Raw genomic sequence first — 57,289 nt, forward strand, 5'->3', positions numbered from 1 at the left:
GGTCGTCCCAGCGGTGGCTTCGAGCGGCGTGACGACCGCCCGCGTGGTCCCCGTCGTGACGACGACCGGCCCTCCGGCGGTGGCTTCCGCCGTGACGACAACCGTGGCGGTGACTCCGGTGGTGGCTTCCGTCGTGATGACAACCGTGGCGGCGACCGTGATCGTGGTGGGTACCGGGGTGGTCAGCGCGACGACCGGGACCGCGGCGGCTTCCGGGGGCGTGATGACCGGGACCGGGACCGTGACCGTGAACCGATCAAGCGGCTCCCCATTCCGGACGACGTCACGGGCGACGAGATTGACAAGGACGTACGCCAGGAGCTCATGAGCCTGCCGAAGACTCTTGCCGAGGACGTCGCGCGCAACCTGGTCATGGTGGCCCGGCTGATCGACGAGGACCCCGAGGAGGCCTACGCGTACGCCCGTATCGCCCTTCGGCTCGCGTCCCGTGTCGCGGCTGTGCGTGAGGCGGCCGGGTTCGCGGCGTACGCGACGCAGAAGTACGCCGAGGCGCTCGCCGAGTTCCGGGCGGCCCGCCGGATGACCGGGTCCGTGGACCTGTGGCCCGTCATGGCGGACTGCGAACGTGGACTCGGGCGTCCCGAACGGGCGATGGCGATGGCCGGTGAGCCCGAGGTGCAGAAGCTGGACAAGGCCGGACAGGTCGAGATGCGGCTGGTGGCCGCCGGGGCACGTCGTGACATGGGCCAGATCGACGCCGCCATCGTGACGCTCCAGAGCCCCGAGCTCGCGTCCAACTCCGTGCAGCCGTGGACGCCGCGTCTTCGCTACGCGTACGCGGACGCCCTGCTGGAGGCGGGGCGCGAGGACGAGGCACGGGAGTGGTTCGGGAAGGCGCTCGAGGCCGACAAGGACGGTTCCACCGATGCGTCGGACCGGCTCGCCGCGCTCGACGGCGTGGAGTTCGTCGATGTCCTCGGTGAGGACGAGACGGCCGGGGCGCACCTGGGCGACGAGGTCGCGCCTCGTGCCGAGGACGCGCGCGAAGGCCGCGACGACGAGGGCGACGTGCGTGATGACGCCGACCTCGATGACGGGCAGGACGAGGGCGACGAAGCGGACGACGACCAGGGTGGGTCTGCGGACGGTTCGGTCAGGGCTTAGCAGCTGATGAAGAGGGGCGGCACTCCGGTCGGAGTGCCGCCCCTCTTCGCGTTCCGCGCCGGTCTGACGGTCTGCGGATCAGTCGAGCGCGAGGCTCCGCATGACCAGGCCCGTGGCCGGCTTCGGGCCGAACGACGTTGACTTGCGGGGCATGGTGACGCCCTGCCGGGCCAGGTCCCGGACCACCTCTTCGCGTACGGGATGCATCAGGACCGCTGTGGCGTCGAGGCGTTCCGCCTGCTCGACGGCTGCCGCGGTGTCGTGGATGTAGCCGATGTGCTCCGGCGCGTCGGGGATCCGCCACACGTCGTCGAGCAGCGCGGAGTGCAGGACCGTCGCGTCCAGGGTGCGCCACGCTTCGGGGCGGTCCGCCCGGACGGTGCGGGCCAGCAGGGCCGGGTCGGGGCGGTCCACCAGATGGAAGCCGCCGTCGCCGGCGAGGAGGAACGCGTTGCCCCCGGCCGCCGCTTCGGCCAGCGCGTCGAGGGCCCGGGGAAGTGGCCCCCCGACCGGCCGGGTGCGGAAGAGGCCGGTCAGCGCCTTCAGGGCCCGGGAGACCGGCAGCCCGCGCAGCAGCCGGTGGATGGCGCGGACCTGGAGCGGGTGGCGGGCCGTGTCGACGAGGAGGACGAGGCCTTGGTCCCACGGGCCGGGCGCGGTCTGTTCCCGCTGGAGCCGGAGATAGGTGGCCCAGCGGTGGTGGCCGTCCGCGATGAGCGCCTGGTACCGGGCGAGGTCCGACGCGATCTCGCTCCGTTCGGCCGGGTCCGTCACGGCCCAGAGCCGGTGCCGGAAGCCGTCCTCCGTCGTGGTGGCGAGCAGCGGTTCCCGTAGGACCGTGCGCTCGATCACCGCTGCCGCCCCGGCCGGCGTGCCCGTCTTGCCGCGGTACGTCAGCAGCAGCGGCTCCAGATGGGCCCCTGTCGTCCGCATCAGTTCCGCGCGGTCCGCGACGACGTCGTCCATGACGTCCTCGTGGGGCAGCACGATGCCCTCGGCGGCGGGGGAGAGGGCCAGGGTGCCGATCAGGCCCCGCTGGAGGATTTCGTCGTTCCGTTGCTCGTAGACGTACAGCACCGGGTCCGGGTCCGGTGCGATGACGCCCTCGGCCAGCCAGCGGTCGAGTGTGGCGGCTGCCTGCCGGTGCCGGTCCCGGGCCGTGTCGGCCTGGGGGAGGATGAGGCGCACGATGTTGTGCGGATCCGCGGACTCCAGTTGGTGCAGCCCGTCGGGCCGGACGACCACGTCGTACGGGGGCGAGGTCACGGCGGCAAGGCTGCCGACCCGCTCGGGGACGTAACGCAATCCGCGGAACGGGGAAAGCCGCAGCCCCTGACCGACGGGACCTGAAGTGTTCATCAGGGCATCGTATGTGTGCAGTGCGTATACGCGATGATCGGGGCGGAAGCGTGGAAGAGGAGCGAGCCAAATGAGCCATCAGCAGGACAGGTCCCGGCCATCGGGGAGCAGTACGGCGCTGAGCGAGGCGTACGACACGGCTCTCCTCGACCTTGACGGGGTCGTGTACGCGGGCGGGGAAGCCATCGGCCACGCCGCGGAATCGCTGGCCGAGGCGCGGTCCGGGGGCATGCACCTCGCCTACGTCACCAACAACGCGCTGCGGACCCCGGACGCGGTGGCGGAGCATCTGACGGAGCTCGGGGTGCCCGCCGAACCCGCCGACGTGATCACCTCCGCCCAGGCCGTCGCCCGGCTGGCCGCCGGTCAACTGGTGCCCGGAGCAAGGGTGCTGGTGATCGGTGGCGAGGGGCTGCGGGTCGCGCTGCGCGAGCGGGGGCTGGTGCCGGTGGAGTCGGCGGACGACGACCCGGCGGCGGTGGTCCAGGGCTACGGCGGGCCGGACATGGCGTGGGGGCGGTTCGCCGAGGCGAGTTACGCGATCCGGCGCGGGCTGCCGTGGTTCGCGTCCAACACGGACCTGACCATCCCGAGCGCCCGGGGTATCGCGCCCGGCAACGGGGCCGCGGTCGAGGTCGTGCGGATCGCCACCGGGGCCGAGCCGCAGGTCGCCGGGAAGCCGTTGCCGCCGATGCACCGCGAGACCGTGCTGCGGACCGGGGCGAAGCGGCCGATCGTCGTCGGCGACCGGCTGGACACGGACATCGAGGGCGCGTTCAACGGGGGAGTGGACTCGCTGCTGGTCCTGACCGGGGTGACCGACGCGGCCCAGCTCCTCGCCGCCCCGCCGCGTCACCGCCCGACCTATGTGGACCGGGACCTGCGGGGGCTGCTGACCGGGCAGCCCGAGGTGACGCCGGCCGGTGAGGCGCACCGGTGCGGCGGCTGGACGGCCGCCGTGCGCGGGAACGAGCTGGTGCTGGAGGGCGAGGGCGAGGCGCTCGACGGCCTGCGGGCACTCTGCGCGGCGGCCTGGACCTTCGCCGGTCCGGGTGTGTGCGGGATGGGGACGGGAAAGGTCCTCGCCGGGCTCGGGCTCTGAACCGGTCCCCGGAGCGGCCCGACGGGCCGACCGTCGACGCCGCCCGACACCCTTGGCACGCGAAGGGCACGCGAAGGTCTTGGGAGTGGGGGCGGCGGGCCGGAACCAGTGGCGTGAAGAGGAGGGTAGGTTAACCTAACTTGGCGCTGCTCGGTGGTCTGCCCGTGCCCCGTGCCGTGCCGCTCCACCTCACCGACTCCGGGAGTACGATCATGCAGCGCCTCACCGCGGAATCGGTGACCCTCGGTTACGACCAGCGGGTCATCGCCGAGAACCTCTCGGTGGAGATTCCCGACAACTCCTTCACCGTGATCGTCGGTCCCAACGCCTGCGGCAAGTCGACCCTGCTGCGCGCCCTCGCCCGGATGCTGAAGCCGAGCCGGGGGCAGGTGCTGCTGGACGGGCAGACCATCCATCAGCTGCCGGCGAAGAAGGTCGCCCGGACGCTGGGGCTGCTGCCGCAGTCCTCCATAGCCCCCGACGGGATCACCGTCGCCGACCTCGTCGCGCGAGGCCGGTACCCCCACCAGGGGCTGTTGCGGCAGTGGTCTCCGGAGGACGAGCGGGTCGTCGACGAGTCCATGGATTCCACCGGTGTCGCCGAGCTGGCCGATCGCTATGTCGACGAACTGTCCGGTGGACAGCGCCAGCGGGTCTGGATCGCCATGGCGCTGGCCCAGCAGACGCCGCTGCTGCTGCTCGACGAGCCGACGACATACCTCGACATCCAGCACCAGATCGAGGTCCTCGACCTGTGCGCGGAGCTGCACGAGACGCAGGGCCGCACGCTGGTCGCGGTGCTCCACGACCTGAACCACGCCGCGCGGTACGCCACGCATCTCATCGCGATGCGGGACGGGGACATCGTCGCGGAGGGACCGCCCTCGGAAGTGGTCGACGCGGCGCTGGTGGAGCGGGTGTTCGGGATGCGGTGCCAGGTGATCGACGATCCGGAGACCGGTACACCGCTGGTCGTGCCGGCCGCCCGTAAGGCTCGGAAGGTCGCCGCGGCCCAGGGCCTCAAGTCCGGACGGGCTTGACCTCCCCGGGCTTGAAGCACTACAGCAGTGATCTCAGTTTCAGCAGGTCGCGGAAGCCCGCCTCCAGGCGTACGCGGCCCGATCCCCACGCCTTCGCGAAGTTCAGGTCGCCGTCCACCAGCGCCACCAGGTCGTCGCCCGTCATCGCGAGCCTGATCTCGGCCTTCTCCCGGGGTGGCCCCTCGACCGTGTCCCGCACCTGGATCCGTCCATCGGTCAGTCGGCCGGTGAACGTGATGTCGAGGTCCTTGATGTGGCAGCTCAGCGAGCGGTCGAGGGCGGCTGCGCCGCGCTCGTCGCCCTCGGTGGCCGCGAGGTTGTCGGAAAGTCGTCTCAGTGCGCTGCGGCACTCACCCATGGTCGCCATCGTGCTCGACGGTACACCGGCCCGTCGATGTAGCGTTTCGGCATGAGCGACTGGACGCCGGATGCGGGGACACCGCCCGTGAGCACGCCCGACGAGCCGGACGCGCAGGCGCCCGGAGCCGGGGGGCCGGTCCTCGGCGGGCCCTCCTTCGAGCCCGCCGAGCCCGCGCCCCTGGAGGTCGTGCGCACCCCCACCGGCCACGCCGCGGTGGATGAGCGGCTGGAGCGGCTGGCTGATGCGGACCACCTCCCGGCGGACGGGCACATCGAGGTGTACGAGGATGTACACCGTGGGCTGCGGTCGGAGCTGACCTCGCTGGACGCCCGTCCGGCCGCCGTACCGGGTCCCGCGGCCACGCCTTCGCCCCGACCGCACGACACGCAGCACGACACGCGTCACCACCCGCAGCACGACACGCATCATGACAACAGGAGCTGAACCGAACGTGGCAGGAGTGGCACGTCGCCGCCTCGACGCCGAGCTGGTACGCCGCAAGCTCGCCCGCTCGCGCGAGCACGCGAGCCAGCTGATCGCCGCGGGGCGCGTCACCGTCGGCCGCACCACCGCGACCAAACCCGCCACCCAGGTCGAGACGGCCGCCGCGATCGTCGTCACCGAGGACGACGGCGATCCGGACTACGTCTCGCGCGGGGGCCACAAGCTGGCCGGGGCGCTCGCCGCCTTCGTGCCGCTCGGGCTGACCGTTCAGGGGCGGCGGGCGCTGGACGCCGGGGCGTCGACCGGCGGGTTCACCGACGTGCTGCTGCGGGCCGGGGCCCGGCAGGTCGTCGCCGTCGACGTCGGCTACGGGCAGCTCGCCTGGTCGTTGCAGTCCGATGAACGGGTCGTCGTCAAGGACCGTACCAACGTGCGGGAGTTGACCTTGGAGTTGATCGACGGTGAGGCGGTCGACCTGGTGGTGGGGGATCTGTCCTTCATCCCGCTGGGTCTCGTACTGCCCGCCCTCGCCCGGTGCGCCGGGCCCGACGCCGACCTGGTCCTCATGGTCAAGCCGCAGTTCGAGGTGGGCAAGGAGCGGCTCGGCAGCGGCGGAGTGGTGCGGAGCCCGGAGCTGCGCGCCGAAGCCGTACGAGAAGTGGCGAGGCGGGCGTGGGGGCTCGGCCTCGGTGTACGGGGGGTGACGGCCAGTCCGCTGCCCGGCCCGTCGGGGAACGTCGAGTACTTTCTGTGGCTGCGGGCCGGTGCACCCGAGCTGGATCCCGCGGATGTCGACCGTGCAGTGGCGGAGGGGCCTCGTTGACGACGAATGCGGCACGAACAGTCTTCCTATTGGCGCACACCGGCCGTCCGGCCGCGATCCGCAGCGCGGAGCTCGTGGTGCAGGGCCTGCTGCGCAACGGGCTCGGCGTACGGGTCTCGGCGGCCGAGGCGGCCGATCTGCCGCTGCCGGACACCGTGGAGACGGTCACCGACACCAGCCCCTTGGCCGTGGACGGCTGCGAGCTGCTGATCGTCCTCGGCGGTGACGGCACCCTGTTGCGCGGCGCGGAGTTCTCCCGCGCCTCCGGGGTGCCGATGCTCGGCGTCAACCTCGGACGCGTCGGCTTCCTCGCCGAGGCCGAGCGCGACGACCTCGACCAGGTGGTCTCCCGGGTCGTCACCCGCGACTACGAGGTCGAGGAGCGCATGACACTCGATGTCCTCGTGCACAGCGACGGAGACGTCGTGCACACCGACTGGGCGCTCAACGAGGCGGCCGTGCAGAAGGTGTCGCCCGAGCGGATGCTCGAAGTGGTTCTGGAGATCGACGGCCGTCCGGTCACCGGGTTCGGCTGCGACGGGATCGTCTGCGCGACGCCGACGGGTTCGACCGCGTACGCCTTCTCGGCGGGCGGGCCGGTTGTGTGGCCCGAGGTCGAGGCGCTGCTGATGGTCCCGATCAGCGCCCACGCGCTGTTCGCCAAGCCGCTGGTGACCTCGCCCACGTCCGTGCTCGCGGTCGAGGTCCAGCCGCACACCCCGCACGGGGTGCTGTGGTGCGACGGGCGGCGGACCGTCGAGCTGCCCGCCGGCGCGCGGGTCGAGGTGCGGCGCGGTGCGGTGCCCGTACGGCTGGCGCGGCTGCACCAGGCCTCGTTCACCGACCGGCTGGTGGCGAAGTTCGCGCTGCCCGTCTCGGGCTGGCGGGGCGCGCCCCACTGACCGTTCGACGGCGCACCACGGCCCCCGCGACCCTCGGGAGAGTGAATCCGGGAGCGGGGGCCGTCGCGCGTCCGGTCCGGGACCTCGTAAGGTCATGTCCGTGTTGGAGGAGATGCGGATACGGTCGCTCGGAGTCATCGACGACGCGGTGGTGGAGCTGTCACCCGGTTTCACCGCGGTCACGGGTGAGACCGGCGCGGGCAAGACCATGGTCGTCACGAGCCTGGGGCTGCTGCTCGGCGGGCGCGCGGACCCCGCCCTCGTACGGGTCGGGGCCAAGGCCGCGGTCGTCGAGGGCAGGATCACGGTGTCCGAGGGCGACGCGGCGGCGCTGCGGGCCGAGGAGGCCGGGGCGGAACTCGACGACGGCGCGCTGCTCATCAGCCGTACGGTTTCGGCGGAAGGACGCTCGCGGGCCCATCTCGGCGGCAGATCCGTGCCGGTGGGGGTCCTGACCGAGCTGGCGGACGAACTCGTCGCCGTGCACGGCCAGACCGACCAGCAGGGCCTGCTCAAGCCCGCGCGGCAGCGGGGGGCGCTCGACCGGTACGCCGGGGACGGTGTGGCGGTCCCGCACGCCGAGTACACGGCGGCCTACCGGCGGCTGCGGAAGGTCTCCGCGACCTTGGAGGAGCTGACCACCCGGGCTCGGGAACGGGCCCAGGAGGCGGATCTGCTGCGTTTCGGTCTGAACGAGGTCGCGGCTGTCGAGCCGTTGCCGGGCGAGGACGTCGAGCTGGCCGCCGAGGCGGAGCGGCTCGGGCACGCCGAGGCCCTCGCCTCCGCCGCGTCCCTCGCGCACACCGCGCTGGCGGGGAACCCGGAGGATCCGGAGAGCGTCGACGCGACGACGGTCGTCGCCGCCGCGGGGCAGTCCCTGGACGGGGTCCGGGCCCATGACCCGGCGCTGGCCGCGCTGGCCGACCGGATCGGGGAGATCTCCATCCTGATCGCCGACGTCTCCGGCGAGCTGGCCGGGTACGCCGACCAGCTGGAGGCCGACCCGCTGCGGCTGGCCGCCGTGGAGGAGCGCCGAGCCGCGCTCACCACCCTGACCCGGAAGTACGGCAGGGACATCACGGCTGTGCTCGCCTGGGCCCAGGAGGGCGCCGGACGGCTCACCGAGCTGGAGGGCGACGACGAGCGCATCGGCGAGCTGACCGTCGAGCGTGATGGGCTGCGGACCGAACTCTCCGTGTTCGGACAGGCGTTGACCGATGCGCGTACGGAGGCGGCCGCCCGGTTCGCCGAGGCGGTGACGGGCGAGCTGGCCTCGCTCGCCATGCCGCACGCCCGGGTCTCCTTCGCCATTCGGCAGACCGAGGCGGCGGACGGGGCGTCCGGCATCGATATCGACGGGCGGAGTGTCCTCTACGGTTCTTCGGGTGCCGACGAGGTGGAACTGCTGCTCGCCCCGCACCCCGGTGCCCAGCCCCGGCCGATCGCCAAGGGCGCGTCGGGAGGTGAGCTGTCCCGGGTGATGCTCGCGGTCGAGGTCGTCTTCGCGGGCTCCGACCCCGTACCGACGTATCTCTTCGACGAGGTCGACGCGGGTGTCGGAGGCAAGGCGGCCGTCGAGGTCGGCCGGCGGCTCGCCAAGCTCGCCCGGTCCGCGCAGGTGGTGGTCGTGACCCATCTGCCGCAGGTGGCGGCCTTCGCCGACCGGCAGTTGCTGGTCGAGAAGACCGTGGACGGCTCGGTGACCCGTAGCGGCGTCACCGTCCTGGAGGGCGAGGACCGGGTCCGGGAGCTGTCCCGGATGCTGGCGGGCCAGGAGGACTCCGAGACCGCCCGCGCCCACGCCGAGGAGCTGTTGGCGACGGCCCGCGCCGAATAGCGGCTCGTGAGGGCCGGTACGCGTACGGGCGGGGGGATTCCTCCCGCCCGTAGGTGGATCCGCCGGGCGGATGGCGACAACCTTGCGCCTCAATATTCACCCTTGAGAGTGGCGCGGCGTGGTCGGTTGTCGCCATGAGTGCCGCAGCAACGTTACGGCGGTCCCGGAACGTGCGTACGGGCTGGCATCCTTGGCGCTGTACTTTCCGCCGACTCCGGAGCCCCGGGGAGCCAATCAACGTGTCACAACTGCGTACGGTCCAAGTCCTGGGCGGCGGCAGTGCGGGCAGCAGCGCGCACGTCGGTTCGCTGGCCGCCGGGCTGGTGGCGCGTGGGGTGCGGGTGACCGTCTGCGCCCCGTCCGCGGTGGACCGCGCCCACGACTTCGCGGCGACCGGGGCCCGCTTCCTTACGGTGCCCCGGCGCAGCGACCCGGCCGCCGTCGCCGCGCTGCGGGCCGCCTGCGCGGGGGCGGACGTCGTCCACGCCCATGGACTCCACGCGGCCGCCCGCACCGCCCTCGCGCTGAGCGGTCGGGCCGTCCCCCTGGTGATGACCTGGCACACGCGGCGGTACGCGGAAGGCGCCCGCCGTCAGATCCTGCACCTGCTGGAACGGCGCGCCGCACGGGCGGCGGCCGTGGTCCTCGCCCCTTCGTCCGATCTGGTGGACCGGGCCCGTGAGCGGGGCGCCCGCGACGCCCGGCTCGCCCCCGTCGCCGTCCCGCCCACGCGCCCGCCCGGCGCCGGGGGCGAGGGTAAGGTGCGGGCCGAACTGGGGGCGGTGGAACGGCCGTTGCTGATGGCCGCCGGCAGTCTCGTGCCCCAACACGGCTTCGGCGTCCTGCTGGACGCGGCCCGCTTCTGGCGGTGTCTGGACCCCGTGCCGCTGCTCGTCATCGCGGGGGAGGGGCGCGACCGGGACACTCTGCGACGGCGGATCAGGGACGAGGAGTTGCCTGTCACCCTCATGGATCGCCGGGACAGCGTGGGAGAGCTGCTCGCCGCCGCCGATCTGGCCCTGCTGCCGAGCAGGTGGGAGGGCCGCTCCCTGCTGGCGCAGGAGGCGCTGCGGGCCGGGGTGCCGCTCGTCGCCACCGCGGTCGGCGGAGTGCCGGAGCTGGTTGGCGGGGCAGCCGAACTGGTGCCCTACGGCAACGCCGAGGCCCTCGCCCGTACGGTCGTGAGGCTGCTCGGGGACCCGGCGGAGTGCGCCCGGCTCGCCGAGGCCGGACGGGTGCAGGCGGCGGGCTGGCCCACCGAGGACGACACGATCGCCCATGTGCTCAGCGTCTACGACGAGTTGGCGCAGCCGCTGTCGGCGGGGCGGGTGCGCTGAAGAGGAGGGCTCCAGGGCCTGCTCTCAGGTCGTGTGGCGGCGGGCCCGCAGCGCCAGGCTCAGCGCCAGCACCGTCTGCGGGTCATCCAGGTCCGTGCCCAGCAGCTCGCCGATCCGGGCCAGGCGGTTGTAGAGCGTCTGGCGGTTGAGGTGCAGCTCGCGGGCGGTCTCCGCCTTGCGGCCCGCGTGCGCCAGATACGCCTGGAGCGTCGGGAGCAGCGGCGGGCGCGAGGTGCGGTCGTGCTCGCGCAGCGGACCGATCGCCCGGTTCACGAATGCCGCCAGGTCCGGATGGTCCCTCAGCCGCCACAGCAGCAGCTCGATGTCGAGGCGCCGGGCGTCGTACCAGGGCCGGTCGTCCAGGCCCTGCGCGGCCGTCGCCGTCTCCGACGCGTGCCGCAGCCCCGCGCCCGCCGCGGCCCAGCCGCCCGGGACGCCGGCCACGACCACCGGCGGCCGCGATCCGGCGCGGTCGAGGCCCGCCCGCTCCACCCCTGCCCGCAGCGCCGCCGCCACCCGGTCCGCGACTGCGGTGCGCTCGCCCTCCGAACGCAGCCCGACCAGCAGCGGAACCCGTCCCTCCACGGGCCGTACGCCGAGCAGCACCGGGACCCCGACCGAGGCCAGCTCCTCCAGGACCGCCCGGGCCAGCACCGCCCAGTTGCCCGACGGGGACAGCTCGGGGGCCAGCCGCATCACCACCGGGAGCAGGGGGGTGTCGCCGGGCCGGAAGCCGAGCACCCGGGCCTGGGAGGGGGCGTCCTCCGGGGCGATCCGGCCCTCCGCGAGGTCGGTGAGGAAGTCGCCCCGGCCCCGGGCCGCCAGCTCCTCCTCCTGCCGGGCCTGCATCAGCACGACGGCGAGGAGGCCCGCCGCGCGCTCCGCCGCCATCCGGTGCACGGTCACCAGCGGCCCGGCCACCGCGAGCAGCACCAGCCGGGCCCGTACGGCACCGGTCTCGGGCCCGCCGCCGGGCACGTCCACCAGCACCGCACCGGCCGGTGGGCTCTCCCGGGCCGCCCGGTCGCCGCGCATGCCCTCCCAGATCTGGAGCGGGTCCGCGCCCACCGGGCCGGTGCCGGTGGACGCCGCGTACAGGAGCCGGCCGTCGGGTGTCTCCAGGAAGACCGGGTTGGCGGTGAAGTCGGCGAGGATTCCGAGGACCTGCGGCACCCCGCCGCCGTCGAGCAGCGCCCGGGTGGCGCGCCGGTGCACCTCCTCCGCCTGCTGGAGCAGCGCGTAGTGCCCGTTGACGATCTCGGTGTGCACCTCCTCGGTCACCGCGACGAACGGCACTTCTCGGTGCAGCTGGACCAGCGGGAGCCCGGCCGCGCGGGCGGCGTCCACGATGGAGGCGGGAAGCCGGCCGAAGCGCGGGCCGAGCTCCACCACCAGGGCCGCGATGCCCCGGTCCGCCAGACGGCGGACGAAGGCGCGCTGTTCGGCGGGGCGGGCACCCAGGCCCAGGCCGGTGGTCAGGAGCAGCTCGCCGCCCTTGAGGAGGGAGGCGATGTTCGGGACCTCTCCCGCGTGCACCCAGCGCACCGTACGGTTCAGCCGGTCGGCGCCGGCCACCACCTCCGGGAGCCCGGCGCGCAGCCCCGGCAGCTCCAGCGCCCGCCGCACGGTGATTCCGCTGTGGCTCTCCACGTACCGGCCCGCTTCCCTTGTGCCCGGCCCGTCGATCGGGCGGTCGTCCTGTTCAGGACGCTACCGCCCGGGGCTCGGGGCGCGCACCGCAGGGGAGGAGCGCGGGCGTGCCGTCGTACCGGGCCGGGCCGGTCAGGGCTTTGTCAGCGGACGCGCGGATCTGTGGGAGCGGCACCACGGCCGCCTTGTCATCGGCTCGGGGCATCGCCCGCCGGCGGCCGGACCGCTCACCGCCCCCGAGAACGCGCGGTGGTCGCCCCGAAGAGCCCGGGGCGACCACCATAGGGACGAACCGCTGCTCAGCCGACGTACGCGCCGCTCGCCGTCAGCCGCAGAGCCGTGTCGATCAGCGGGACGTGGCTGAACGCCTGCGGGAAGTTCCCCACCTGGCGCTGGAGATGGGAGTCCCACTCCTCGGCCAGCAGACCCAGGTCGTTGCGGAGCGCCAGCAACTTCTCGAACAGCTGGCGTGCCTCGTCGACCCGGCCGATCATCGCGAGGTCGTCGGCCATCCAGAACGAGCAGGCCAGGAACGCGCCCTCGTCGCCCGCCAGACCGTCGACGCCCGCGTTCTCGCCCTCCGTCGGGTAGCGCAGGATGAAGCCGTCCTCCGTGGACAGCTCCCGCTGGATCGCCTCGATCGTGCCGATGACCCGTTTGTCGTCCGGGGGCAGGAAGCCCATCTGCGGGATGAGCAGCAGGGAGGCGTCCAGCTCCTTCGACCCGTAGGACTGGGTGAAGGTGTTGCGCTCCTTGTCGTAGCCGCGCTCGCAGACATCCCGGTGGATGTCGTCGCGGAGCCGGCGCCACCGCTCCAGTGGACCTTCGACCTCCCCGGACTCGATCAGCTTGATCGTCCGGTCGACCGCGACCCACGCCATCACCTTCGAGTGCACGAAGTGCCGACGCGGCCCGCGCACCTCCCAGATGCCCTCGTCGGGCTCATACCAGTGCTTCTCCAGATACTCGATCAGCTTGAGCTGGAGGCCCATGGCGTAGTCGTTGCGGGTCAGCCCCGTCATGTGCGCCAGGTGCAGAGCCTCGGTGACCTCGCCGTACACATCGAGCTGGAGCTGGTTGGCCGCGCCGTTGCCGACCCGGACCGGGGTGGAGTTCTCGTAACCGGGCAGCCAGTCCAGCTCCGCCTCGCCGAGCTCGCGCTCGCCGGCGATGCCGTACATGATCTGGAGGTTCTCCGGGTCGCCCGCCACCGCCCGCAGCAGCCACTCGCGCCAGGCGCGGGCCTCCTCCCGGTATCCGGTGCGCAGCAGTGAGGAGAGGGTGATCGCGGCGTCCCGCAGCCAGGTGTAGCGGTAGTCCCAGTTCCGTACGCCCCCGATCTCCTCGGGCAGCGACGTGGTCGGAGCCGCGACGATGCCGCCGGTCGGCGCGTACGTGAGCGCCTTCAGAGTGATCAGGGAGCGGACGACCGCCTCCCGATAGGGTCCGTGGTACGTGCACTGATCGACCCATTCGCGCCAGAACAGCTCGGTCGCCTCCAGGGATCCCTCGGGTTCGGGGAGGGCGGGCGGCTCATGGTGCGAGGGCTGCCAGCTGATCGTGAACGCCACCCGGTCGCCCGGTCCGACGGTGAAGTCGGAGTAGGTGGTGAGGTTCCTGCCGTACGTCTCCGCCTCGGTGTCCAGCCAGACGGAGTCCGGCCCGGCGACGGCGACCGTGCGGTTGTCGACCTTGTGCACCCAGGGCGTCACCCGCCCGTAGCTGAAGCGCATCCGCAGTTCCGAGCGCATCGGCACCCGGCCGCTGACGCCCTCCACGATCCTGATGAGCTGCGGCGCGCCGTCACGCGGGGGCATGAAATCGGTCACCCGTACGGTGCCGCGCGGCGTGTCCCACTCCGATTCCAGGATGAGGGAGTCACCGCGATAGCGCCGACGGTCGGCGAAGGCTGGTTCTGTTCCTTCCGCTCTCGCGGGGCCCAGGCGCCAGAAGCCGTGTTCCTCGGTGCCCAGAAGCCCCGCGAACACGGCGTGCGAGTCGAAGCGGGGCAGACACAGCCAGTCCGCTGTGCCGTCCCGGCAGACCAGGGCAGCGGTCTGCATGTCTCCGATGAGTGCGTAATCCTCGATGCGCCCGGCCACGTGCGTCTCCAGTCGAACGGCCATGTCGCCCTGTCGAAGGGCGCTTACTGCGGGTCAAGGGGGTCGTAGGGTCTTTCACCCGGGAAGATCCGACGAGTCCTGATACCGGTGGGCGGCCTGGGTGGTGCCGCCGCCCGGCCGTCTCGGCAGCGAGTGTTTGAGCAGGATACGACGCACCACGAAGATCCGCGCGACGGTCTCAGCAACATCTCTGAGCTGATCGGGTGTGACGTGAAGTGGCTGGGGTGATGGTGTGACGCCCGTGTGCAGGGTGTGGCCGGAAGCAGCCTCCCGCCGTCGCTGTTACCCTGGTAGCCCGTGGACCGGTGGTCGTTCGCGACAGCGCACGAGGCCCCCGAACCGCAGCGACGGCGCCCCCGGAATCCCCGGTTGGGCGGCCGGTACGCACCTCAGAATCGCGACCACGGGAGCCCCCTTTGGCTATGCAGCCCACATCCACGACGACCAAGCACATCTTCGTCACCGGGGGTGTCGCCTCCTCCCTCGGCAAGGGTCTGACTGCCTCCAGCCTGGGTGCCCTGCTCAAGGCGCGAGGCCTGCGGGTCACCATGCAGAAGCTCGACCCCTACCTCAACGTCGACCCGGGCACGATGAACCCCTTCCAGCACGGTGAGGTGTTCGTCACCAACGACGGCGCCGAGACCGACCTGGACATCGGCCACTACGAGCGCTTCCTCGACGTCGACCTCGACGGCTCCGCCAACGTGACGACCGGTCAGGTCTACTCGCAGGTCATCGCCAAGGAGCGGCGCGGCGAGTATCTGGGCGACACCGTCCAGGTCATCCCGCACATCACCAACGAGATCAAGCACCGCATCCGCCGCATGGCCGCCGACGACGTGGACGTCGTCATCACGGAGGTCGGCGGCACGGTCGGCGACATCGAGTCGCTGCCGTTCCTGGAGACCGTCCGCCAGGTCCGCCACGAGGTCGGCCGGGACAACGTCTTCGTCGTCCACATCTCGCTGCTGCCGTACATCGGCCCCTCCGGCGAGCTGAAGACCAAGCCCACCCAGCACTCGGTGGCAGCCCTGCGCAACATCGGCATCCAGCCGGACGCCATCGTGCTGCGCGCCGACCGTGAGGTCCCCACCGCCATCAAGCGCAAGATCTCGCTGATGTGCGACGTCGACGAGACCGCCGTGGTGGCCTGCCCGGACGCCCGGTCGATCTACGACATCCCCAAGGTGCTGCACACCGAGGGTCTGGACGCCTACGTCGTGCGCAAGCTCGACCTGCCGTTCCGGGACGTCGACTGGACCACCTGGGACGATCTGCTGGACCGGGTCCACAACCCCGACCACGAGGTCACCGTCGCGCTGGTCGGCAAGTACATCGATCTGCCCGACGCCTATCTCTCGGTCACCGAGGCGATCCGCGCCGGCGGCTTCGCCAACAAGGCGCGGGTCAAGGTCAAGTGGGTCACCTCCGACGACTGCCGGACCGCCGCCGGCGCCGCCGAGCACCTCGGGGACGTCGACGCGATCTGCATCCCGGGCGGATTCGGCGAGCGCGGGGTCGACGGCAAGGTCGGCGCCATCCGCTACGCCCGCGAGAACAAGGTCCCGCTGCTCGGCCTGTGCCTCGGCCTCCAGTGCATCGTGATCGAGGCGGCCCGCTCGCTCGCCGGGATCCCCGACGCCAACTCCACCGAGTTCGACGCCGCCACCTCCCACCCCGTCATCTCGACGATGGAGGAGCAGCTCGCCTACGTCGAGGGCGCGGGCGACCTGGGCGGCACCATGCGGCTCGGCCTCTACCCGGCCAAGCTCGCCGAGGGCTCCCTCGTCCGCGAGGCCTACGACGGCCAGCCGTACGTGGAGGAGCGCCACCGCCACCGCTACGAGGTCAACAACAGCTACCGGGCCGAGCTGGAGAAGAAGGCCGGTCTGGTCTTCTCCGGCACCTCCCCGGACAACAAGCTGGTCGAGTACGTCGAGTACGCGCGCGAGACGCACCCCTACCTGGTCGCCACCCAGGCGCACCCGGAGCTGCGCTCCCGCCCGACCCGCCCGCACCCGCTCTTCGCGGGTCTGGTGAAGGCCGCCGTCGCGCGCCAGGTCGCCGCCGCGAAGGGCGCGGACGCGTAACACCGAGGCATTACGGTTGACCGGGGTACGGATCCTGAGCGGATCGGTACCCCGGTTTCCGTTGGTTCGTGGGAGGACGTGGACGTATATGGGTATCCAGGACAAGCCCGAGGAGTGGCAGGTCACCGCGACCGCGACCCCCTTCACCGGCAACAAGACCAGCGTCCGCACCGACCAGGTGGTGATGCCCGACGGCTCCGTCCACGGCCGTGACTACCAGGTCCACCCCGGCTCCGTCGCCGTCCTCGCGCTCGATGACGACGACCGGGTCATCGTCCTGCGCCAGTACCGCCACCCGGTACGCCACCGGCTCTGGGAGATCCCGGCCGGACTGCTCGACGTCCCCGGCGAGAACCCCCTGCACGCCGCTCAGCGCGAGCTGTACGAGGAGGCGCACGTCAAGGCCGAGGACTGGCGGGTGCTGACCGACGTCTACACCACGCCCGGCGGCTGCGACGAGGCCGTGCGCGTCTTCCTCGCCCGCGATCTCTCCGAGGCGGAGGGCGAGCGGTACGCGGTCTCCGAGGAGGAGGCCGACATGGAGCACGCCCGGGTGCCGCTGCCCGAGCTGGTCCGCTCGGTGATCGCGGGGGACGTGCACAACAACTGCCTGGTCGTCGGGGTGCTCGCGCTCTCCGCCGTACGCGCCGGCGAGGGCGTCGATTCACTGCGCCCAGCCGATGCGCCTTGGCCGGCCCGGCCTTTCGAAGCCTGACGGGCGGACGGCCTGACGGGCGGGGTGCCTGACGGGCCGTCCGCCGCCGCGCGCCGCACTCCCGTTCGGGCGATCGCGGAACCTGTTGATCGTAAAAAATGAAGAAATGCTGATCCGATCGGGGGATGTTCCCCGTGCTCCGCCCCGCTCCGCGGTGATCGTCGTCACCGCTGAACTACGCTCGAAAACGCACCCGACCGGAGTTCCGGCGGGCACCGCGTGCAGCGAAGTGGAGCGTGGCTCGTGACCGATCAGGCGGTGGACACCAGCGGCCCGGCAAAGGCCCCGGGGGCCGAGGAGCCGTCCGGCGCCGCCCCACCCCGATTCTTCGGCCGCGAACGTGAGTTGAAGGCTCTGCGGGCGGACATCGAACGCGCCGGTCTCGACACCCTGGCCGGCCGCAAGACCCCCCGCGCCCGCGTCCTGCTCATCGCGGGCCGGCCCGGCGCCGGCCGCAGCGCGCTCGCCGAGGAACTGGCCGGGGCGCTCACCGGAACCGACGCCGCCGGGGCCGCCGCGACCGCCACGGGCACACTGCCCTGGGCCGTTCCCGGCACCGGCTCCGGCGACTACCCCGACGGGGTGCTCCGGGTCGGCCTCACCGACCCCGGAGGCGGACGCGTCCCCACCGAACGCACCGCGGGCGAGATCCTCGGCCTCCTCGGGGTGGCGGTCCCGCCCGGCGCCGATCAGGACGAACTGTCCGAGATGGTCCGCGAGGCCCTCGCCGTACGCCGGCTCGTCCTGGTGCTCGACGACGCGGCCGACGCCGAACAGGTCGACCCGCTGCTCCCGGAGAACCCGGACTGCCTGGTCCTCGCCACCGCGACCGGGCCGCTGACCGGCATCCCCGACGTGCGGCCCTGCACCCTCGGCGGGCTGGAGGCGGGCGCGGCGGTGCGGCTGCTCGCCCGTGTCATCGGACAGGTCCGCATCACCGTCGACCCCCGCACCGCGGAGGCCCTGGCCGAGGAGTGCGGGGGGCAGCCCGCGGCGCTCGCCCTGATGGGCGGTCTGCTCGCCGCGCATCCCATGGCCTCGATCGCCGACGTCGCCAAGCAGTTGCACGAGCTCCCCGACCCCGGCGAGCAACTGCCCACCGGTGTCCGCCCGCTGGCCCGCGCCTTCCGGCTCGTCCACGACTCCCTGCCGCCGGCCGCCGCCCGGATACTGCGTCTGCTTGCCCTCGCCCCCGCCGGGCTCGCCGACGCCCACACGGCCTCCGCGCTGGCCGGCTGCTCGGTCTCCGCCGCCCGCTCCGCCCTCGAGGACTTCGTGAAGCTCGGGCTGCTGCGCACGGACGGCGCGGCCCACCCCCAGTACGCGGTGCCGGGCTGTCTCGCCCCGCTGCTGCGGGCCCTCCTGGAGGACCGGGACCGGCCGGCCGAGATCCAGCTCGCCCGCGCCCGGATGCTGGAGCGGACCGTGCGCCGGCTCCAGTCCTGCCGGGCGGTCACCGAGCCGGAGGGTTCCGCCGCCCGCGGCAAGCTCGCCGGCCTGCCCCGCTCGCTGCGCTTCCCGAACGCGGACGAGGCGGGCGCGTGGCTGCGGGTCCGCCAGCCCGCCCTGCTCGCCTCGGCCCGGCTCGCCGTGGCGGACGGCGAGCTCGACACCCTGGCGCGACGGCTGGTGGCCGCCCTGGTGCGGGCGCTGGCCGCGCACCGGGGCACGGAGGCGGCCGCCCCCGAGCTGTACGGGCTGCACGGTCTCGTCCTGGATGTGGCGCTCCGCCGCGAGCTGCCCCGCGAGCAGGCGGCCGCCCTGCTGAACCTCGCGGACCTGGACGCCCGCACCGGCCGCACCCGGGACGCGCTGACCCGCTACCGGGCGGCGCTGGACGCCGGAAAGGCGGCGAAGGACCTGTACGCCACCGGGCGCGCGATGGAATCCGTGGGCGGCGCCTACGAGGAGCTGGGGGACTACCACCGGGCCGCCGACTGGTACGGCCGGGCGCTCGCCCAGCGCCTGACCCAGGGGGAGCGCGCCGACGAGGCCCGGCTGTACGGGCGGCTCGGGGCGGTCCACACGTACGCCGGACGCTACGGCGAGGCGCTGCGGAACTGGCGCGCCGCCTCGGCCGGCCAACGCAGACTCGGTGATCCGGCGGCCCAGGCGCGGGCGCTGAGCGAGGCGGCCCGGGTCCAGGAGTACGCGGGTCGGCCGTACGACTCGCTCCAGACCTGCCGGGAGGCCGTCGACCTGGCCGGGCGCGCCGGTGACGTGCGGCTTCAGGCGGCGCTCCAGCTGCGGCTGGCCGACACGTTGGACCGGCTCGGGGACCCCGCGGCGGCCGGGCTGCACCGGGGTGCGGCCGACCGATTGCTGGGAGAGAAGACCCCTGCCTACGAAATCCGTAGTGCTTCGACAGAAAATTAAGGCTTTGTAAGGCTAGACAGCACGAAGTCCTTCATTAGACTGGCTCTGTCGCGTTCCTTCGTGGCGTCTCCATTTATGCTGTATATGTCCGGGTGTGCCACGTTCTGCCCGGATGACCCTCCGAGCCAAGGACCGTGATCGACGTGAAGGTCGGCATCCCCCGCGAAGTCAAGAACAACGAGTTCCGGGTGGCGATCACCCCCGCCGGAGTGCATGAGCTCGTCCGCCACGGCCACCAGGTCGTCATCGAGCACGACGCCGGCGTCGGCTCGTCCATCACGGACCAGGAGTTCGTCGCCGCGGGCGCGCGGATCCTGCCCACCGCCGACGAGGTCTGGGCCGCCGCCGACCTGCTGCTGAAGGTCAAGGAGCCGGTCGCCGAGGAGTATCACCGTCTCCGCAAGGGCCAGACCCTCTTCACCTACCTGCACCTCGCCGCCTCCCGTGAGTGCACCGACGCGCTGCTGGCCTCCGGCACCACCGCCGTCGCCTACGAGACGGTCGAGACCGCGAACCGCGCCCTGCCGTTGCTCGCCCCGATGTCCGAGGTCGCGGGCCGGCTTGCCCCGCAGGTCGGCGCGTACCACCTGATGCGCTCCGTCGGTGGCCGCGGTGTGCTGCCCGGCGGCGTCCCCGGCACCGCGGCGGGCAAGGCCGTCGTCATCGGTGGCGGCGTCTCCGGCTGGAACGCCACACAGATCGCCGTGGGCCTCGGCTTCCACGTCACGCTGCTCGACCGCGACATCAACAAGCTGCGCGAGGCCGACAAGATCTTCGGCACCAAGGTGCAGACCGTCGTCTCCAACGCCTTCGAGCTGGAGAAGGCCGTCGTCGGGGCCGACCTCGTCATCGGCGCCGTGCTGATCCCCGGGGCCAAGGCCCCGAAGCTGGTCACCAACGAGCTCGTCGCCAAGATGAAGCCCGGAAGTGTACTTGTCGACATTGCAATCGACCAGGGTGGCTGCTTCGAGGACTCGCGTCCGACGACCCACGCCGAGCCGACCTTCCAGGTCCACGACTCGGTCTTCTACTGCGTCGCCAACATGCCCGGCGCGGTGCCCCACACCTCCACCTATGCGCTCACCAACGCGACGCTGCCCTACATCGTGGAGCTCGCGAACCGCGGCTGGGCCGACGCCCTGCGTCGCGACGCCGCTCTCGCCAAGGGTCTCAACACCCATGAGGGACAGGTGGTTTACCGCGAGGTGGCCGAAGCGCACGGTCTCCCGCACGTCGAGCTGAGCACGCTCCTCGGCTGACGGGTCAATCGCCTCCGTCAACATCGGGACTCCGGCCGGACCTTGCCGAGCAAGGTCCGGCCGGATGCGTATCGGGCCCTGTGGGGCCCTTGCGCAACTCGTGCCGAACGTAACCCTTTACCCGTTTCGTACAGCGGTGAAATGTGTGGCTTGGTCGCTGTGCACCCTTGACAGCGAGGTGTTCGATTGCCGACACATCGGGCCGGGTCCGGCGGATTGTGTTGCTGCGGACCGGTGACACGCCATAGAGTCGCCAATCGTCGGCATGGTGCCACGCTGACCTATCGATAAGTTTCCTGGTCACGTCCAAGGAGGTAAGACGACTTGTGAATGAGTCGACAATTACTCCCGGGGGTGGTCAACCAGGGATGCCCGCACGGGGTCTGAGCCCGATCGGGCTCGAAGCTGTCGGCTCCGTCGCTGTCCGCACCTTCGCCACCCAACAGCACATGACGACAGCCCCCCAGATGATGGACGGCCTACACGTGAACGCCACGGCCGGCAACGAGAGCAGCCGGGACACCGACCGCTTCGCCGACTTCGCCGAGGTGCCCGAGGGGCACTTCTACGACCCCGACGCCGAGTACGAGCCCGATCCGGAGTACGCGGCCACCCTCGCGCCCGACGCCGCGCGTCAGCGCCGCGAGCGCATCGGCCCGACCGGACGGCCCCTGCCGTACTTCCCGATCCCGGGCCCCCTGACCGACCACGGCCCCGCGAAGATCATCGCGATGTGCAACCAGAAGGGCGGCGTCGGCAAGACCACGTCGACCATCAATCTGGGCGCCGCGCTCGCGGAGTACGGACGCCGGGTCCTGCTCGTCGACTTCGACCCGCAGGGTGCCCTCTCCGTCGGCCTCGGGGTCAACCCGATGGAGCTCGACCTCACCGTCTACAACCTGCTCATGGAGCGGGGCATGGTGGCCGACGACGTCCTGCTCAAGACCGCGGTCCCCAACATGGACCTGCTGCCCAGCAACATCGACCTCTCCGCGGCCGAGGTGCAGCTCGTCAGCGAGGTGGCCCGCGAGTCCACGCTCCAACGCGCCCTGAAGCCGCTGATGGCCGACTACGACTACATCGTGATCGACTGTCAGCCCTCGCTCGGCCTGCTCACCGTGAACGCCCTCACAGCCGCTCACAAGGTCATAGTGCCGCTCGAGTGCGAGTTCTTCGCGCTGCGCGGGGTGGCGCTGCTCACCGAGACCATCGAGAAGGTCCAGGAGCGGCTCAACCCGGAGCTGGAGCTCGACGGCATCCTCGCCACCATGTACGACTCCCGTACGGTGCACAGCCGCGAGGTCCTGGCGCGCGTCGTCGAGGCCTTCGACGAGCACGTCTACCACACGGTCATCGGGCGCACGGTCCGCTTCCCGGAGACCACGGTCGCCGGTGAGCCCATCACCACCTACGCCTCCAACTCGGTCGGCGCGGCCGCCTATCGACAGCTCGCCAGGGAGGTGCTCGCCCGGTGTCACGCCGAGTGAGTCTGCCGGGGGCCGACGAACTGTTCCGTACCACCGGAGGCGGGATGGGCCTCCAGCCGTCCTCCCCGGCGGAGCGGCGGCGCAAGGCGAACGGCGAGCCGCGGGTGCCCGCGCCCGCCGGGGAGAGCGACCCCTCCGGCCAGGCCCCGCCCGCCGACCGTGAGGAGCACACCGCGGCCGACGCCGACGGTGGCGACGCGCGCGGCCGCGGTGGCGAGGACGAGCGTTCCCCGTCCGCCAGGGCCGCCCCCGGTGAGCGCTCCGCCGCCCCGGCCGAGCAGCCCCCGGCGGTCCAGCAGCAGCGCAGGCGCGGCGGTGGACGCGGCGCCAACCGCCGCCCCAGCGGCCGGGAACGCCACGACGAGAAGATCACGGTCTATGTCTCCGCCGAGGAACTGATGGACCTCGAACACGCCCGGCTCGTCCTGCGCGGCGAGCACGGCCTCGCCGTCGACCGCGGCCGCATCGTCCGCGAGGCGGTGGCGGTGGTCCTGGCCGACCTGGAGTCCCGGGGCGACGCGAGCATCCTCGTACGGCGGCTGCGCGGCCGCTGAGCGGCACGGCGCGGGTAGCCTGCCCGGCAGGGGCCCGCCGACCGGCGGGACCCGTCCGCGCCGCCGCCCCACCCCTGGACCACCATGCCCACGCCCGACGACCCCGCCACCCGGCGCCGCCGTGCCCTGGGGCGGGGGCCGGGTGCGGTGGCACCGCCCGTGGCGGCGGAGCCCGTACCGGAGCCGGAGGCCGTACAGCCGGAGCCGGAGGCCGTACGGGAGCCGGAGGTCGACGACAAGCGCTTCACCGTCCGGCTGGTGAATTTCGAGGGCCCCTTCGATCTTCTCCTCCAACTGATCTCCCAGCACAAGCTGGACGTGACCGAGGTCGCCCTGTCGAAGGTCACCGACGAGTTCATGGCGTACATCCGGGCCATGGGCCCCGACTGGGACCTCGACCAGGCCACCGAGTTCCTCGTCGTCGCCGCCACGCTCCTCGACCTCAAGGCCGCCCGGCTGCTGCCCGCCGCCGAGGTCGAGGACGAGGCCGATCTCGCGCTCCTGGAGGCGCGGGACCTGCTCTTCGCGCGGCTGCTCCAGTACCGCGCGTACAAGCGGATCGCCGAGATCTTCCAGGGCCGCCTGGAGTCGGAGGCCCGCCGCCACCCCCGTACGGCCGGCCTGGAGGACCAGCACGCCGCGCTGCTGCCCGAGGTGGTCATCAGCATCGGGCCCGACGGCTTCGCCGAGCTCGCGGTGAAGGCGATGCGGCCGAAGCCCGAGCCCCAGGTGTACGTGGACCATATCCACGCCCCGCTGGTCAGCGTCCGGGAGCAGGCGGGCCTGGTGGTGGGGCGGCTGCGCGAGGCCGGGGTGGCGGTGAGCTTCGCGGTGCTGACCGAGGACGCGCCGGACACCCTGACCGTGGTCGCCCGGTTCCTGGCCCTGCTGGAGCTGTACCGCGAGAAGGCCGTCACCCTCGACCAGGACGAGGCGCTGGGCGATCTGCTGGTGGCCTGGTGCGGCGGGGCGGACGCGGAGCCGGTGGTGACGGACGAGTTCGACCAGGAGATCCAGGAGATCCAGGAGCTGAACAAGGTCGTCGACGAGGAGGACGTACGGTAATGAGCGCGCAGCCGACCGCACAGGACGACGGACCGGACGACGGGGACGCGGTCGCCGCGCTCGATCTGAAGCCCGCCCTGGAGGCGGTCCTCATGGTCGTCGACGAGCCCGCCACCGTCGACCACCTGGCCAAGGTGCTCCAGCGACCCCGCAGGGCCGTGGCGGACGCGCTGCGGGAGCTGGCCGACGAGTACACCGTGCAGCGCCGGGGCTTCGACCTGAGGTTCGTCGCGGGCGGCTGGCGGTTCTACACGCGCCCCGCGTACGCGGCGGCCGTGGAGGGTTTCGTCCTGGACGGCCGGCACGCCCGGCCTACCCAGGCCGCGCTGGAGACCCTGGCGGTGGTCGCGTACCGGCAGCCGGTGAGCCGCTCGCGGGTCTCGGCGGTGCGCGGAGTGAACTGCGACGGCGTCATGCGGACCCTCCTCCAGAGGGGCCTGGTGGCGGAGGCGGGCGCGGAACCCGAAACAGGTGCGATCCTGTACAGGACGACGAACTACTTTCTGGAGCGAATGGGCCTGCGCGGCCTGGACGAGCTCCCGGAGCTCGCGCCCTTCCTCCCGGAGGCGGACGCGATCGAGGCTGAGACGCTAGAGGGTGTGCCGTCGTTCGATCCGGACGCACCGGACACCCCGGATACTCACGCAGACGACAAGACGGAATTTTGATGCGAAGCAGTGGCAGGAACAGCGGAAGCGGCAACGGCGGGAGCGGCGGCCGGAGCAGCGGCGGCGGCAACCGGAACCCCCGGAGCGGCGGCGGCGCGGGCAGCGGCGGACGCAGCGGCGGCGGGTCCTTCCGCCAGGGCCAGGGCGGCGGCCAGGGAGGCGGCCAGGGAGGTCGTCCCGGCGGCCAGGGCGGGCGGCCCGGAGCCCCGGGCGGCCGTCCCTCCGGTCAGGGCGGCCGTCCCTCCGGCCAGGGAGGCCGTCAGGGCTCTCAGGACGGGCGTCCCAGCTACCAGGGTGCCCGCGACGAGGAGCAGCGCCCCCGCCGTCCCCGCCCGGAGGAGCGCCGCTACGACGTCGGCAACGACGCCCCCGGCGCCCGGTCCGAGCAGGACGGCCCCCGCAAGGGCCGCGGCTCCGCGGCCCGGGGCGGCGCCAAGGGCGGCCCGAAGCCCGCACAGAGCGGCAGCGGCCGCAGCGGCGGTTTCCGCCGCGCCGCCCCCTCGCGCCCCCGCGAGCTGGACGCCAAGATCGAGCAGCGCAACCGCGACCGGTATGCGAACAAGCCCGAGATCAACCTCCCCAAGACCCACCCGGGCGCCGAGGAGGAGGGCGAGCGGCTGCAGAAGGTCCTCGCCCGCGCCGGCATGGGCTCGCGCCGGGCGTGCGAGGAGCTGATCGAGCAGTCCCGCGTCGAGGTCAACGGCGAGATCGTTGTCGAGCAGGGCATGCGCGTCGACGTGCACCAGGACGAGATCAAGGTCGACGGCCTGACGGTCGCCGCCCAGTCGTATCTCTTCTTCGCGCTGAACAAGCCCGCCGGGGTCGTCTCCTCGATGGAGGACCCGGACGGCCGTCAGTGCCTCGGCGACTACGTGACCAACCGCGAGACGCGGCTGTTCCACGTCGGTCGGCTGGACACCGAGACGGAGGGCATCATCATGCTCACCAACCACGGTGAGCTGGCCCACCGCCTCACGCACCCCAAGTACGGCGTGAAGAAGACCTACCTGGCCGCCGTCCAGGGCCCCCTGCCGCGCGACCTGGGCAAGCGGCTGAAGGACGGCATCCAGCTGGAGGACGGCTACGCCCGCGCCGACCACTTCCGCGTCGTCGAGAACACCGGCAAGAACTACCTGGTCGAGGTGACCCTCCACGAGGGCCGCAAGCACATCGTGCGCCGGATGCTGGCGGAGGCCGGCTTCCCGGTCGAGCGCCTCGTGCGGACGTCCTTCGGGCCGATCCCGCTGGGCGACCAGAAGTCCGGCTGGCTGCGCCGCCTCACCAACACCGAGGTCGGCATGCTGATGCGCGAGGTCGGCCTCTAGCCGCACCCGCACCCCTGCGAAGGCCCGCGGCCGGTTCTGTTCGGAAAGTTCGAACAGAACCGGCCGCGGGTCTTTCGCTGCCCCCGTCCAGTCTTTATAGTCAGAGTGACTATTAAGGAGGGGGTGGGTGTGAGCCTCGCGGACGTACTCGATCCCCTGCGACAGCCCCTGGTGACCGTCCTGGACACCCCGGTCAGCTGGACCGAGGTGCTGGGCTTCACCAGCAAGATCGCCGACCGTACCGCCCACCACCTGTGGCTGCTCACCGACCACGAGGGCGTCGCCTTCGAGGGCGACGGCCTGCGTGGCGGCGAGGAGCCGCACCCCTGGACGACCGACCGCTTCCGCGCCGAACTCACCCGCACGGGAAGGCGGTTCATCGAAATGACCGGCCCGCCCGAGGCCCGGCTCGCCGCCGCTGTCACCGCTGTCGACGAACTCCTCGCCACCGGCTGGGACTTCGCCGCACCCCTCCCGGAGAAACGATGAGCACCCCCGCCCCCGGGGGCTACGACCCGCACGCCTTCGCCCCGTTCGCGGTCACCGTCGATCTCGCGGTCTTCACCATCCGCGAGGCCCGGCTGCACGTGCTGCTCGTCGAACGCGGCCAGGAGCCCTTCCGCGGCCGGTGGGCGCTGCCCGGCGGCTTCCTGCTGCCCCACGAGTCCGCAGGAGACGCAGCCCGCCGCGAACTCGCCGAGGAGACCGGCCTCGGACAGGACACCGTCGGCGCCCTCCATCTCGAACAGCTGCGCACCTACACCGCCCCGGACCGTGACCCGAGGATGCGGGTCGTCTCCGTCGCGTACGCCGCGCTCCTGCCGGACCTGCCCGAACCGCGCGGCGGCGGCGACGCGGCCAGCGCCCGGTGGTGGGACGCGAGCTCCACCGGACCGCTGGCCTTCGACCACGACCGGATCCTCGCCGACGCCCACGACCGGATCGGCGCCAAGCTCGAATACAGCTGCCTGGCCACCGCGTTCTGCCCCGCCGAATTCACCCTCGGCGAGCTCCAACAGGTCTACGAGACCGTCTGGGGCGTCGAGCTCGACCGCCCCAACTTCCGGCGCAAGGTTCTGAGCGCGCCGGGCTTCGTCCAGCCGGTCGACGGCCCACCTCGGCGCACCGGCGGGCGGGGCAAACCGGCCGCCCTCCACCGGGCGGGCGACGCCACCGCCCTGCACCCGCCGCTCCTGCGCCCGCCACGACCGGACGCCTCCGTGGCCATGCCGGACTCCTGAGCCGCGTCGCACTCCGCCAACCCGTCGGTCCGCAGCTCCTTCGCATTCCGCAGCTCCTTCGCACTCCGCAGCTCCTTCGCACTCCGCAGCTCCCTCGCACTCCGCAGCACCGTCGCACTCCGCACCGGAAGGACGAGACAGATGACCATCACCACCCCGCCGCTCACCAAGCAGGCGGCCACCGGTGTGCTGACCGGGCTCGCGCTCGGCGACGCCCTGGGCTTCCCCACCGAGTTCAACGATGTGCCCGCCATCCTCGCCAAGTTCGGCCCCTGGCGGCAGATCCCCCTCCTGAAGCCCGCCATCGTCTCCGACGACACCCAGATGACGATCGCGCTGGGCCGGGGCATCCGTACCGCCATGGACAGTGGGCTGCTCACCCCCGAACGGCTGGTGGGCCCGGTCAGCGCGGAGTTCGTCGCCTGGTACCACTCGCCGGACAACAACCGCGCCCCGGGCAACACCTGCCTCACCGCCTGCCGCCTGCTCGAATCCAGCCGCGTCTGGCAGGAGGCCAGCCAGCCGCACTCCAAGGGCTGCGGCGCCAACATGCGGGTCGCCCCCGTCGGCCTGGTCCCCGGTCTCAGCGAGGAACAGCGTGCCGGGGCCGCCCAGCTCCAGGCCGCCCTCACCCACGGCCACCCCACCGCACTGACCGCCTCCGACCTGCTGGCCCGCGCGGTGTTCCTGCTCGCCCAGGGCGCCGAACCCCTCGGCCTGATCGGGCGGCTGCGCAGCTACGCCTACGAGAACCGGGGCCGCTACCACACCCGCTGGCTCGGCGACCTCTGGCGCCACGCGGGCGACGCCACCCCTCAGGCGTACATCCAGCGCGGCTGGGACGAGTGCCTGACCGCCCTGGGAGGCGTCCAGGACGCGCTGCGCGATCCGTCCCCGGAGACCGACCCGTGCGAGCGGACCGGCGACGGCTGGATCGCCGAGGAAGCCCTCGCCACCGCGCTGCACTGCTTCCTGCTGTTCCCCGAGGAGCCCGTCACGGCTCTGCGCCGGGCCGCCTGCACCCGGGGCGACTCCGATTCGATCGCCTGCCTGACGGGAGCGCTCGCCGGGGCGCACCTGGGCGCGGCGGCCTGGCCCAAGGAGTGGTCGGAGCGCATCGAGTACCGCAGCGACCTGCTGTCCCTCGCCGCGCTCTGGGACGCTTGAGCCGAACCGGCCGTCGTGCGCGTCATCGTTTCGCCGACAGGACCTCCCTCCATCACGCGGGCGTGGTCACCTTCCACCGGCTCGACGACATATCGAGCCGCGTCGCCCCGCAGATCGAGTACGCCCCCGGGGGTTCATCGAGCACCTGGGGCCGCTGACCGACCTCGACTCCGCCCTGACCAACTACGACCTGGGCGAATTCCAGAAGGTGGCCGAGCTCACGGCCGTGTCGGGCGGTCCCCGGACGGTGTGAACCCGGCTCGGCCCGGAGCGCGATCCGCCGAAGCCCGCCGGGTCCGGACGAGGAAGTCCTCCACGGCCGCCCGGTCGGGCTCGGGCGGCAGCGGGGAGCCGATCGCCGCCTCGTCGTTCTCCTTGCCGAGGCGGTTCATCCGGCGCTCCACCTCCGGCCAGGGCACCTCGCCCCGCTTCACCGCCAGCAGCTCCTGACGGGCCTCGCCGACGTCGACGCGCAGCTCGCCCGTGCGCAACAGGTCCCGGCAGCTCGCCAGCAGCCGCAGCAGATGCATCGCGTGCTTCCAGCGCGGCGCGCCAAGGACCCGTACGTCGGCCTCCAGCCTCTTTTGCTGGCCCAGCGCGTACCGGACGAACGTGCCGTGCGCGAGTCGCGACAGGAACGCCCCGCGCAGCGCCAGAAGCTCACGGCCGGTGTCGTCCACGGATTCCACCAGAGGGGAGTGCAGGCACTCCAGCACGTTCGGGTTGGCCCGCAAGGCCAGCTCGCAGAAGCGTTCCAGCTCCCAGGAGAACTGCTCCGGCGCCGGGCCCTCCACATGCGTCGGCGGCTTCTCGAAGCGCCAGAACAGCGGGGTGGGCGCGAGGAAGACCCCGCGCCGGTCCGTATCGCTGTCCTGCGTGGCCAGCCCGAACGCGCGCGAGCCCATCACGCAGGCGTAGACCGTGCGGTCGCGTACGAGTGCCTCGTCGGCGGCGGTACTCATGCCCGCGAGCGTACGTGCGCGGTGGCCGCCGCGTCTCGGAGATTCCGGCCCGCACTCAGCCCAGCCGGATCGAGCCCCCCGAGACGGTGATCCGCTCGGCGGGCAGCGGCCGGGGCGGCGGGCCTCCGGGTGAAGCACCCGGGCGGACCGCGCGCCCGCCCGGGGGCGACAGAGGCCCTGATGGCCCTGACCGTTGCGACGGCCCGCGCTCCGGGGCGTCCCACGGACGTCACCGCCCGTCTCACGGACGGAACACCGTGATCGCTTCCACCGCGGCCGATCTAGGCTGAGGTGAGCACTCGGCCGCGCCACGGAGCGCCGGGCCGCAGGCGTGGACGATCGGGCGAAGAGCGAGGAGTGCGACGTGACGGTACGAGCGGTCCGGGGCGCCGTCCAGCTGGACCGGGACGAGGCCGGGCACATGGACCAGCGGGTCGGTGAGCTGCTGGAGGCCGTCCTGGACCGCAACGAACTCGTCGCCGACGACCTGATCAGCATCTGGTTCACCGCCACCCCCGACCTGCACAGCGACTTCCCCGCCGCCGCCGCGCGCGGCCTGGGGATCGTCGACGTACCCCTGATCTGTGCCCAGGAGCTGGACGTCGACGGGGCCATGCCCCGGGTCGTCCGTATCCTCGTGCATGTCGAGACCTACCTCTCGCGCGCCGAGATCAGCCACGTCTACCTCGGCGCCACCGCCGCTCTGCGCAAGGACATCGCCCAGTGAGAACCGCCCTCGTCATCGGAACCGGGCTCGTCGGCACCTCCGCCGCCCTCGCACTGGCCGGCCGCGGCATCCACGTGCATCTCGTCGACCACGACCCCGCCGCCGCCCGCACCGCCGCCGCGCTCGGGGCCGGCACGGACGAGCCGCCCCAAAACCGGGTCGACCTGGCGATCGTCGCCGTACCGCCCGCGCACACCGCCGCCGTCCTGGCCGGGGCCATGCGCGACGGGGTGGCCCGCGGTTACCTGGACGTCGCCAGCGTCAAGGGCGGCCCGCGCCGCGAGCTGGAGGCGCTCGGTCTCGACCTCACCCCGTACATCGGTACGCATCCGATGGCGGGCAAGGAACGCTCCGGCCCACTCGCGGCGACCGCCGACCTCTTCGAGGGCCGCCCCTGGGTCCTCACCCCGACCCGGGACACCGACACCGAGGTGCTCAACCTGGCGCTGGAGCTGGTCGCCCTGTGCCGGGCCGTCCCCGTCGTCATGGACGCCGACGCCCACGACCGGGCCGTCGCCCTCGTCTCGCACACCCCGCAGCTGATCTCCTCGATGGTCGCCGCCCGGCTGGAGGAGGCCGACGAGACCGCCGTACGGCTGTGCGGACAGGGCATCCGCGACGTCACCCGGATCGCCGCGTCCGACCCCCGGATGTGGGTGGAGATCCTCTCCGCCAACCCCGGCCCGGTCGCCGACGTCCTCGCCGGCCTCGCCGCCGACCTGGCGGAGACCGTGACCGCGCTGCGGGGCCTGCACTCCGCCGACGAGGAGAAGCGGCGCGCGGGCACCGACGCCATCGAGGACGTCCTGCGCCGCGGCAACGCCGGCCGCGTCCGGGTCCCCGGCAAGCACGGCGCGGCCCCCACCGCCTACGAGACCGTGGCCGTCCTCATCGGCGACCGGCCGGGCGAGCTGGCGGCGATCTTCGCCGACGCCGGCCGGGCCGGGGTCAACATCGAGGACATCCGCATCGAGCACGCCACCGGCCAGCAGGCGGGCCTCGTCCAGCTCATGGTCGACCCCAGCGCCGCCCCGGTCCTCGGCACGGCACTCCAGGAACAGGGCTGGTCGATCCGCGGCTGACCGGGCCCCGCACGGCGAGGCGCCGCCACGCCCGCCAGGGTGGCCCGTCTCCCCCGTACGGGGTACGAGGGCCCGCCCGGTACTCGGTAACCTGGTACGAGGCCGTCTCCAAGGCCCGTCCGTCCCCGCACCGTGTACCAGGAAGGTGTCCACCACCGTGGAAACCGCACGCTCCTCCGTGATCGTCGCCATCGACGGGCCCTCGGGCACCGGCAAGTCGAGCACGTCCAAGGCCGTCGCCGCCAAGCTCGGCCTGAGCTACCTGGACACGGGCGCGCAGTACCGGGCCATCACCTGGTGGATGCTGAACAACGGCATCGACGTCGGCGACCCGGCCGAGATCGCGACCGCCGCCGCCAAGCCGGTGATCGTCTCCGGTACCGACCCCGCCGCCCCGACGATCACCGTCGACGGCGAGGACGCCGCCGGCCCGATCCGTACCCAGGAGGTCACCTCCAAGGTCAGCGCCGTCAGCGCCGTCCCCGAGGTGCGGGCGCTCATCACCGAGCTCCAGCGCTCCATCGCCGCGGCCGCGGCCGGCGGCATCGTCGTCGAGGGCCGGGACATCGGCACCACCGTGCTGCCCCACGCCGACCTCAAGATCTTCCTCACCGCCTCCCCGGAGGCCCGCGCCGCCCGCCGCAGCGGTGAGGTCAAGGGCTCCGACCTGACCGCCACCCGCGAGGCCCTGATTCTGCGGGACGCAGCCGACTCCGGCCGCAAGACCTCGCCGCTCGCCAAGGCGGATGACGCCGTCGAGGTGGACACCACCGAACTGACCCTCCAGCAGGTCATCGAGTGCGTCGTCACCCTCGTCGAGGGGAAGCGGGTCGCCGCGTGAGCGATGCCACAGGCGCGCCCACGCTGCGCGGAGCGGCCGTCGGGCGGTCCATCGGCATCGGTCTGATGTACGGGCTGTTCAGGCCCCGGGTCCTCGGCGCGTGGCGCGTGCCCGCCGCCGGACCCGTCATACTCGCGGTGAACCACTCCCACAACATCGACGGACCGATGCTGATGGGCACCGCACCCCGGCCGGTGCACTTCCTGATCAAGAAGGAGGCGTTCGTCGGCCCCCTCGACCCGTTCCTGCACGGAATCGGGCAGATCGAGGTGGACCGCAGAGTCGTCGACCGCACCGCCATCACCCACGCGCTCGGCGTGCTGGAGGACGGCGGCGTCCTCGGGATCTTCCCCGAGGGCACCCGGGGCGAAGGGGACTTCGCCTCGCTGCGGGCCGGACTCGCGTATTTCGCGGTACGCGGCGGGGCTCCGATCGTCCCCGTGGCCGTCCTGGGAAGCACCGAGCGCCGCGGACGGTTGATACGGGGGCTGCCTCCACTGCGCAGCCGGGTCGACGTCGTCTTCGGCGACGCGTTCGACGCGAGCGCCGGCGACGGGCGGCGGACGCGCAGGGCGCTGGACGAGGCGACCCTGCGGATCCAGGCGAAGCTGACCGACCACCTGGAACGTGCCAAGCGCCTCACCGGGCGATAGGCGAGACTTGAGTAGTGGACCGCGCTGATCGCGGTCCATCGATGATGATGCAAAGAGGAACGGACTTCATGAACGACCAGATTCACTCCGACGGCTCGGGCCACGAGCACGGAGCACTTGGCGATGCCGAGTTCGCGGAGTTCATGGAGCTCGCCGCGCAGGAAGGCTTCGACCCCGAGGAGGTCGAGGGAGCCCTCGACGAGGCCGGTCACGGCCCGCTCCCCGTGCTCGCCGTCGTCGGCCGCCCCAATGTCGGCAAGTCGACCCTGGTGAACCGGATCATCGGCCGCCGTGAGGCCGTCGTGCAGGACAAGCCCGGCGTCACCCGCGACCGTGTCAGCTACGAGGCCGAATGGGCCGGACGCCGCTTCAAGGTTGTCGACACCGGCGGCTGGGAGCAGGATGTGCTGGGCCTCGACGCCTCCGTCGCCGCCCAGGCCGAGTACGCCATCGAGACGGCCGACGCGGTCGTCTTCGTCGTCGACTCCACCGTCGGGGCCACCGACACCGACGAGGCCGTCGTCAAGCTGCTGCGCCGGGCGGGCAAGCCCGTCGTCCTCTGCGCCAACAAGGTCGACGGACAGAGCGGCGAGGCGGACGCCACCGCCCTGTGGTCGCTGGGCCTCGGCGAGCCCTACCCGGTCTCCTCGCTGCACGGCCGCGGCACCGGCGACATGCTGGACGCGGTCCTGGAGGCCCTGCCCGAGGCCCCGGCCCAGAAGTTCGGCACCGCCCTCGGCGGCCCCCGCCGCATCGCTCTGATCGGCCGCCCGAACGTCGGCAAGTCCTCCCTGCTGAACAAGGTCGCGGGCGAGGACCGGGTCGTCGTCAACGAGCAGGCCGGCACCACCCGCGACCCGGTCGACGAGCTGATCAAGCTCGGCGGCATCACCTGGAAGTTCATCGACACGGCCGGCATCCGCCGCCGCGTCCACCTCCAGGAAGGCGCGGACTACTACGCCTCGCTGCGTACGGCCGCCGCCGTGGAGAAGGCCGAGGTCGCCGTCGTCCTGATCGACTCCAGCGAGTCCATCAGCGTCCAGGACCAGCGGATCATCACCATGGCCGTGGAGGCCGGACGTGCCATCGTCGTCGCCTTCAACAAGTGGGACACCCTCGACGAGGAGCGCCGCTACTACCTGGAGCGCGACATCGAGACGGAGCTCGCGCAGATCTCCTGGGCCCCGCGCGTCAACGTCTCGGCCCTCACCGGCCGGCACATGGAGAAGCTCGTCCCGGCGATCGAGACCGCGATCGAGGGCTGGGAGACCCGCGTCCCCACCGGACGGCTCAACGCCTTCCTCGGTGAGATCGTCGCCTCCCACCCGCACCCGATCCGCGGTGGCAAGCAGCCGCGCATCCTCTTCGGCACCCAGGCGGGCACCAAGCCCCCGCGCTTCGTGCTTTTCGCCTCCGGCTTCCTGGAGCACGGCTACCGCCGCTTCGTCGAGCGCCGCCTTCGCGAGGAGTTCGGCTTCGAGGGCACCCCGATCCACATCTCCGTCCGGGTCCGCGAGAAGCGCGGTCGCAACAAGTAGCGTCCGTGCACGACGAAGCCTCGGGCCGCTCTCGCGAGAGCGGCCCGAGGCTTCGTCGTGCGGCCTTCGTCGTGCGGCCTCAGGAGTCCCGTGACCCCGGCGGCAGCGCCGCGGGCCCGGGGCGCCCCGCATGCCGTCCGACCCGCTGCCAGGAGCCGAGGCTCCCGGAGTGCTGGCTCTGCCCGCCGCTCCCGCTCCGGCCGTTGTGCCCGCCGTTGCCGCTGTGACCGGAGGGAGCGGGGTGGCCGCTCAGCGCGGTCCTGGAGGCGAAGAGACCAGCGCCGAAGGCGGGGAAGCCGAGATTCTCCTCGCCGCTCCGGTCGCCCGGCAACGCCCGGAACGAACGCCGGTACTCGGAGTACAGCGCGTCGTAGATCGGGGTGGGGGACACGCCCCCCGACGGATCCTGCGAAGGACGCATAGCGGGGATCTGACTCTGATACTGGCGGGAGGAGTCGTATGAGTGCACGTAGGTGCCAACGACCTCACCGCCCGTCGGATGCGGCTCCGCCGGAGAAAACGCTGTTCGGCGGGGGTGTCCGAGCCGGCCGGACACGATCAGGTCCCGGCCAGCGGCATCGACGCGGCGACCAGCAGCCCGTTGACCGCGGCCTTCTCCAGGGCATCCCGGAGCAGGTCCTCGCGCGGCTGCTGGCCGATGGTGCCGGCCGGGGCGGCGAAGACGAGGACCGTCTGCGACTTGTTGACCGCGGCCCGCCAGCCGTCGGTCACCTGGAGCGGCTGGTGGGCCTGCCACCAGGCGACCGGGTTGCCGCCGCCGGCGCTCGGCTGCAGCACGGCGTGCAGCTGGCCCACCGCCAGCAGCACGGACCAGCCAGCGAGGACCTCCGGCAGCCGGTTCATGTCGGGGGCGGGGCGGAAGCCCTGCTCCAGCAGCAGCTGGAGGAACACGTCGCCCCCGCTGCCATCGGTGCCGGGCCGGGCGACGGGGCCGGTCGGTTCGACGACCAGGGCCGGGCGGAGATCGTCCTCGATGAGGACGAGTCCGCTGGTAATGCCGAGGACGGCCTGTTCGGGCATGCGTCCCTCCGTGTTCTTCTGCTCGCTTCCGGTGATGCTGCGCACCGCGCCCTGGAGCTGGTCCTCCGCGACCTTGACGACCTGCGAGGGGATGCACGTCGCGTGGGCGAACGCGAGGACGGCGGTCTCGTCGCCGATGAACAGCACCGTGCTGGTGCGTTCCTGGTCGGAATCGCCGGGGGTGCGGCAGGAGGTGCAGTCGTAACTGCCCGGGGCGTTGTCGCCGACGAGCAGCCGGTCGGCTTCGTCGTCGCCGATCTCGGCGCGTACGTCCTGGCTGACGTCGAGCATGCGCGGCACGGGGGGCTCCTCGAACTCGGTGCGTGGGCCGGGTGGTTCCCGGGCTCCATGAAGAGACAACGCGGGATCCGTGGCCGGGGTCACGCACCGGGGCGCACGGAAGTGCGGCACAGGTCGACACATCGGTACGTCGAGCAGTCGATGTACGGCGTACGGCCTTTCGCGCGGTCTGCGCACGGCTCCGGTCCGATCGGCGTACGGGCCCCGCCCCCGGCGACGTACGGCTCTCGCGTTCCGTCCGGAAGTTTTTACCGGGGCGCAGGCAACCTCGCGGCATTCTCCTACGTCAAGCCCGAGGGAAGTCCTGACGAACGGGGAGCGGGTAGCTGTCCGGGTTACCGCACCGGTGGCTCGTGCGCGGGCCCGTTGCTTACGGGGCTTGCGGCTATCCGGATTGAATGCCTCCGGAACCCGCAGGTCAGCGCCGGTCCGGCGGCGGAGCGGGGATACCGTGAGGGATGTCGCGGATGCTTCGGGATTTCCCGGTGTATTTCGGGCGGAAATTCGCCGGGAAGTGCAGACTTGACAAGGCCGGGTCGACAGGGGAAACAGCGAAACCATGCATATTTCTTTTCTTCTGCACAATGCCTACGGAATTGGAGGAACGATCCGGACGACGTTCACGCTCGCCCGTACGCTCGCCGAGCAGCACGACGTCGAGATCGTGTCCGTCTTCCGGCACCGTGACGCCCCCGACCTCGGCGCGCCCGAGGGCGTGACGCTGCGCCACCTCGTCGACCTGCGGAAGAAGAGCGCGACGTACGACGGCGGCGAAGCCGAACACGCCCGGCCCGCCGCGGTGTTCCCGCGCGGGGACAGCAGGCACAAGCAGTACAGCAGGCTCACCGACGCCCGCATCGCCGCCCATCTCCGGGCTGTCGAGGCGGACGTCGTCGTCGGCACCCGCCCCGGGCTCAACGTGCACCTCAGCCGGGGGACCCGCCGCGGACCGGTGCGCGTCGGGCAGGAACACCTGACGCTCGACAGCCACAACTACCGGCTGCGCCGCGAGATCGCCCACCGGTACACGCTGCTCGACGCGCTCACCACCGTCACCCGTGCCGACGCGGACGACTACCGAAGCCGGCTGAAGCTGCCGGGCGTGCGGATCGAGGCCATCCCCAACGCTGTTCCCGAGCCCGCCTGTCCGCCCGCGAGCGGCGACCTGAAGTGGGTCGTCGCGGCGGGCCGGCTGCACCGGGTCAAGCGCTACGACCTCTTGGTGCGGGCCTTCGCCCAGGTGTCCGCGGCCCGCCCCGACTGGCGGCTGCGCATCTACGGCGGCGGGGACGCGACCGGCGACGAACAGGCGTCGCTGCGCACCCTCATCGACGGACTCGGCCTGCACAACCATGTGTTCCTGATGGGCTCGGCCAACCCGATGGAGGCCGAGTGGCCCAAGGGGTCGATCGCCGCCGTCACTTCGGACCGCGAGTCCTTCGGCATGACGATCGTCGAGGCGATGCGCGGCGGTCTGCCGGTCGTCGCCACCGACTGCCCGCACGGCCCGGCCGAGATCGTCGAGGACGGCGTCGACGGGCGTCTGGTTCCGGTCGGCGACCCGGACGCGATCGCCGCCGCGCTGCTCCAGCTGATCGAGGACGACGAACTGCGCCACCGGATGGGCGGGGCCGCGCTCGGCGCCTCGGCCCGCTTCGACCCGGCGCGGATCGCCGAGCGCCACGAGAGCCTGTTCACCGAACTCGTCGCCCGAGGCGCCCAGGGGCATGGGCACGGTGCCCTGCGCACCGCATTGCATCGCACCCGGGGCAGTGTCCTCGACGGGGCCTACGCCCTGCGCTACAAGGCCGCCGACGTGCTCCGCAAGGGAAGGGCCGCATGACCCCCGCCATAGCCACCGTACGGGCCGACTGCACCGCCGATCCGGCCGGGACGCTCACCTTCGACCTGACCGCCCCGGCCTCCGCCCCCGCGTCCGTACTGCTCCTTCGGCGCCGGGGCGCGGCCGGCCGCAGGCCCGGCGGCACGGTGCGGATCCCGCTCAGCGGGTCCGGCCCCGGGCGGCTGCGGGCGGTACTTCCGGCCTCCACCGAACTGTCCGAGGGACGCTGGGACGCCTATGTGGAGGAACCGGGATCCGAGACCGCCCGGACGGTGGAGCCGGGGCTGCGGGACCTGCGGGCCCTCGTCGACCGCAGCCCGGACACCGGAGCCGCGGGCGTCAGGGCCCGGGTGCCCTACCCGACCGCCGACGGCCGGCTCGCCCTGCGTTGCTGGGTCCGCGCCCCGCACGCCGAGGCGGGAGCCGTCGTGGTCGGCCCGGCCGGTATGACGGTCGAGGGCATGCTGTACGGCGCCGCCGTGGGGGAGGGGGCCGCCGTGGAGGCCCGGCTGCCGGGGGAACCGGCCCGGGCGCACAGCTTCCCGCTGACCCCCGCCGAGGGGCCGTCCGGCGGCTTCGCCTGCACCCTGCCCTACGGCCCGCCGGCCGAGGGGCCGGTGGACGAGGCGCAGCTGTGGCAGCTGTGGCTGGTCCCGGCGGCGGGCGCGGCCGGGGTCAGGATCTCCCGCATCCTCGACGACGTCTGGTCCCGGAACAAGTCCTTCGTCTACCCGGCCCGCGAGGCGGCCTCCGGAGTGCTCGCCACTCCTTGCTACACCGCCGACAACGACCTCTGCCTCCGGGTGGAGCCCGGACCGGCGGACCGCTGAGCGAAGGGATCGCTGAGCGAGGGGATCGCAGGGATTGCGGACGGAAGCTGTCCGCAATCTCTGGCAGACTCGCCCGCATGTTGGAGACCTCGGCACGACTGCTGCGCCTGCTCTCACTGCTCCAGGCCCACCGGGACTGGTCCGGCGCCGATCTGGCCGACCGGCTCGGCGTCACCCCGCGCACGGTGCGCCGGGACGTCGACAAGCTGCGCGACCTGGGCTATCCGGTGAACGCCAGCCGGGGCACCGGCGGCGGCTACCAGCTCGGGGCCGGCGCCGAGCTGCCGCCGCTCCTGCTGGACGACGAGGAGGCCGTCGCGGTCGCCGTCGGCCTGCGCACGGCCGCCGGACAGGGCATCGAGGGCATCGGCGAGAGCTCCGTACGGGCGCTGGCCAAACTGGAACAGGTGCTGCCGAACCGGCTGCGCCGCCGGGTGAGCGCGCTCGGCGCGTACACCGTGCCGATGCTGCACGGGGCGGACGACTCCGCCGTCGACCCCGCCGTTCTCACCGAACTGGCGACCGCCTGCCGGGACGCGGAACGGCTCCGGTTCGCCTACCGGACCCACGGCGGGGAGGTTTCGCGCCGGACCGTGGAGCCGCACCGCCTCGTCTGCACCGAGCACCGCTGGTATCTGGTGGCCTGGGATCCGGACCGGGCGGACTGGCGCACCTTCCGGGCGGACCGGATCACCCCGACCCCGCCGCACGGCCCTCGTTTCGCCCCGCGCACCCCGCCGGCGGACGATCTGGCGGCGTACGTCTCCCGGGGCGTCGCGGTCTCGGCGTACGCGGCGCGGGCCGTGATCCTGCTGAAGGCCCCGCTGGCGGAGGCCGCCCGGCGGGTGTCGCCGTCCGCCGGGGTGCTGGAGGCCGTGGACGCGGACACCTGCCGGCTGACCGCGGGCGCGCCGGACCTCACCGTGCTGGTGATCCACGTGCTGATGATGGGGATCGATTTCGAGGTGATCGAGCCGCCCGCGCTGACCGGGGTCATGCGGGAGGCGAGGGACCGGCTCACACGCGCGCTCGACGGACCGTGAGACTCCGGGTGTGGGCGCCCGCCCGCCGCACCGCGCCCGGCGGGTGGGCGGGTGGGGGAAGCGTGCGGATAAGGAAAGGCCGGTTTACGGGGGTGGGGAATTCCGATGTCCCACCATGTGGGCAGCACTCCCCGATGGGAAAAGAAGCAGGTCATCCCACGATTCCGGAAGGCTTCCAGTACCCCCTGGCGGCGGTGAACGGGGGTTTCCCGTTAATGTGTGCCGATGCTTCCGATCGGGCCGTTCGGGTGAATAGGACCGCGTATACATGTGTGGGGATCCTGTGACACAAGCGTGACCGCCACGGCACGGGGAGACGCACGGGAGCGCACTCCCGGAGGCCCTCCCGGCCCGGCCTTCCGTCACGGTCCGGGGCCGCCTACGGTGAGGGCATGGCATCTCTACCGACCCCTCCAGCACAGCCGGACGACGCCGTCGAGTCCTACGTCGGTCTCGCCGCCGACGCCGCCGAGCGGCAGGCCAGGAGCCGCGGCTGGGACACGGTCCGGTCCGTTCCCCCGGGCACGTTCCTCACCATGGAGTTCCGGCGCGGCCGCATCAACTTCCAGGTCGAGGGAGACACGGTGACGCGCTGCTGGGTGGGCTGACCCGCCGGCCGCTCCGGGCCCCGACGGCCGAAGGCCCCGACCGAGGTCGGGGCCTTCGGCGCGTACCGATGAGGCTGTGCGCACCCCGTCCCCGCGTTCGCGGGGGAGCGGGGTCAGCCGGGTCAGCCGCCGGTCATCGGGCGTGCCGGGCTGCCGGTGCCGCGTGCGCCCCGTTCCGTGTGCGGCGGCGGACGACGGACGCCCGCCGGGGCGACCGGGGCGCCGGTCGGACGGGGGGAGAGCCCGCCGTGGGCCCGTGCCCTCGCGCCCGACGCCGGATGTCCGACGGGGAGCACCGGCTCGGCCGTGACGGTCACGGTCTCGGTCTCGGTCTCGGCGGCGACGCCGTCGGTGGCCATCGACTGCGGCAGCAGCACCGGCTGCGGCCCGGCCCCGGTCACGGGCGTCGGGCGGGCGCCGCCACGGTGCTCGCGCCACCGCTCACGCATCGCGAAGATCCACACCTCGGTCCGGGCGATCAGCGGCTCGAACCACGGCAGCGCCAGCAGGATGAGCAGCCCGGCCGCCCAGCCCAGCACGACATCGCTGAGCCAGTGCGTACCGATGTACACGGTGGTGAGGCCGACGCCCAGCGAGACCGTCGCGGACACGGCCGACAGATAGCGCCTGGCGCGCGGCGTGGTGGCCAGATAGGCGAGGATTCCCCAGGTCACGACGGCGTTCGCGGTGTGCCCGGAGGGAAATATATCGCCGCCGGCGAACATCTCGGCCGAGCCGATCTGCGTCGCGTAGTGCGGGCCGAGCCGCCCGAGCCCCAGCTTGACCGCGCCCACCGTCACATTGAGCAGCAGCAGGGACGTGCCGAGGACCAGCAGCGGACGGAGCGTGTGCTGACGCCAGGAGCGCCAGCCCAGCCAGCAGGCGACCATCACCGCTGTGGGGCCGCGCTGGCCGAGCACGACGTAGTAGTCCAGGAAGGCGTGCAGTTCGGGCCACTGCTGATAGGGCCGGAACAGCATGACCTTCCAGTCCAGGGTCACCAGCCAGGAAGTGATCAGCACCGCGAAGACGATGGCGAGATAGAACGCCAACGTCCCGCCGAAGAGGGCGATGCGGTGACGACTCATCCGCGGTGCCTCTATCTTCGGCGGTTCCGGCTCCCGGTCCAGCCGGGCAAAGATGTCGGTACGCACCCAATCGACGTTACAGCGAGTGAGTGTGCGAGCAGGCCAATCCGGGCTCTTTGTGATGACGATGTGATGTGGACCGTGTCTCGGAACGGCGTCTTTTCCGGGCGCCGAGAAGAATCTCCGTGATCTTGTGGGCAATTGGCCGCCGGTTCCGTTCGTAAGCGTGTTTGATCTCTCGGGAAAAGAGGCGCACCGGAATCCGCGGCAATTGATCCCGCCATTCGGGGGAGGCGCACGCTGTCGCGCCGCGCCCCGCGACGCCCGCCCGGGCCCCGGAGCGGCGGCCGTCCCGGCTCCCCGGCGGGAGCCCCCCGGCCGGCACCGTAATGGCGTACGCCACACTGTCCGGCGGGCCGGGGTATGACGTGGGCCACAGGTGACCTCGCCGGACTCGCGTACGCTGACGGCTCACTCGCCCGTCGATGCCGGGCCCGAGGGACGCGCACCCCACGTCACCGTCGGTCCGCCGAGCGCGAGGGACTCATCGGGAGGTACGTAGATGTCCGGGACGACCACGGCCGGGGCCCGGCTGCGCAAGGCCGCCGACGACGCCAACCGCTGGGTCGTCCTCGTGGTCCTCTGCCTCAGTCTCCTGGTCGTCGCACTCGACGCGACCGTGCTCCACGTCGCCGTTCCGGCCGTCACCGAGGACCTGCGTCCCAGTGGTACGGCCCTGCTGTGGATCGTCGACGCCTACCCTCTCGTCTGCGCCTCGCTGCTCATTCTCTTCGGCACGCTGGGTGACCGGATCGGCAGGCGGCGCGTGCTGCTCTTCGGCTACGCGCTGTTCGGCGTCGCCTCCGCGCTCGCCGCGACGGCGGACACCCCGGCCGTCCTGATAGCGGCCCGCGCCCTCCTCGGGGTCGGCGGCGCGATGATCATGCCCGCCACGCTGTCGATCCTGCGCCAGGTCTTTCCCGACCGCCGGGAGCGGGCGCTCGCCATCGGCGTGTGGACCGCGGTCGCCGCGGTCGGCGCCGCCACCGGACCGGTCGTCGGCGGCTTCCTGGTCGAGCACTTCTGGTGGGGCTCGGTCTTTCTGATCAACATCCCGCTGATGGTGGTGATCCTGCCGCTGGGCCGCCGGCTGCTGCCCGAGTCGCGCGGCGGCGACAACGGCCCGTGGGACGTGCTGGGCGCGCTGACCGCCGCGGCGGGAGTGCTCGGCGTCGTCCTCGGCGTGAAGCGTCTGGGCGGTGGCGCTGGTCTCCTGGATCCGGTCTCACTGGGCCCGCTGACCCTCGGGCTCGCGCTCCTGATCCTCTTCGTGCGCCGTCAGAAGCGCCGCAGCCATCCGCTGATCGACGTCTCGATGTTCGCCCGCCCGGCCTTCTCCACCGCCGTCGGCTGCATCGTGCTCGCCATGCTGGCGCTGGTCGGCCTCCAGCTGATCGCCGTCCAGTACCTCCAGCTGGTGCTGGGGCTCGGCCCGCTGGAGACCGGGCTGCGGCTGCTGCCGCTGACCTTCGCGGCGATGGCCGCGGGCGCCACCGGCTCGCACACCCTGCGCCGCATCGGCCCCCGGCGCATGGTCGGCTGCGGCTTCGTCCTCACCGCGTCCTCGGTGCTGCTGCTCACCTCGATGGGGCAGCACGACCGGCCCGCCCTGCTGACCGTCGCGTTCGTCCTGCTCGGCTTCGGACTCCAGACCACGCTCTTCGGGGCGTACGAGTCGATGCTCAGCGACGCCCCGCCGGAGCGGGCGGGCGGCGCGGCGGCCATCGGCGAGACCTCGTACCAGCTGGGTGCGGGCCTCGGCATCGCCCTGCTCGGCAGTGTCATGAACGCCGCCTACGCCCCCGGCCTCGCCGGTCTGCACGAGAAGGGCGTCCCCGCCCGCGCCGGGGCGGAGGCCTCCCACTCGCTGGGCGAGGCCTATCAGGTGGCCGCGCAGCTGGGCGGCCCGATGGGTGATCTGCTGCGCTCCACGGCCCGGCAGGCCTTCATCGGCGGACTCCACATCACGCTGTTCGTCAGCGCGGGGCTGCTGCTGCTCGGGGCGCTGGCCGCCCTGCGGCTGCCGAAGGTCATGGAGTGTCCGCCGAAGGAGGTGTGTCACCGGGGCGAGGCCGACGACGCCACGGTCGCGACCATGTCCAAAGCCTCTCCCGCGTCCACGGCTCCCGCGTCCACGGCTCCCGCGTACGGGGCGGACGAGAACCGGGTCCCCGGCGCCGCCGGGCCGGCCGGGCGCGACTGCCCGGCTCCGCGCCCGACGCTGCCCGCGCTGCCTGCGCGGCGCGAGCCGGCCGAGGCGGCCGGCTCTGGACGAGCGGCACACTGAGCCGTAACGTCAGCACGACGCCCTGACTACCACTGCTAGTTTTCGGAGGGCGGGCGTCTCCCGGTCCCTCCGAGCACCGTGCGAGCCGCCGGAGGCACCCTCATGTCCAGCACCGAGTCCGCGAAGCCGTCGAAGCTCCCGCCGTTCGACACGGCGGATCCCCTCGGCATCGACGACCTGCTCGGCCCCGACGACCTCGCGATCCGCGACACCGTCCGCACCTGGGCCACCGACCGCGTCCTGCCGCACATCGCCGACTGGTACGAGAAGGGCGAGCTGCCCGGAATCCGGGAGCTGGCCCGGGAGCTCGGCGCACTGGGCGCGCTCGGTATGTCCCTGGACGGCTACGGCTGCGCCGGGGCGAGTGCCGTCCAGTACGGGCTCGCCTGCCTGGAGCTGGAGGCCGCCGACTCCGGGATCCGCTCACTCGTCTCCGTACAGGGGTCGCTCGCCATGTACGCGATCCACCGCTTCGGATCCGAGGAACAGAAGCAGCGGTGGCTGCCCGGCATGGCGTCCGGCGAAGTCATCGGCTGCTTCGGCCTGACGGAACCCGACCACGGCTCCGACCCGGCCGGGATGCGGACGTACGCCGAACGCGACGGTGAGGACTGGGTCCTCACCGGCCGCAAGATGTGGATCACCAACGGCTCGGTCGCCGGAGTCGCCGTCGTCTGGGCGCAGACAGGTGAGGGCGAGGACGGGCGGGGCATCCGGGGATTCGTCGTGCCGACCGAGGCCCCCGGCTTCTCGGCCCCGGAGATCCGGCACAAGTGGTCGCTGCGCGCCTCGGTCACCAGCGAGCTGGTCATGGACGAGGTACGCCTGCCGGGCGACGCGGTGCTTCCCGGCGCGAGCGGGCTGCGCGGCCCGCTCAGCTGTCTGAGCCACGCGCGCTACGGCATCGTCTGGGGCGCCATGGGCGCGGCGCGGGCCAGCTTCGAGTCGGCCCTCGACTACGCGAAGAGCCGGGAGCAGTTCGGCCGGCCGATCGGCGGCTTCCAGCTCACCCAGGCCAAGCTGGCGGACATGGCCCTGGAGCTGCACAAGGGCATCCTGCTCGCCCACCACCTGGGCCGCCGCATGGACGCGGGCAGGCTCCGGCCGGAGCAGGTCAGTTTCGGCAAGCTGAACAACGTGCGGGAGGCGATCGAGATCTGCCGCACCTCGCGCACGATCCTCGGGGCCAACGGGATCTCGCTGGAGTACCCGGTGATGCGGCACGCCACGAACCTGGAGTCGGTGCTCACCTATGAGGGAACCGTGGAGATGCACCAGTTGGTCCTGGGCAAGGCGCTCACCGGTCTCGACGCCTTCCGGTAACGGTACGCGCCGGTTACGCGCGCATCGGCCGGATGCGTTGACCGGATCTTTCCGGCGAGCGCCCTGCTCAGCTCTGGTTGAAGAAGCCGCCGGCCTTGCGGCCGGCGGTTTCGCCCGCCACCACCTGGGTGTCGGCGGGGGACAGCAGGAAGACCCGGGTGGCCACCCGGTCGATCGAGCCGCGCAGGCCGAAGATCAGCCCGGCGGCGAAGTCCACCACGCGCTTGGCGTCGGCGGGGTCCATGGCCGTGAGGTTGACGATCACCGGGACGCCGTCCCGGAAGAGCTCACCGATGGCGCGTGCGTCCCGGAAGCTGTCCGGGGTCACCGTCGCGATCCGGCGGTCCTGGTCCTGGGCCGTCTCCGCGGCCACCTGCACCCGCGGGTCGGTGACCCAGGCCTGGTTGCCCGTGCCGGTCTCCGCACCCTCGGCGTACTCGTCGTCGTAGTACCGCTCGTCGTTGTCCTCTACGAGGCCCAGCCAGGCACTCGCCTTGCGCACCGATCCCATGGACGCCTCCTCTCACCGCGGTTCCTTGGCGTTCCGCATCTCTTTCGTATCCCTATGGTCGTCCATGATGCGGATACCGCGCCAAGTGGATAGTCGGCTCGCAGGCGATTCGTGACGCTACTGGTGCAGAAGATGTGGCGATTCGTCAGGGTTCGTCCTGCGTAAGGGGGCTTGCAGAAGGAAAATATGATGCTCCGGCCGTACGGGTGATCCGCGGGACGTACGGGTGAACGGGACACTCGATACGATGCGCGACGCTCCGGTGCGCGGGCGTCGCGCGCCGGCGGGACGGCTCCCGGGGGGATCGTCGTGTTCGGAATCGTCAGGCCCTGGCCCATCGGCTCTCCGAAGGCCTCAGGGCCGATGGGATGGCCCATCTCTGCGGTCTGTGCCTGGCCCTGAGGGCGGGTCACGGGCATTTCGCCCGTATCGTCACGAACTGTGACGGGCTGACCGTTTCCGCGCTGACGGAGGCTCAGGCGGGCCCATGAGCTGCGGCGCTCGGTCGACCGGGCGTTCGGCACCTCGTCCTGCCCGCACCAGGAGCACCAGGAGCACCAAGGGGGCCGGGGGATCGGGGGCTGCTGCCCGACCGCTCCTTCGGCACACCGCCCGGTCACCCGTACGGCACACCGCCCGGCGGCCCGGCCTCACCGCCTCCGTCGCGCCCGCCCCGCGACCGGCGCGGGCTGATCGCCGGATGCCTGGTCCGGGCCGGACTCGCCTGCGCCTGCCGGATGGGGGCCGCATCCGTACGCGCCGTCCGGCGCCGGTCACTTCAGCTCGGGCGGTGAGATCTCGGAGGTCTCGATCGCGGACGCGGAGGTGCCCCACTTCTTCAGGATCCGGTCATAGGTCCCGTCCTCCTTGAGGCGGTTGACCGCGGCCTGGAAGGCCGGGGCCAGTGGGGTGCCCTTCTCGAAGGCGAAGCCCACGTCGAGCCGCTTGAACTCGTTGAGGAAGCGCAGCCCCTCCTGCTGGCTCACCGCGTAGCGCAGCCCGTTGATGGTCGACATCACCACATCGCTGCGGTTCTGCTGGAGCGAGAGCCAGACGGCCGCCTGGTCGGCGTAGGTCTTGACGTTGTACGGCTTCTTGCCCGCCTCCGCGCACCGGGGCAGATTCTCCTGGAGCGTCACCTCGAAGGTGGTGCCCGCCCCGGTGGCCACGTCCAGCCCGCACAGCTGGGTGAGGTCGGTGACCTTCTTCAGTTCACTGTCCTCGCGGACCGCGAAGCCTTGGCCGTCATTGATGTACGTCACGAAGTCGACCGTCTCGCGGCGTACGTCGGTGACCCCGAAGTTCCCCGTGCCCAGGTCGTACTTTCCGCTGCCCAGCGCCGGCAGGATCGCTTCGAAGGACGCCACCTCGCGCTTCAGTTCCAGCCCGAGCACCCGGGCCGCCGCGTCCGCGAAGTCGATGTCCGCACCGGCCAGGGTGGAGCCGTCCTCCTGATAGAAGGCCCCGGGCGGGGTGCCGATGGCGGCGGCGATCCGCAGTGTCCCCGCCTCGCGGACCCCGGCGGGCAGCAGCCTCGCCGCGGCCTCGTCCTCGCGGACCTTCGAGACGACGTCCGTCGTCGGGGTCTTCCCCTTGGCCGCGACCTGGGCGGACCCATCGCCCTGCTCCTCCGTCGGCTCGGCGCAGCCGGCGAGCGTCAGCGTGGCCACGGTGATCAGGGCGAACAGGGCGGTATGTCGGGATCTGGGCATGGCTGTGCTCTCCGGGTTCGTCGGGGTAGGCCGACCTCCCCGGCCCACGGCGGGCACGGGGGGACGGCGAAGGTATTCAGCGGTGCGAGGGGAGGGCTGCGCGGTGTGGTGAAGGTGAAGTCACGCGAGGAACGGGGCTCGAACGCCGGAAAAGGGGGCGTGAGCAGGGAAAGCCGGACAGCAGAAGGTCAGCTCAACAGGAAGAGGACCACACGCGACCGAAGTCGATGTGGGAGCGGGTGACCAGCCACTGCTGCGGATGCATGGGCTCAGTGGAACAGGCATCCGGGTGCGCGTCAACCGAGGTGAGATGTGCGGCTCACAGTGTGGACAGGCTTGACAACTCCCCGCGTACGCCGCTTATCTCGGAGGTGGACCGGCGCTGAGGGGCCCGGCCCATGTGTGGTTTCCGGTGTGAAGGCACGCCCCGTGTTCGATCTGAGCATCCACGGAGCTCCCGCATGCCCCCGCAGACCGTCTCGCTGCCCCCTTCCTCCTCCTCGCGGCTCGCCAAGGACGCTGCCGACGTGGTGCCGCGCATCGTCCCCGTACGCCGAACAGGCCGCTGGGCAGCGGCTGTTGCCGTTCTCGTGCTGCTCGCGCTGGCGCTGAACTCGGTCATCCGCAACGACGCCTTCCAGTGGGACGTCGTGCTCTCCTACTTCGCTACCGTCCCCGTCCTGCGCGGGCTCTGGCTCACCCTCTGGCTCACCGCTGTCGTCGTGGTGCTCGGCTTCGTGCTGGGCGCCCTGCTCGCGGTCCTGCGACTCTCCGGCAACCCCGTGCTCCAGGCCGTCAGTTGGGGCTACGTCTGGCTGTTCCGCTCCACCCCGATCCTGGTCCAGCTGCTGTTCTGGTTCAACATCGGCGCCCTGTACCCGCAGATCCTCGGCGTCTCCACGGTCAGCCTCCTCGGTCCGGTCACCATCGCCGTCATCGGGCTGACCCTGCACGAGGCCGCGTACGCCGCCGAGGTGGTGCGCGGCGGCATCCTCTCCGTCGAGCGCGGACAGGTGGAGGCCGCCCAGTCCCTCGGCCTCGGCCCCTGGCGGCGGTTCCGGCGCATCGTGCTGCCGCAGGCGATGCGCTCCATCGTGCCGCCGGCCGGGAACATGCTGATCGGCACCCTCAAGGGCACCTCCATCGTCAGCATCATCGCCGTGCAGGACCTGCTGTACTCCGTCCAGCTCGTCTACCACCGCACCTACCAGGTCATCCCGCTGCTGCTCGTCGCCACGCTCTGGTACGCGGCCGTCACCACGCTGCTGAGCATCGGCCAGCGCTCTGTGGAGCGGTACTACGCCCGCGGTACGGCGGGTGCGCGATGAGCTCCGTGCCCAGCGTCGTGGTGATCGGCGGCGGCCCCCGCGGCACCGGCGTGATCGAGCGCATCGCCGCCAACGCCGGTGAGCTGTACGGGGACACGCGCCTGGACATCCACCTGGTCGACCCCTATCCGGCGGGCGGCGGGCGGATCTGGCGCCCCGACCAGTCGCCGCTGCTGTGGATGAACTCCATGGCCGAGGACGTCACCATGTTCACCGACGAGACGGTGGAACTGGACGGCCCCGTCGTCGCGGGCCCGGCCCTGGACGCCTGGGCCGAGGACGTCCGCGCGGGCCGGATCCTCCCGGACGCGGACCCCTCGGTCCTGGCCGAGATACGTGGCCTCGAAGGAGCGGACTTCCCCACCCGGCGACTCCAGAGCGCCTATCTGCGCTGGACCTACGACCGCGCCCTGGCCGCCCTGCCGCCCGGCATCACCGTGCACGAGCACCGCACCACCGCCCTCGCCGTCACCGGGTCGCACGGCGGCCGCCAGAGCGTCCGGCTCCAGGGCCGCACAGAGCCCCTGCTCGCCGATGCCGTCGTCCTGACCGTGGGCCACCTCGATGCCGAACAGGAGCCCGAACAGATGCGGTTGGGCGCCTTCGCCCGGCGGCACGCCCTGGTCCACCTGCCCCCCGACTTCACCGCCGACAGCGACCTCGACGCCCTGCGCCCCGGAGAGCCGGTCATCGTCCGGGGCTTCGGGCTCGCCTTCATCGATCTGATGGTCCTGCTCACCGAGGGACGCGGCGGACGCCACGAGAACGGGGTCTACCTGCCGTCGGGCCGTGAACCCGTGCTGTACGTCGGATCGCGGCGCGGCGTCCCGTACCACGCGAAGATCGGCTACCCCTGGACCGGTGAACGTCCGCCGCTGCCGCTCCACCTGGGCCAGGCGTGGATCGAGGATATGCGGAGCAGACCAGGACCCCTCGACTTCCGGCGCGACATCTGGCCGGCGGTCGCCAAGGAGCTGGGCCACGCCCACTACCACCGGCTGTTCACCGCCCACCCCGAGCGCACCACCCTGGCCCACGAGGTCTTCGCCGAGAAGTACGCCGCCGCCGACCCGGGCAGCCCCGAACTGGCCGGGCTGATCGCCGACGCCGTGCCCGACCCCGCCGACCGGCTCGACCTCGACGCCCTGGACCGACCCCTCGACGGCGTGAGCCACGCAACCCCCGAGGCCCTCCAGGAAGCCCTGCGCGACCACATCACCGCCGACCTGAACCGCCGTCACGATCCGGCGCACAGTGCGGATCTCGCGGTCTTCCTCGGGCTGCTCTCCGCCTACGCCCAGCTCGTCCGGCTCGGCGACATCGGCGGCTGGTGGCACGGCTTCTTCAGCTATCTGGCCTCCGGTCCGCCGGGGTCCCGGCTCCAACAGCTCCTGGCCCTCTCCCGGGCCGGTGTCGTCCACTTCCTCGGCGCGGACCTCGCCGTGGAGACCGACGAGGAGCACGGCCTCTTCCGGGCCACCAGTGCCACCGTCCCCGGCGCGCGCGCCGAGGCCCGCGCACTGGTCGAGGCCCGCCTCCCCGACCCCTCGCTCCAGCACACCGCGAGCCCCCTGCTGCGCTCCCTGCGCGACGACGGGGCCGCCCTCACCGACACCGGCCTGCTCTCCGTGGACCCCGCCGACAGCCGGGTGCTGGACCGGGCCGGCCGCCCGCACCCGCGCCGCTTCGCGCTGGGCCCCTTCACCACCGCCCGCAACAGCGGCGCGTTCACCCGGCCCCGTACCGGCGGACCCGCCTTCCGGCAGAACGACGCCGCCGCGCGCGCCGCGCTCACCTTCCTGCGCGACCTCTCCTGTCGCAGCCGGCCGGCTTCCTGAACCGGGCCCGCCGGGCCCCCTTCCCCTACCACCGCCGCCATCCCTCCCAAGGAACCCCGCCATGTCGCTGACCAGCGATCCCCCCATCGATCCACCCGCGAGTGCCGCCGACGGCCCGCCCGCCGCGAAGGCCGCCCGACCCGGCACCGACTACGGGGAGCTGACCGTCGTCCCGGCCCGTCACCCCTGGCGCTGGGCCGCCGTCGCCGTGACCGTCGTCCTGGTCGCCCAGTTCATCAACGGACTGGTCACCAACCCCGGTTGGGAGTGGGACGTCTTCGCACAGTTCTTCTCGGCGCCGGTCATCCTCAAGGCCGTCTGGCTCACCCTCCAGCTGACCTTCTACGGCACGGTCCTCGGCTTCGCGCTGGGCATCGTGCTGGCGTTCATGCGGCTGTCGGCCAGCCCGTTCCTGAGGACGGTCGCGTACGGCTACATCTGGGCGTTCCGCTCGATCCCGCTCATCGTGCAACTGCTGTTCTGGTTCAACCTCGCCTATCTCTACCAGGAGTTGCAGTTCGGCATCCCGTTCGGGCCGGGCTTCTTCACCTTCGACACGATGAACCTGGTCGGCGCGGTCAGCGCGGCCGTCCTGGGCCTCGCGCTGCACCAGGCGGCCTACGCGGCGGAGATCGTGAGAGGTGGCGTACTCGCCGTCGGCGAAGGGCAGTTGGAGGCGGCGGCCGCCCTCGGCATCCCCAGACTGCGGCAGCTGCGGCGGATCGTGCTCCCGCAGGCGATGCGCTCCATCCTGCCCAACGCGGCCAACGAGATCATCTCGCTGTTCAAGGGCACCTCGATCGTCTCCGTCATGGCGATCGGCGAGCTCTTCTACCAGGTCCAGGTCGTCTACGGCCGCAGCGGCCGGGTCGTCCCGCTGCTGATGGTCGCCACCGCCTGGTACATCCTCCTCACCACCGCCCTCTCCGTCGTCCAGTTCTACGTCGAACGTCACTACGCCAAGGGGGCCGTGCGATGAGCGCACCCAGCGATGCCATGGTCGAGATCCGCTCCGTGCACAAGAGCTTCGGCTCCCTGGAGGTGCTGCGCGGTATCGACCTGTCGGTGCGGCCCGGCGAGGTCACCGTCGTCCTCGGCCCCTCCGGCTCCGGCAAGTCCACCCTGCTGCGCACCATCAACCACCTGGAGAAGGTCGACCAGGGCTGGATCAGCGTGGACGGAACCCTGGTCGGCTACCGCAGGGAGGGCAACAAGCTCTACGAACTGCGCGAGCGCGAGGTGCTGCGCCAGCGCACCAAGATCGGCTTCGTCTTCCAGAACTTCAACCTCTTCCCGCACCTCACCGTGGTGGAGAACATCATCGAGGCACCCGTCTCGGCGCTGCGCCGGCCCCGTAAGGAGGCCGTCGAATCCGCGGAGAAGCTGCTCGCCCGGGTCGGGCTCGCCGACAAGGCCTCGGCCTATCCCGCCCAGCTCTCCGGCGGACAGCAGCAGCGCGTCGCCATCGCCCGCGCCCTGGCACTGGAGCCGAAGCTGCTGCTCTTCGACGAGCCGACGTCCGCACTGGACCCGGAACTCGTCGGAGAGGTCCTCGACGTCATCAAGGACCTGGCGCACGGCGGCACCACGATGATCGTCGTCACCCATGAGATCGGCTTCGCCCGCGAGGTCGCCGACACCGTCGTCTTCATGGACGAGGGCCGCATCGTCGAGCAGGGTCCGCCCGCCGACGTACTGGACCACCCCACGCAGGAGCGCACCCGCGCGTTCCTCTCCAAGGTTCTCTGAACCGTCTTCACGTCCCGTCCGTTCGCATCACTCACAAGGAGTACGCACGTGTCCGTCCGCCGCAGTATCACCCTCGCCCTCGCCACGTTCGCCGCCGCCGGACTGCTCACCGCCTGCGGCGACCCCGACGCCTCCACCGACGTGGCGTCCCAGGACAAGAAGGACACCGGGGTCAACACCGGTCCCGACCAGGACCGCCTCAGAGGCAGGAAGGCGGCGGAGGCCGCCGCCCTCGTACCCGAGGCGATCCGTGAACGCGGCACGCTGAGGATCGGGGCGAGCGCGGACGCCGTACCGCCGCTCGGCTTCTACGCCACCGACGACAGGACCCGGATCGGCTCCGAGATCGACATCGCCACCCTCGTCGCCGACACCCTCGGCCTGAAGCCGGAGTTCGAGCAGGTCTCCTGGGAGAACCTCTTCGTCGGCCTGGACAGCTCCAAGTTCGACGGGGTCCTCTCCAACGTCACCGTGACCGAGGAGCGCAAGGAGAAGTACGACTTCGCCACCTACCGGCTCGACAACATCGCCTTCGAGGCCAAGAAGGGCTCCGGCTGGAAGGTGAAGGGCCCCGCCGACGTCGCCGGCAGGACGATCTCGGTCTCCTCCGGCACCAACCAGGAGAAGGTCCTCGTCGAGTGGAGCGAGGAGAACGTCAAGGCCGGGCGCGAGCCCGTGGAGATCAAGTACTTCCAGAAGGAGAACGACTACTACCTCCCCCTCCAGTCGGGCCGCATCGACGCCCACCTCGGCCCGAGCCCGTCCGCCGCCTACCACGTCGCGACGTCCGGCCAGAGCGAGATCGCCGGACAGCTCTCCGGTGCCGGCGGCGGCCTCCAGGGCAAGATCGCCGCCACCACGAAGAAGGGCAGCGGCCTGGTCGAGGCGTACGCCGCCGCGATCGACCACATCGTCCAGGACGGCTCGTACGGCAAGGTCCTGGAGCGCTGGGGGCTCAGCGGCGAGGCCGTGGAGAAGTCGGAGATCAACCCGCCCGGCCTGCCGAAGACGAAGAGCTGACGCGGAGGTCCACCGGACCCGCCACCCCGGCCGCGCCACCCCGGCCGCGCGCCCCACCCGGCGCGACCCGCCACCGCCGGCCGCGCCCCACCCGGCGCGCGGCCGGTGAGCGACCGGGCAGCGCCGAGCGGCCACCGCGCAGTCCCGACCGACCGTCGACCCGAGAGGTCCCCGCATGTCCGCACGTACATCCCTCCATCTGGCCGCCGAGATCGGCGGCCCGCCGCACTACGACGCCGGGCACTACCTCCGGCTCGCCCGGCTCGCCGAGGGCGGCGCGCTCGACTACGTCACCCTCGGCGACTCGTTCGCCCGCCCCGGACTCGACGCGCTCGCCGTCCTCGCCCGGGTCGCGCCGGCGACCGACCGCATCGGCCTCGTCCCGACCGTCACCACCACCCACACCGAGCCCTTCCACGTCTCCTCGGCCGTCGCCACCCTGGACTGGGTGAGCCGGGGCCGCGCGGGCTGGAGCGCGGACGTCTCCACCACCGAGGCGGAGGCACGGCTCTTCGGCCGACGCCCGGCGGCGCCGGCCGAAGAGCTGTGGCAGGAGGCCGGAGAAGTGGCCGACGTCTCCGGGCGGCTGTGGGACAGCTGGGAGGACGACGCCGAGATCAGGGACACCGCCACCGGCCGCTTCATCGACCGGGGCAAGCTGCACTACGTCGATTTCGAGGGCTCCACCTTCACGGTGAAGGGCCCCGCGATCGTGCCGCGCCCGCCGCAGGGCCGCCCCGTCACCGTCATCGACGCCACCACCGGCCCGGCCCGCGAGGCGGCCGCCCGGCACGCCGACGTCATCCATATCCGGGCCACCACCCCCGAGCAGGCGGCCGCCGTCCGCGACGAGGTGCGGGCCAAGGCCGCCGCCCACGGGCGTGACCCCGGGGCCCTGCGGGTCCTGGTAGCCCTCACCGTCGACCTCGGCGACATGGAGACCGCGCCGGAACCCGGCCTGGAGAGCGGACCGCGGCTCGCCGGGCGCGGCACCTACTTCCGGGGCGGCCCGGTCGACCTCGCCGACCTCATCGCCCAGTGGTACCGGGCCGGGGCGGCCGACGGCTTCCACCTCACGCCCATCACCCCCGAACGCGACCTGGAGAGGATCGTCAACGGCACCGTGGCCCTCCTCCAGCACCGCAGTCTCTTCCGCACCTTCCATCCCGGCGGCACCCTGCGCGAACACCTGGGGCTGGTGCGCCCCACGAGCCGGTACGCCGCCGCCAGGACCGCCGCGAAGGAGGCCTGACCGTGCCCCGCCCGATGCACCTCGCCGCCCATTTCCCCGGCGTCAACAGCACCACCGTGTGGGCGGATCCCCGCTCCCGCAGCCAGATCGACTTCTCCTCCTTCGAGCAGCTGGCCCGGACGGCGGAGCGCGGGAAGTTCGACTTCTTCTTCCTCGCCGAGGGGCTGCGGCTGCGCGAGCACAACGGGCGCGTCCACGACCTCGACGTGGTCGGCCGGCCCGAATCGCTGACCGTGCTGAACGCGCTGGCCGCCGTCACCGACCGGCTCGGGCTCGCCGCCACCGTCAACGCCACCTTCAACGAGCCCTACGAACTCGCCCGCCGGCTCGCCACCCTGGACCACCTCAGCGCGGGCCGGGCCGCCTGGAACGTGGTGACCTCCTCCGACGCCTTCACCGGGGAGAACTTCCGCCGGGGCGGCTATCTGGACCGGGCGGACCGGTACACGAGGGCCGCCGAGTCCGTCGCCACCGCCCGGGAACTGTGGGACTCCTGGACGCCCGACGGCGCGTCGCGGCCGTTCGCCCACGCGGGCCCGCAGTTCACGATCTCCGGCGAGTTCACCGTGAAGCGCTCACCGCAGGGCCACCCCGTGGTCATCCAGGCCGGTGACTCCGACGAGGGCCGGGAGTTCGCCGCCTCCGCCGCCGACGTCATCTTCACCCGGCACGGCACCCTGGAGGCGGGCCGCACCTTCTACGCCGACGTCAAGGCGCGGCTCGCGGCGTACGGCAGGGAGCCCGGCGATCTGAAGATCATGCCCGGCGTCACCGTGGTGACCGGCGACACCGACGCCGAGGCCCAGGAGCGCGCCGCCGGGATCCGCCGGCAGCAGGTCTCCCCGCAGAACGCGATCCTCACCGCCGAACAGATCTGGGGCGCCGACCTCTCCGGGTACGACCCCGACGGGCCGCTCCCCGAGTTCGACCCCATCCCCGACTCCGAGATCACCCGGGGTCGGGTCCGGCCCGGCGACCCCTTCGCGATCGTCGCCCGCTGGCGTGCGATCTCCGAGGCCAAGGGGCTGTCCATCCGGCAGACCGTCATCGAGACGACCACCCGGCAGTCGTTCATCGGCTCGCCCCGGACGGTGGCGGCGGAGCTGACCGCGTTCGTCGACGAACGGGCCGCCGACGGTTTCATCCTGGTCCCCCATCTCACCCCGAGCGGCCTGGACGACTTCGTCGACCGGGTCGTCCCGCTCCTCCAGGAGAGCGGGGCGTTCCGCTCCGAATACACCGGCTCCACGCTGCGGTCGCACCTCGGCCTCCCGGAGCCGGTATGGAAGGGTTGACCGCATGAGTACGGACGCACAGCAGCAGGAGCAGGGCGGCGGGACGGACGCCGCACAGGACTGGCAGCGGTGGCACGAAGGGCGCGTCCTCGCCGTCGCCGCCCCGTACGGCCCTCTCTCCCTGACCGGAACCCACTGGCTCTCCGACTACCCGGAAGGGCGAATTCCGGCCGTCCCGGGGTATTGGCGCGAGGACGGCGACGAGCTGGTCCTCACGGCCGCCGCCGAGGACGGCGTCGTCGTCGACGGCAAGCCGCTGACCGGCGAGGTCGGGCTGGCCGCGGACCGCGGGCCGATCGACGACTCCCGGGTGGCGCAGGGGGAGCGGCGGCTGGTGGTGCTCCGCCGCGAAGGGCTGTGGGCGGTACGGGACTTCGACCCGGGATCTCCGGCCCGGCACGCCTTCTCGACCATCGAGGCCACCCCGTACGACCCCCGCTGGACGCTGCCCGGGACCTTCCGCCCGTACGGCGGAGACCGCACCGTGCGGGTGGTCAACGCGGACGGGGTCGAGCGCGGCCTCGGGCTCGGCGGAGAGATCGCCTTCACGGTGGACGGCGACGAGCACACGCTCCAGGTCGCGGTCGAACCCGACGGGTCGCTGTGGGCCGTCTTCGCCGACGTGACCAGCGGGAACGGTAGCTACCGCTTCCGTTTCCTGCGGCCCGGCGCGCCCGCCGCCGACGGCAGCGTGAGTGTCGACCTCAACCGCGCGCTGCTGCCGCCGTGCGCCTTCGCCGATCACTTCATCTGCCCCTTCCCGCCCCCGGGCAACACGCTCTCCGTGGCGGTCCCGGCGGGGGAGCGGAACCGGGTCGACGTCTGACCCGCGGGAGAACCCTCCGGCCCCGGCAGCCCCACGGCCCCCGGGGCCGGAGACGTGTGTGACCCATGTGGCCGAAAGACATTCTTGCGCCCTCTGTCCGGCCCCCTCGATACTCCGGTCAGCGATTGTCAGGGGCACGGCAACTCCGGAATCCGGACAGCCCCCGACTGCGCCTCACGGGCCCACCACCCCACAGGAGGGCCCCCGATTCCCCTCGGAGGAACCCGAAGTGAGGATCAAGCGCACCAGTAACCGCTCAGTCTCGGTGAGACGCGTCCGTACCACGGCCGTACTCGCGGGGCTCGCCGCCGTCGCGGCGATGGCCATCCCCACCGCGAACGCCGAAACCCCCCGGACGTTCAGCGCCAACCAGCTGACCGCGGCGAGCGACGCCGTGCTCGGCGCCGACATCGCGGGCACCGCCTGGAACATCGACCCGCGATCCGAGCGCCTCGTCGTCACCGTCGACAGCACGGTCTCGAAGGCGGAGATCAACCAGATCAAGAAGTCGGCGGGCGACAACGCCGACGCGCTGCGCATCGAGCGCACCCCCGGGAAGTTGACCAAGCTGATCTCCGGCGGCGACGCGATCTACTCCGGCACCGGACGCTGCTCGCTCGGCTTCAACGTCCGCAGCGGCAGCACCTACTACTTCCTGACCGCCGGCCACTGCACGGACGGCGCGACCACCTGGTGGTCGAACTCGGCCCGCACCACCGTGCTCGGCACGACCTCCGGGTCGAGCTTCCCGAACAACGACTACGGCATCGTGCGCTACACCAACACCACCATCCCCAAGGACGGCACCGTCGGCGGCCAGGACATCACCAGCGCCGCCGACGCCACCAACGGCATGGCCGTCACCCGCCGCGGCTCCACCACCGGTACCCACAGCGGTTCGGTCACCGGACTCAACGCCACCGTCAACTACGGGGGCGGCGACGTCGTCTACGGCATGATCCGCACCAACGTGTGCGCCGAGCCCGGCGATTCCGGCGGCCCGCTCTACTCCGGCACCCGGGCGATCGGTCTCACCTCCGGCGGCAGCGGCAACTGCTCCTCCGGCGGAACGACCTTCTTCCAGCCGGTCACCGAGGCGCTGAGCGCGTACGGCGTCAGCGTGTTCTGACCGGTCCCGCACCGGCCGGGTGCGGAGAGTTCCGTACATACGTGCCCCCGTCCGGAACTCCGGACGGGGGCTCCCGCTTGCCGGGGAGCTCTTGAGAGGATGTCGGCACGACGGGTCGCCGCTGCGGGGGCGACGGGGGGCGGGGTGACGGGGCGGGCGCGCCCCCGGCCGCGCCCCGCTGGCATCAGGGGGTAGCAGGTCCGTGAATCGCATCGGAGTGACCGGTCACCGCTCCATCCCCGCCGAGGCCGAGGCCCATGTGCTCGCGGGTCTGCGGGCCGCGCTGTGCGGCCTCGACGGCGCGACGCACGCGCTCTCCAGTCTGGCGGTCGGCGCCGACCAGCTCTTCGCCG

At 72.2% G+C, this 57,289-nt stretch carries 50 protein-coding genes and 3 pseudogenes (1 of these 53 cut by a window edge); 43 read left to right on the forward strand and 10 right to left on the reverse strand.

What is annotated here, in order from left to right; translation table 11 throughout:
• Positions 1-324 precede the first annotated feature (324 nt).
• Positions 325-1,125 (forward strand): tetratricopeptide repeat protein, encoded by an 801-nt coding sequence (locus ACZ60Q_RS30275; RefSeq protein ID WP_469640879.1) that lies wholly within the window; start codon positions 325-327, stop codon positions 1,123-1,125.
• Between the two features lie 78 nt (positions 1,126-1,203).
• Here ACZ60Q_RS30275 and ACZ60Q_RS30280 read toward each other — a convergent pair whose 3' ends face one another.
• A complete protein-coding gene (locus tag ACZ60Q_RS30280) occupies positions 1,204-2,484 on the reverse strand; it encodes a DUF1015 family protein (protein ID WP_469640756.1) in 1,281 nt (426 codons plus the stop codon).
• Positions 2,485-2,554: 70 nt separating this feature from the next.
• On the opposite strand from ACZ60Q_RS30280, the gene ACZ60Q_RS30285 reads away from it, so the two are divergent.
• Complete coding sequence (locus ACZ60Q_RS30285) at positions 2,555-3,586, forward strand: HAD-IIA family hydrolase (RefSeq protein ID WP_469640757.1); 1,032 nt, start codon at positions 2,555-2,557, stop codon at positions 3,584-3,586.
• 212 nt (positions 3,587-3,798) lie between these two features.
• A complete protein-coding gene (locus ACZ60Q_RS30290; protein ID WP_469640758.1) occupies positions 3,799-4,626 on the forward strand; it encodes an ABC transporter ATP-binding protein in 828 nt (275 codons plus the stop codon).
• Positions 4,627-4,645: 19 nt separating this feature from the next.
• Here ACZ60Q_RS30290 and ACZ60Q_RS30295 read toward each other — a convergent pair whose 3' ends face one another.
• Positions 4,646-4,993, reverse strand: a complete 348-nt coding sequence (locus ACZ60Q_RS30295) for an SCP2 sterol-binding domain-containing protein (protein ID WP_469640759.1) — start codon at positions 4,991-4,993, stop codon at positions 4,646-4,648.
• A 42-nt stretch (positions 4,994-5,035) separates the two neighbouring features.
• On the opposite strand from ACZ60Q_RS30295, the gene ACZ60Q_RS30300 reads away from it, so the two are divergent.
• From ACZ60Q_RS30300 to ACZ60Q_RS30320, 5 genes are all read left to right on the forward strand, one after another.
• Positions 5,036-5,431, forward strand: coding sequence for a hypothetical protein (locus ACZ60Q_RS30300; RefSeq protein WP_469640760.1), 396 nt, complete (start codon positions 5,036-5,038; stop codon positions 5,429-5,431).
• Positions 5,432-5,438: 7 nt separating this feature from the next.
• Positions 5,439-6,254: a TlyA family RNA methyltransferase gene (locus ACZ60Q_RS30305; RefSeq protein WP_469640761.1), complete on the forward strand. Its 816-nt coding sequence runs from the start codon at positions 5,439-5,441 to the stop codon at positions 6,252-6,254.
• Positions 6,251-7,156, forward strand: coding sequence for an NAD kinase (locus tag ACZ60Q_RS30310; RefSeq protein ID WP_469640762.1), 906 nt, complete (start codon positions 6,251-6,253; stop codon positions 7,154-7,156). The genes ACZ60Q_RS30305 and ACZ60Q_RS30310 overlap by 4 nt, the downstream gene beginning before the upstream one ends.
• Positions 7,157-7,250: 94 nt before the next feature.
• Positions 7,251-8,993 (forward strand): DNA repair protein RecN, encoded by a 1,743-nt coding sequence (recN, locus tag ACZ60Q_RS30315; protein WP_469640763.1) that lies wholly within the window; start codon positions 7,251-7,253, stop codon positions 8,991-8,993.
• A 239-nt stretch (positions 8,994-9,232) separates the two neighbouring features.
• The gene (locus tag ACZ60Q_RS30320) at positions 9,233-10,330 is read left to right on the forward strand and encodes a glycosyltransferase family 4 protein (protein ID WP_469640764.1); all 1,098 of its coding nucleotides are present in this window, start codon (positions 9,233-9,235) and stop codon (positions 10,328-10,330) included.
• Between the two features lie 24 nt (positions 10,331-10,354).
• Here the strand turns inward: ACZ60Q_RS30320 and ACZ60Q_RS30325 are convergent, their stop codons facing one another.
• Positions 10,355-11,980, reverse strand: a complete 1,626-nt coding sequence (locus ACZ60Q_RS30325; RefSeq protein WP_469640765.1) for a PucR family transcriptional regulator — start codon at positions 11,978-11,980, stop codon at positions 10,355-10,357.
• Positions 11,981-12,279: 299 nt separating this feature from the next.
• Positions 12,280-14,106 (reverse strand): glycoside hydrolase family 15 protein, encoded by a 1,827-nt coding sequence (locus ACZ60Q_RS30330; protein WP_469640766.1) that lies wholly within the window; start codon positions 14,104-14,106, stop codon positions 12,280-12,282.
• A 419-nt stretch (positions 14,107-14,525) separates the two neighbouring features.
• On the opposite strand from ACZ60Q_RS30330, the gene ACZ60Q_RS30335 reads away from it, so the two are divergent.
• The 14 genes and pseudogenes from ACZ60Q_RS30335 to ACZ60Q_RS30400 form a co-directional block, all read left to right on the forward strand.
• The gene (locus tag ACZ60Q_RS30335) at positions 14,526-16,193 is read left to right on the forward strand and encodes a CTP synthase (protein WP_469640767.1); all 1,668 of its coding nucleotides are present in this window, start codon (positions 14,526-14,528) and stop codon (positions 16,191-16,193) included.
• An 88-nt stretch (positions 16,194-16,281) separates the two neighbouring features.
• Positions 16,282-16,908 (forward strand): NUDIX domain-containing protein, encoded by a 627-nt coding sequence (locus tag ACZ60Q_RS30340; RefSeq protein WP_469640768.1) that lies wholly within the window; start codon positions 16,282-16,284, stop codon positions 16,906-16,908.
• Between the two features lie 243 nt (positions 16,909-17,151).
• Positions 17,152-19,284 carry a tetratricopeptide repeat protein gene (locus ACZ60Q_RS30345; RefSeq protein ID WP_469640769.1) on the forward strand — a complete coding sequence of 711 codons (2,133 nt, stop codon included), beginning with the start codon at positions 17,152-17,154 and terminating at the stop codon, positions 19,282-19,284.
• 143 nt (positions 19,285-19,427) lie between these two features.
• Positions 19,428-20,543 carry an alanine dehydrogenase gene (gene ald, locus ACZ60Q_RS30350; RefSeq protein WP_469640880.1) on the forward strand — a complete coding sequence of 372 codons (1,116 nt, stop codon included), beginning with the start codon at positions 19,428-19,430 and terminating at the stop codon, positions 20,541-20,543.
• Between the two features lie 368 nt (positions 20,544-20,911).
• Complete coding sequence (locus tag ACZ60Q_RS30355; protein WP_469640770.1) at positions 20,912-22,030, forward strand: ParA family protein; 1,119 nt, start codon at positions 20,912-20,914, stop codon at positions 22,028-22,030.
• Entirely contained in the window at positions 22,027-22,584 is a 558-nt protein-coding gene (locus ACZ60Q_RS30360) for a hypothetical protein (RefSeq protein ID WP_469640881.1), read from the forward strand. Before ACZ60Q_RS30355 ends, ACZ60Q_RS30360 begins: the two co-directional genes overlap by 4 nt.
• Positions 22,585-22,668: 84 nt before the next feature.
• Entirely contained in the window at positions 22,669-23,649 is a 981-nt protein-coding gene (locus tag ACZ60Q_RS30365) for a segregation and condensation protein A (RefSeq protein WP_469640771.1), read from the forward strand.
• Positions 23,649-24,317: an SMC-Scp complex subunit ScpB gene (gene scpB / locus ACZ60Q_RS30370; RefSeq protein ID WP_469640772.1), complete on the forward strand. Its 669-nt coding sequence runs from the start codon at positions 23,649-23,651 to the stop codon at positions 24,315-24,317. Before ACZ60Q_RS30365 ends, scpB begins: the two co-directional genes overlap by 1 nt.
• The gene (locus tag ACZ60Q_RS30375) at positions 24,317-25,642 is read left to right on the forward strand and encodes a pseudouridine synthase (RefSeq protein ID WP_469640773.1); all 1,326 of its coding nucleotides are present in this window, start codon (positions 24,317-24,319) and stop codon (positions 25,640-25,642) included. The genes scpB and ACZ60Q_RS30375 overlap by 1 nt, the downstream gene beginning before the upstream one ends.
• A 129-nt stretch (positions 25,643-25,771) precedes the next feature.
• Positions 25,772-25,867: pseudogene (locus tag ACZ60Q_RS30380) on the forward strand (nicotinamide riboside transporter PnuC); the annotation flags it as partial.
• Positions 25,868-26,131, forward strand: a pseudogene (locus ACZ60Q_RS30385) (AAA family ATPase); the annotation flags it as partial.
• Positions 26,128-26,883, forward strand: a complete 756-nt coding sequence (locus ACZ60Q_RS30390; protein ID WP_469640774.1) for an NUDIX hydrolase — start codon at positions 26,128-26,130, stop codon at positions 26,881-26,883. The pseudogene ACZ60Q_RS30385 and the gene ACZ60Q_RS30390, both read left to right, overlap by 4 nt.
• A 141-nt stretch (positions 26,884-27,024) precedes the next feature.
• The gene (locus ACZ60Q_RS30395) at positions 27,025-28,050 is read left to right on the forward strand and encodes an ADP-ribosylglycohydrolase family protein (RefSeq protein WP_469640775.1); all 1,026 of its coding nucleotides are present in this window, start codon (positions 27,025-27,027) and stop codon (positions 28,048-28,050) included.
• Between the two features lie 47 nt (positions 28,051-28,097).
• Positions 28,098-28,303: pseudogene (locus ACZ60Q_RS30400) on the forward strand (SRPBCC family protein); the annotation flags it as partial.
• On the opposite strand, the gene ACZ60Q_RS30405 reads toward ACZ60Q_RS30400, so the two are convergent.
• Positions 28,269-29,012, reverse strand: a complete 744-nt coding sequence (locus ACZ60Q_RS30405) for a nucleotidyltransferase domain-containing protein (protein ID WP_469640776.1) — start codon at positions 29,010-29,012, stop codon at positions 28,269-28,271. The pseudogene ACZ60Q_RS30400 and the gene ACZ60Q_RS30405 sit on opposite strands and share 35 nt — an antisense overlap.
• Positions 29,013-29,376: 364 nt before the next feature.
• On the opposite strand from ACZ60Q_RS30405, the gene aroH reads away from it, so the two are divergent.
• From aroH to der, 5 genes are all read left to right on the forward strand, one after another.
• Positions 29,377-29,739 carry a chorismate mutase gene (aroH, locus tag ACZ60Q_RS30410; protein ID WP_469640777.1) on the forward strand — a complete coding sequence of 121 codons (363 nt, stop codon included), beginning with the start codon at positions 29,377-29,379 and terminating at the stop codon, positions 29,737-29,739.
• On the forward strand, positions 29,736-30,821 hold the full coding sequence (locus tag ACZ60Q_RS30415; protein WP_469640778.1) for a prephenate dehydrogenase: 1,086 nt from the start codon (positions 29,736-29,738) through the stop codon (positions 30,819-30,821). The genes aroH and ACZ60Q_RS30415 overlap by 4 nt, the downstream gene beginning before the upstream one ends.
• Before the next feature lie 145 nt (positions 30,822-30,966).
• Positions 30,967-31,662, forward strand: a complete 696-nt coding sequence (gene cmk, locus ACZ60Q_RS30420) for a (d)CMP kinase (protein ID WP_469640779.1) — start codon at positions 30,967-30,969, stop codon at positions 31,660-31,662.
• On the forward strand, positions 31,659-32,315 hold the full coding sequence (locus ACZ60Q_RS30425; protein WP_469640780.1) for a lysophospholipid acyltransferase family protein: 657 nt from the start codon (positions 31,659-31,661) through the stop codon (positions 32,313-32,315). The genes cmk and ACZ60Q_RS30425 overlap by 4 nt, the downstream gene beginning before the upstream one ends.
• Positions 32,316-32,383: 68 nt before the next feature.
• On the forward strand, positions 32,384-33,853 hold the full coding sequence (der, locus tag ACZ60Q_RS30430; RefSeq protein ID WP_469640781.1) for a ribosome biogenesis GTPase Der: 1,470 nt from the start codon (positions 32,384-32,386) through the stop codon (positions 33,851-33,853).
• A gap of 79 nt (positions 33,854-33,932) precedes the next feature.
• Here the strand turns inward: der and ACZ60Q_RS30435 are convergent, their stop codons facing one another.
• Both ACZ60Q_RS30435 and ACZ60Q_RS30440 read right to left on the reverse strand, forming a co-directional pair.
• Positions 33,933-34,274 carry a hypothetical protein gene (locus ACZ60Q_RS30435; protein ID WP_469640782.1) on the reverse strand — a complete coding sequence of 114 codons (342 nt, stop codon included), beginning with the start codon at positions 34,272-34,274 and terminating at the stop codon, positions 33,933-33,935.
• A gap of 137 nt (positions 34,275-34,411) precedes the next feature.
• Complete coding sequence (locus ACZ60Q_RS30440) at positions 34,412-35,194, reverse strand: hypothetical protein (RefSeq protein ID WP_469640783.1); 783 nt, start codon at positions 35,192-35,194, stop codon at positions 34,412-34,414.
• 559 nt (positions 35,195-35,753) lie between these two features.
• Between ACZ60Q_RS30440 and ACZ60Q_RS30445 the strand changes: the two genes are divergently transcribed.
• From ACZ60Q_RS30445 to ACZ60Q_RS30460, 4 genes are all read left to right on the forward strand, one after another.
• Positions 35,754-37,037 carry a glycosyltransferase family 4 protein gene (locus ACZ60Q_RS30445; RefSeq protein ID WP_469640784.1) on the forward strand — a complete coding sequence of 428 codons (1,284 nt, stop codon included), beginning with the start codon at positions 35,754-35,756 and terminating at the stop codon, positions 37,035-37,037.
• Positions 37,034-37,867: a transferase gene (locus ACZ60Q_RS30450; protein WP_469640785.1), complete on the forward strand. Its 834-nt coding sequence runs from the start codon at positions 37,034-37,036 to the stop codon at positions 37,865-37,867. The genes ACZ60Q_RS30445 and ACZ60Q_RS30450 overlap by 4 nt, the downstream gene beginning before the upstream one ends.
• Before the next feature lie 77 nt (positions 37,868-37,944).
• On the forward strand, positions 37,945-38,910 hold the full coding sequence (locus tag ACZ60Q_RS30455) for a helix-turn-helix transcriptional regulator (RefSeq protein ID WP_469640786.1): 966 nt from the start codon (positions 37,945-37,947) through the stop codon (positions 38,908-38,910).
• Positions 38,911-39,302: 392 nt separating this feature from the next.
• Positions 39,303-39,518, forward strand: a complete 216-nt coding sequence (locus ACZ60Q_RS30460; RefSeq protein ID WP_469640787.1) for an I78 family peptidase inhibitor — start codon at positions 39,303-39,305, stop codon at positions 39,516-39,518.
• A gap of 122 nt (positions 39,519-39,640) precedes the next feature.
• On the opposite strand, the gene ACZ60Q_RS30465 is transcribed toward ACZ60Q_RS30460, so the two are convergent.
• Positions 39,641-40,672 (reverse strand): phosphatase PAP2 family protein, encoded by a 1,032-nt coding sequence (locus tag ACZ60Q_RS30465; RefSeq protein WP_469640788.1) that lies wholly within the window; start codon positions 40,670-40,672, stop codon positions 39,641-39,643.
• Positions 40,673-41,168: 496 nt separating this feature from the next.
• Between ACZ60Q_RS30465 and ACZ60Q_RS30470 the strand changes: the two genes are divergently transcribed.
• A complete protein-coding gene (locus ACZ60Q_RS30470) occupies positions 41,169-42,953 on the forward strand; it encodes an MFS transporter (protein WP_469640789.1) in 1,785 nt (594 codons plus the stop codon).
• A 102-nt stretch (positions 42,954-43,055) separates the two neighbouring features.
• Positions 43,056-44,276 carry an acyl-CoA dehydrogenase family protein gene (locus ACZ60Q_RS30475; RefSeq protein ID WP_469640790.1) on the forward strand — a complete coding sequence of 407 codons (1,221 nt, stop codon included), beginning with the start codon at positions 43,056-43,058 and terminating at the stop codon, positions 44,274-44,276.
• 67 nt (positions 44,277-44,343) lie between these two features.
• On the opposite strand, the gene ACZ60Q_RS30480 is transcribed toward ACZ60Q_RS30475, so the two are convergent.
• A complete protein-coding gene (locus tag ACZ60Q_RS30480; RefSeq protein WP_469640791.1) occupies positions 44,344-44,787 on the reverse strand; it encodes a cell division protein SepF in 444 nt (147 codons plus the stop codon).
• Between the two features lie 773 nt (positions 44,788-45,560).
• On the reverse strand, positions 45,561-46,499 hold the full coding sequence (locus tag ACZ60Q_RS30485) for an ABC transporter substrate-binding protein (RefSeq protein ID WP_469640792.1): 939 nt from the start codon (positions 46,497-46,499) through the stop codon (positions 45,561-45,563).
• 461 nt (positions 46,500-46,960) lie between these two features.
• On the opposite strand from ACZ60Q_RS30485, the gene ACZ60Q_RS30490 reads away from it, so the two are divergent.
• From ACZ60Q_RS30490 to ACZ60Q_RS30535, 10 genes are all read left to right on the forward strand, one after another.
• The gene (locus ACZ60Q_RS30490; protein ID WP_469640793.1) at positions 46,961-47,827 is read left to right on the forward strand and encodes an amino acid ABC transporter permease; all 867 of its coding nucleotides are present in this window, start codon (positions 46,961-46,963) and stop codon (positions 47,825-47,827) included.
• Positions 47,824-49,665 (forward strand): FAD/NAD(P)-binding protein, encoded by a 1,842-nt coding sequence (locus ACZ60Q_RS30495; RefSeq protein WP_469640794.1) that lies wholly within the window; start codon positions 47,824-47,826, stop codon positions 49,663-49,665. The genes ACZ60Q_RS30490 and ACZ60Q_RS30495 overlap by 4 nt, the downstream gene beginning before the upstream one ends.
• 61 nt (positions 49,666-49,726) lie before the next feature.
• Complete coding sequence (locus ACZ60Q_RS30500; protein WP_469640795.1) at positions 49,727-50,644, forward strand: amino acid ABC transporter permease; 918 nt, start codon at positions 49,727-49,729, stop codon at positions 50,642-50,644.
• A gap of 17 nt (positions 50,645-50,661) precedes the next feature.
• A complete protein-coding gene (locus tag ACZ60Q_RS30505; RefSeq protein WP_469640882.1) occupies positions 50,662-51,414 on the forward strand; it encodes an amino acid ABC transporter ATP-binding protein in 753 nt (250 codons plus the stop codon).
• Positions 51,415-51,462: 48 nt separating this feature from the next.
• Positions 51,463-52,434, forward strand: a complete 972-nt coding sequence (locus ACZ60Q_RS30510; protein WP_469640796.1) for an ABC transporter substrate-binding protein — start codon at positions 51,463-51,465, stop codon at positions 52,432-52,434.
• A 175-nt stretch (positions 52,435-52,609) separates the two neighbouring features.
• A complete protein-coding gene (locus ACZ60Q_RS30515; protein ID WP_469640797.1) occupies positions 52,610-53,686 on the forward strand; it encodes an LLM class flavin-dependent oxidoreductase in 1,077 nt (358 codons plus the stop codon).
• A 14-nt stretch (positions 53,687-53,700) separates the two neighbouring features.
• Positions 53,701-54,981, forward strand: coding sequence for an NtaA/DmoA family FMN-dependent monooxygenase (locus ACZ60Q_RS30520; RefSeq protein ID WP_469640883.1), 1,281 nt, complete (start codon positions 53,701-53,703; stop codon positions 54,979-54,981).
• A 4-nt stretch (positions 54,982-54,985) separates the two neighbouring features.
• The gene (locus tag ACZ60Q_RS30525) at positions 54,986-55,807 is read left to right on the forward strand and encodes a DUF1684 domain-containing protein (protein ID WP_469640798.1); all 822 of its coding nucleotides are present in this window, start codon (positions 54,986-54,988) and stop codon (positions 55,805-55,807) included.
• A 229-nt stretch (positions 55,808-56,036) separates the two neighbouring features.
• Positions 56,037-56,936: a S1 family peptidase gene (locus ACZ60Q_RS30530; protein WP_469640799.1), complete on the forward strand. Its 900-nt coding sequence runs from the start codon at positions 56,037-56,039 to the stop codon at positions 56,934-56,936.
• A gap of 202 nt (positions 56,937-57,138) precedes the next feature.
• Positions 57,139-57,289, forward strand: partial view of a hypothetical protein gene (locus tag ACZ60Q_RS30535; protein WP_469640800.1) — the start only. Its footprint extends 329 nt past the window's final position; only the first 151 of its 480 coding nucleotides appear in the window; the start codon lies at positions 57,139-57,141; its stop codon lies off the right edge, out of view.

It is taken from the genome of Streptomyces sp. NPDC104313 (assembly GCF_055583985.1).

Excerpts from the sequence above, each read along its gene's own strand:
- ACZ60Q_RS30275 (WP_469640879.1), top strand. The coding sequence starts at position 325 with ATGAGCCTGCCGAAGACTCTTGCCGAGGACGTCGCGCGCAACCTGGTC.
- ACZ60Q_RS30280 (WP_469640756.1), bottom strand. The coding sequence starts at position 2,484 with ATGAACACTTCAGGTCCCGTCGGTCAGGGGCTGCGGCTTTCCCCGTTC.
- ACZ60Q_RS30285 (WP_469640757.1), top strand. The coding sequence starts at position 2,555 with ATGAGCCATCAGCAGGACAGGTCCCGGCCATCGGGGAGCAGTACGGCG.
- ACZ60Q_RS30290 (WP_469640758.1), top strand. The coding sequence starts at position 3,799 with ATGCAGCGCCTCACCGCGGAATCGGTGACCCTCGGTTACGACCAGCGG.
- ACZ60Q_RS30295 (WP_469640759.1), bottom strand. The coding sequence starts at position 4,993 with ATGGCGACCATGGGTGAGTGCCGCAGCGCACTGAGACGACTTTCCGAC.
- ACZ60Q_RS30300 (WP_469640760.1), top strand. The coding sequence starts at position 5,036 with ATGAGCGACTGGACGCCGGATGCGGGGACACCGCCCGTGAGCACGCCC.
- recN (WP_469640763.1), top strand. The coding sequence starts at position 7,251 with ATGTCCGTGTTGGAGGAGATGCGGATACGGTCGCTCGGAGTCATCGAC.
- ACZ60Q_RS30330 (WP_469640766.1), bottom strand. The coding sequence starts at position 14,106 with ATGGCCGTTCGACTGGAGACGCACGTGGCCGGGCGCATCGAGGATTAC.
- ACZ60Q_RS30335 (WP_469640767.1), top strand. The coding sequence starts at position 14,526 with ATGCAGCCCACATCCACGACGACCAAGCACATCTTCGTCACCGGGGGT.
- ACZ60Q_RS30340 (WP_469640768.1), top strand. The coding sequence starts at position 16,282 with ATGGGTATCCAGGACAAGCCCGAGGAGTGGCAGGTCACCGCGACCGCG.
- ACZ60Q_RS30355 (WP_469640770.1), top strand. The coding sequence starts at position 20,912 with ATGCCCGCACGGGGTCTGAGCCCGATCGGGCTCGAAGCTGTCGGCTCC.
- ACZ60Q_RS30365 (WP_469640771.1), top strand. The coding sequence starts at position 22,669 with ATGCCCACGCCCGACGACCCCGCCACCCGGCGCCGCCGTGCCCTGGGG.
- scpB (WP_469640772.1), top strand. The coding sequence starts at position 23,649 with ATGAGCGCGCAGCCGACCGCACAGGACGACGGACCGGACGACGGGGAC.
- ACZ60Q_RS30375 (WP_469640773.1), top strand. The coding sequence starts at position 24,317 with ATGCGAAGCAGTGGCAGGAACAGCGGAAGCGGCAACGGCGGGAGCGGC.
- ACZ60Q_RS30390 (WP_469640774.1), top strand. The coding sequence starts at position 26,128 with ATGAGCACCCCCGCCCCCGGGGGCTACGACCCGCACGCCTTCGCCCCG.
- ACZ60Q_RS30395 (WP_469640775.1), top strand. The coding sequence starts at position 27,025 with ATGACCATCACCACCCCGCCGCTCACCAAGCAGGCGGCCACCGGTGTG.
- ACZ60Q_RS30405 (WP_469640776.1), bottom strand. The coding sequence starts at position 29,012 with ATGAGTACCGCCGCCGACGAGGCACTCGTACGCGACCGCACGGTCTAC.
- der (WP_469640781.1), top strand. The coding sequence starts at position 32,384 with ATGAACGACCAGATTCACTCCGACGGCTCGGGCCACGAGCACGGAGCA.
- ACZ60Q_RS30435 (WP_469640782.1), bottom strand. The coding sequence starts at position 34,274 with ATGCGTCCTTCGCAGGATCCGTCGGGGGGCGTGTCCCCCACCCCGATC.
- ACZ60Q_RS30445 (WP_469640784.1), top strand. The coding sequence starts at position 35,754 with ATGCATATTTCTTTTCTTCTGCACAATGCCTACGGAATTGGAGGAACG.
- ACZ60Q_RS30450 (WP_469640785.1), top strand. The coding sequence starts at position 37,034 with ATGACCCCCGCCATAGCCACCGTACGGGCCGACTGCACCGCCGATCCG.
- ACZ60Q_RS30455 (WP_469640786.1), top strand. The coding sequence starts at position 37,945 with ATGTTGGAGACCTCGGCACGACTGCTGCGCCTGCTCTCACTGCTCCAG.
- ACZ60Q_RS30460 (WP_469640787.1), top strand. The coding sequence starts at position 39,303 with ATGGCATCTCTACCGACCCCTCCAGCACAGCCGGACGACGCCGTCGAG.
- ACZ60Q_RS30470 (WP_469640789.1), top strand. The coding sequence starts at position 41,169 with ATGTCCGGGACGACCACGGCCGGGGCCCGGCTGCGCAAGGCCGCCGAC.
- ACZ60Q_RS30475 (WP_469640790.1), top strand. The coding sequence starts at position 43,056 with ATGTCCAGCACCGAGTCCGCGAAGCCGTCGAAGCTCCCGCCGTTCGAC.
- ACZ60Q_RS30480 (WP_469640791.1), bottom strand. The coding sequence starts at position 44,787 with ATGGGATCGGTGCGCAAGGCGAGTGCCTGGCTGGGCCTCGTAGAGGAC.
- ACZ60Q_RS30485 (WP_469640792.1), bottom strand. The coding sequence starts at position 46,499 with ATGCCCAGATCCCGACATACCGCCCTGTTCGCCCTGATCACCGTGGCC.
- ACZ60Q_RS30490 (WP_469640793.1), top strand. The coding sequence starts at position 46,961 with ATGCCCCCGCAGACCGTCTCGCTGCCCCCTTCCTCCTCCTCGCGGCTC.
- ACZ60Q_RS30495 (WP_469640794.1), top strand. The coding sequence starts at position 47,824 with ATGAGCTCCGTGCCCAGCGTCGTGGTGATCGGCGGCGGCCCCCGCGGC.
- ACZ60Q_RS30500 (WP_469640795.1), top strand. The coding sequence starts at position 49,727 with ATGTCGCTGACCAGCGATCCCCCCATCGATCCACCCGCGAGTGCCGCC.
- ACZ60Q_RS30505 (WP_469640882.1), top strand. The coding sequence starts at position 50,662 with ATGGTCGAGATCCGCTCCGTGCACAAGAGCTTCGGCTCCCTGGAGGTG.
- ACZ60Q_RS30515 (WP_469640797.1), top strand. The coding sequence starts at position 52,610 with ATGTCCGCACGTACATCCCTCCATCTGGCCGCCGAGATCGGCGGCCCG.
- ACZ60Q_RS30520 (WP_469640883.1), top strand. The coding sequence starts at position 53,701 with ATGCACCTCGCCGCCCATTTCCCCGGCGTCAACAGCACCACCGTGTGG.
- ACZ60Q_RS30525 (WP_469640798.1), top strand. The coding sequence starts at position 54,986 with ATGAGTACGGACGCACAGCAGCAGGAGCAGGGCGGCGGGACGGACGCC.